We start from the raw sequence: 57671 nt of genomic DNA, 5'->3' as shown, positions 1-57671 counted from the left end.
TTTAAAGTCAATCTCATAGACCTTTTCGCCGTCTACCCCCGTGGTTTTGACCAGCAACGCCTGGTTTTTTTCTGCGAGGGTTCGATCGGTAAAGCCCAGGCCCAACTGGTAGGTATGATTTTGAAAGAACTCGAGCTTGCCGTATTCGAATTGTTCCCTGTCAGGCAGAGGAAGCTGGGCAATCATTTGTTTGACGGCCGTCTTGAGGCCTTGTTTGCGCTGGTCGATGGCTGTGGTGAATTGAGTGTCGAACTCGGTTTTCACCTCCAGATTGAGGGACTTGCCTCGTGTCGCCTCAACGATCCGATCGTCGGTGGACTCCCATTCATACTGGTGCAGGCCGCTCATGGCGATATCCAGCAGCGAATGCGGGCCGGCGGGCGCGCGATTGGGGTCGTAGAGCGGCTGGGCGTGAGGCTGCACGGTCTGCTTGACCGTCAGGAGTTTCTCTTCAAAAGGTACGTTCTCGCCAAACCGTTCTTTCAGCTTGGCCAGCGCAATTTCCTTGCGGCTGGGAATAGGGGCCTCAATCTGGCTGCTGGCGTCGACGCGCATGCGTGCCTGCTGATTGAAGGCACTCCTGACCTTCTCAACGTCGGTGGTGTTGTAACGGCCAGCCTCTGTTTCAGAAAGCACGCCGTTGACCACCCCCCAGACTCGCAGCGCAGCGGTCTGTGCCTGTTGGGTCATGGCAAGGTTTTGCAGGCCGGCATTTTCGGCCTCCAGCATGACTTGGGCAAAGGTCATATTGGGCACCTTACCAGGTGCCTGGTGTTCTATCGTGGCCGCTGCGATCGATAGGCTGACCCAGGCAGGGCTGCCATAGGTGACATTGGCGGGGATATCTTTGATCAGCAGTTCAGCGGCTGTCCTGGCCAGTAGCAGGTAAGCACCGACCTTGGCCATTCCAGATGTGGTGTAGCGTTTGGTCTCCAAATGCTTGCTGAGGTTGTCCACTATCGTGGAAGCGGGTTTGCCCCAATGACTTTGCTGGACCAGATCGAAGCCAGCAACCTTGGTTTTATTGGGCTCAGCAATCGATGTCGGGTCCAGAAACAAATTCATCGCCGCCAACGTGTAGTCGTTTACGCTGGTATCGGTGGCAATCCCGTTCAATTGAGTCTGCAAGGCTTGGCCCAACCCTTGCGCACGCGCGGTGCCAAGGAGTGCTTCCAGTGCCTTTGCCGGGTCCTTCAGGGCCTCGGCAGACAGTGGCTGGTTGCTGTTCAAATACTCCAGAAGCCCCTGGCTTGTCACCATCGGTGGGGGATTCGGATGCTCTGTCACATAGAACCGCGCGTTTTCCATCAGCGAGCGCTGCGCCTGGCTACTCAACGGCACTGGCCAGGACAGCGCGCCACCAAAGTTGCCCAGTGGGTGTTCCATGGCGCGGTCGAGCACGGCGTCGGCCAGCGCGCTCAGGGCAAAATGGCTGTTGGGCATTTTCAACCCGTAGTCGGTGATGAAGTCTTCAAGCGTCGATGCGGTGTCTACTTGCGAGGCGTAGGTTGAGGCCGGATGAATATCCATGAGAGCGGTCGTCAGCGCGGAGATGATGGCCTGGGGCGTGGTGTTCACCCCCAGGCGGGCGGCTATCTCGTTGAGCTTTTGCCCCAGGGTCCGCAGGTTCTGCTTGTCCGCCAGGGACCGTGCCAGCCCGGTATGGCTGGTGTCGGTGGGTGAGCGCCGCTGGCGCCCTGTAGGTGTCTGGTCGGCGTCCTCTGAGGGCTGAGGTGTCGGCGCAGGGCTGACGAATAATGCGGGTGTCGCAGCGGGAGCGGGAAGCGGGAGAGTTTCAGCGCTGGGCTGGTGGGGAGGCGCATAGGCAGATATTGACATCGGTGGGTACCTTTTTGACTTGCCAAGAAAAGCGCCTGTCATTAGGAGGTTCCCTGTTCCTCAGGCGCCTCTTTGGGTGTGGAAAACACCCGCCGAGGTTCCTCCTGAGGGGACTGCCGTGTGTAAGACCGAGTGTCGGTGAATCAGAGAATTTTCTGATACCGCTCAGGCGTCAGCGGTGGTAGTACCCCGGCCCACCTTCTGAATAGCGATGGTCGTGCCAGCCGCCTCCGTGCGGGAAAAAGAAGCAGCCGCTCATGCTCAACATGACCAGCAAGGGGATCAGCAGTGCGATACGACGAAGCATGTCCAAGTCCTCCGGGGGCTTACAGGATCAATCAGGCGTCAGACAAGCCAAAGCTTTTCATCGCCTGTAACATAGGACCCTGCCGACCCGCGTCCATCCCCGTTGCCGGGTATGTACTTGGCATGTTCGGCGATACAAAGTGGATACATTTTTCAGGTTCAGGAACCCGTCATGACCCAAAAGCAACGTTTGAAATACTCGATTCTGATCGCCCTGGCGGTACTGGCGACGATGTTTGGCCTGTCCTATCTGCAGAACATCGGGGCGATCAGTGAGAAGACGTTCCAGACCATCGCCATTGCCGTTGCAGTGGTCGTGGTGGTGATCAACGGCATCATGCGCCGCAAGGTCAAGCTCTAAGCCTGCGACGCAACGTCAGGCGCGACCTTCGAGTACCTTCGCAGCCTCTTCATGGAGGCTGTAGCTTTTATCTGCATTGAGGGTAATCACGCCCTCGCTGCACAGGCGCTTGAGCACCTCGCGCACACTCAGAAACGACAGCGGGATGCCCAGTTCGAGCAAATGGCTGTGCACGCCGCGCACGCCCAGCGTGCGCTGGTTGTCGGCGGCGGTGAGCAGGGCGTCGATGACCTTCAGCCGAATCAGGCTGGTGCGCAAACCGAAACACTTGAGCAAATGGCGAATACGCTGGTTGCCTTGCTGTTCGGGCGCTTTGCCGAACGTCTGTGCGCCGCTGCCGTAATGGGCGTCGGCTGCCGGTGAATGTCCGTCCGTGGGCACTTGCGGGTTGTACATGCAAAACTCCTTATCAGAGCCTGATCAGGAAAATGATGGCGCTCTTAGTTAATAAGACGTACGAGCGAGCAAAATCATGAAGTCTCGGATGTAGAAATTTTGTCGGTATCGGTTTTGTCACAGTCGCGCCGCCTTAAATAAACCTCGGCGCGCGCTAAATTGTCCGCGGCTTTTTGCGTCCTTACGGTGGGGTAGCTACCCCTGGTGAGGGTGTTCAATTTGACTGTGGAGTCTGCGTGATTATTTCCAACGGGTTGTCCAGGGTGTGCGTGGCGGGGCTGTTGCTGGGGTTGAGCCTGGCCGCATCGGCGCGGGAACAGTCGACACAAGCGTCGGCGGATATTCGGCGGACCAGTTTCGGCGTGCCACATATTCGTGCCAGCGACGAGCGCGGCCTGGGCTTGGGCATTGGTTACGCGTATGCCCAGGACAACCTGTGCCTGCTGGCCAATGAGGTGGTGACGGTGAATGGCCAGCGCGCCAAATTCTTCGGTCCCGAGCAGTCGACCCTGGAGGAACGCAACAACCTGGCCAGTGACGTGTTTTTCACCTGGTTGAACACGCCGCAGGCCGTCGCCGCATTCTGGAACGCGCAAAGCCCGCAGATCCGCCAGCGCATGGAAGGCTACGTCGCCGGCTACAACCGATACCTGAAAGAGCAGGGCGCTCCCGCGCAGTGCCAGGCGGCATGGGTGCGGCCGCTGGAGGTTGGCGACCTGGTGAAGCTGACGCGCAGGTTGTTGGTCGAAGGCGGTGTCGGCCAGTTTGCCGAAGCCCTGGTAGGCGCGGCGCCGCCTCAGGCGACCGCCAGCGTGCGGCCGACCGCCAAGGCCTTTGCACTGGCAGACGCCCAGCAACAGCGCTTTAGCCTGGATCGCGGCAGTAACGCGGTCGCGGTCGGCCGAGAGCGTTCGTTCAATGGCCGTGGCATGTTGCTGGCCAACCCGCATTTCCCGTGGGTGGGTGGCATGCGTTTCTACGAGATGCACCTGACCATCCCCGGCCAGCTCGATGTGATGGGCGCCGCATTGCCCGGCCTGCCGGTGATCAATATCGGTTTCAACCAGCATGTGGCGTGGACCCATACGGTGGATACCTCCAAGCACTTCACGCTGTATCGCCTGACGCTGGATCCCAAGGACGCCACGCGCTACCTGCTCGACGGCAAATCCATCGCCCTGGAAAAAACCACGGTGACCGTGCAGGTCAAACAGCCGGACGGCAGCATTCAACCCGTGGTGCATCCGGTCTACAGCTCGCAGTTCGGCCCGGTGGTGCAATGGCCGGGCAAGCTCGATTGGGACAACCACTACGCCTTCAGCCTGCGCGATGCCAACCTGGGCAACGACCGCGTGCTGCAGCAGTGGTACGCGATGAACCAGGCCAGCGACCTCAAGGCCCTGCAAACCTCGGTGCATACGCTGCAAGGCATTCCATGGGTCAACACCGTGGCCGCCGATGATCAGGGCCAAAGCCTGTACATGAACCTGTCGGTGGTGCCCAACGTCAGTGCGGCGAAATTGGCGCAGTGCAGCGACCCGCGTGCCGGCCTGCAGATGATCATGCTCGACGGCGCCCACAGCGCCTGCGCCTGGGATGTGGACCCGCGCGCGGCCCAGGCCGGCATCTTCGCCGCCGACCAATTGCCGCAACTTGCGCGCACCGACTACGTGCAGCACTCCAACGACTCGGCCTGGATGGCCAATCCCAAGGCGCCGCTGACCGGCTTCTCACCGGTGATCAGCCAGGACCACATCGGCCTTGGCCCGCGTGCGCGTTTTGCCCTGCAGCGGCTGCAGTCGCTGGAGAAGCAACCGATCCGCGTTGTCGACCTGCAGAACATGGTCATGGACAATGAGGTCTACCTCGCCGGCCAGGTCATGCCTGACCTGCTCGAGTTCTGCGCCAAGCAACTCGGCGACGACGCCACCACGTTGCAACCGCTGTGTAGTCGTCTGAACACCTGGGACCGGCACGCCAACCTCGACAGTGGCCTGGGCCTGGTGCACTTCATCGATCTGGTCGAACACCTGCAGCAAATCCCCGACGCCTGGCGCGTGCCCTTCGACCCGACCCAGCCGCTGACCACACCACGCGGCCTGGCCATCGACCGTGCGCCCGTCGCCCAAGCCCTGCGCGAAGCCATGCTGGCTTCCAGCGCTGCGGTCGCCAAACTCGGCCTGGGTGCCGACAGCCGATGGGGCGATATCCAGGTGTCCGGCCAGACCCCGGTGCATGGCGGCCCGCAGGAATTGGGGATCTACAACGCCATGCAAACCGTGCCTCGCGCCGACGGCAAGCGCGAAGTGGTCAGCGGCAGCAGCTACCTGCAAATCGTCACCTTCGACGACCAGGGCCCCCATGCACAAGGCGTGCTGGCATTCTCCCTGTCGAGCAACCCCGCGTCCGCGCATTCCAAGGACCAGACACAGCTGTTCTCACAGAAAAAACTGCGCACGCTGCCCTTCACCGACGCCCAGATCAAGGCCGACCCGGCGTATCAGGAACGGCGCGTGCAGGAGTAGGGCAGGCACGCAACTCCTTGATCCCCATGCGAAATATTTTTGAAATCAAGGGGTTGCAGGCAAAAGCAAATGAGTACATAATGGCGCCCATCGAACGCAACGAAGCATTAAAAACTTCAATGTATTCAATGAGTTAGAGTAGAGGCAGGGTTTTATAGCCCACTCAAGTTTTTATGCGGTGAATGTCAGTGGTAAGGGCATTGATCGTTTGAGGCCGAGTAGCAAAATGGTTATGCAGCGGATTGCAAATCCGCCTACGCCGGTTCGATTCCGACCTCGGCCTCCACTCTTAAAAACCCCGTAGATTAACGTCTACGGGGTTTTTTATTGCCTGGGATTTGGGCAATCACTTCCGCAATTTTTTGGATCGCTTCCACAAGTAGCCTGTTTTTAGCATCGAGCTGACAGAGAACTTTCACCGTTTTTGTTATGAGCTGCCTTCGCTCCCTAGCCATAGCTGCATTCAGATTAGGTTCTTAGGAGCGACAGCTTTCGGCCCAGAGTGTGTAAAAACGCTTCGCCAAAATTGAAGTGTGCGCGTCTACGTTAAATCTGAAATTTATCGGCACGTCAGCAGTAGCCTTGAACTCCCCCTCGCTATCTCCCCCTCAACCCTTTATGATGAGATCTATTCTCATAAACGCCAGTTCTCGGAATGCCCACACATCACCCCCTGATGGCCGCCCTGGCTCTCCATTACGACGACCTAGTTGACTACATCAAGCGTCGCTTCCACGGCCGAGACTTCGCACGCGACTTGATGCATGAAGTGTGCGTGCAGATGCTGGAGAAACCACCCCGCGACCCCATCGCCACGCCTTTGGCGTTCCTGCGTAAAACGGCGTTCAACCGCGCCATCGACCGTATTCGCGCCGAGCGTACGCGGCAGGCTCATTTAAATGGCCATGTGCCCGAGTACCTGAGCGTCGACGATTGGGACGGCGCCCAGGCGCTGGATTTCGAGCAGCAGCTGGCGGCGTTGCTAGACATCATCCAGGCGTTGCCCGTGCGTCAGCGGCAGGTATTCCTGCTGCATCGCATCCATGACATGTCGCAACGGGAGATCGCAGAGGAGCTGGGAATTTCGGTGAACATGGTGACCCAGCATTTCGGGCGGGCCATGAAGACCATCGGTCAGCATTGGGAGCCGGCGCGCCGAGCCCTTCGGAAAAACCCATGAATTCCTCGCCTTCCCGTGACCCCAAAAACGATCTGCTGCAGCCGTTCGCGGACGCTTTGCGTGAGCGCGTGCCGTCCAAGGAAACCTTGCTGGCCGAAGGTAAAGCCTTCACCAAAAGCCGCCGCAGCAAACAGAAATCCCTGGGTGCCGGATTGTTGGTCCTGGCGCTGGCAGGTGGCTTGTGGCAGTTGGATCCGGCCTGGCAGACGGAGGATGTGCAGGTCGCCATCGGCCAACGTCAGGAAGTGCGTTTGCAGGATGGTAGCTTGGCGATGCTCAATTCCGGCGCTCATCTGCGTATCGAAAAACGCCTGCGCAGCCGTCAATTGGAATTGCTGAACGGCGAAGCGATGTTCACCGTGGTACATGGCGATTCGCCGTTTATTGTGCGTAGCCAGGGCGTACGAGTGCGGGACATAGGCACAATATTCAATCTACGCAGCGATGAGCGTGGGGTGGATGTGGGTGTGATCGAGGGCAGTGTCGAGGTCAACAATGACCACACCGCGCCACGCCTGCTGAAGGCGGGCGAGCAGGTGCGTGCCACCGCTGAAGGGATCGGCACGGTGGCACCGGCAAGCCGCGAGGCGCTGACGGCCTGGCAGCAGGGTAAATTGCGCTTCGACGGTACGCCACTGAGTGAGGTCGTGCGCGACCTTCAGCAGTACCGCGAGCAGCGTATTAAAGTGGCCAACACAGCCACCGGTGAACTGCGCCTGTCGGGGGAGTTCGACAGTAAAAGCGTCGAGACACTGATCGAAATGCTGCCGCGGATTCTACCGGTGAGCCTGATACGTACCGCCGATGGCCGCGTGATTCTTAACAAGACTCGCTAACAGACAAGAATTATTTTCAACACGACATCAAGATTCCTACAGCGTCATACGCCATTGCCCATAGAGAGCACTTTCATCACTGGGGATCACAATGGGTAAGAACACGCGAGTGCAACGTCTGGCATTACTGGCTTCCAGCCTGTTACTGGCGGGGGCCGCCAATGCGCAATCCGGCACCTACCGCTTGGATATTCCCGCGCAAGCGCTGGATAAGTCCCTCAATGCGCTGGCGCAACAAACCGGCAGCCATGTGCTGTTCGCCACGGATATCGCCGAGGGCCGGCAAGCCCCGGCGCTGCACAGCCAGATGACCGTGGAGCAGGCCCTGCAAAGCCTGATCGGCCAAAGCGGCCTGCAGGTGCAGAAGGTCGAAGACGGCAGTTATTTGATCGCCCCATCCGCCAGCGATGACGCGCTCAACTTAGGCGCAACCACGATTCAGGGGCACGCGCTGGGTGTGACGACGGAGAACTCCGGGTCCTACACTACGGGCGCGACGAGTACGGCAACCAAGTTGCCGCTTACCCTGCGCCAAACACCACAATCAGTGACGGTGATCACCCGCCAACAAATGACTGATCAGGGCTTGGGCACAATCTCTGAAGTATTGGGGCAAACCCCCGGTGTGTCGGTGATGCATGACGACAGCGAGCGCTTCAACTTCTATTCCCGTGGTTTCGCGCTGAATAGCTTCCAGTACGACGGCGTGCCTACTTCAGATTTCACCACTAACACCAACGGCCTGGGTGTGCGGGACATGGCCATCTATGACCGGGTGGAGGTCGTACGCGGCGCCACTGGATTGATGAGCGGCGTCGGCAGCCCGGCGGGCGTGGTCAACTTAGTGCGCAAGCGTCCTACCACGGAATTCCAGGGGTACGTGTCGGGCAGTGGCGGTAGCTGGGATCGCTATCGCACTGAGATGGACCTGTCCGGGCCCCTCACGCAAAACGGCGCAGTGCGGGGTCGGGTCGTCGCGGCGTACGACGACTCCAACTCCTTCATCGATTACTACTCGTCGAAGAAAAACGTGTTCTACGCCATCGGTGAAGCCGACATCAGCGACAACACCATGGTGTATGGCGGTATCGACTATCAAAAGATCAACTCCGACGGTTCCAGCTTTGGCCAGTTGCCGTTGTTTTACGCCGATGGCACGCGTACCGATTTTTCCCGCTCGAAAAACCCGGCGGCCAGATGGGCCTATGCCGACAGTGAAAGCACCAAGTACTTTGGCGGTGTCGAGCATCATTTCGACAATGACTGGATGCTGCGTGTCGAAGCCAGCCACTGGAAAGGCGACACCGAGCAACTGCAAGGCAACCTGATCGGTTGGGGCCCTTACCCAGACCAAACGACCCGTCAAGCCCAGTTGTTCCGTAGCCACAAGACCTATGTCATCAACACCGATTCGGTGGATGCTTATTCCACCGGGCCGTTCTCCTTGCTCGGTCGCACCCACGACTTGATCCTGGGGCTTAATGTCAGCGACCGCCGCTCGGATTACTTCTCGCAAAATGCCGATGCAACCTCTGCGCGCCCGAGCGTGGACTTTGACAACTGGGGCAATAATGCGCCTCGCCCTACGTCCTACGTAACCTGGAGCTCCCAGGATTATCACATCAAGGAAGTCGGCGCTTTTGGCGCGGTGCGCCTCAAACCTACGGACGATCTGTCCGTTATCCTAGGTAGCCGCGTCGTCAACTACAAGCGCGAAGGCGAGCTGGGTTATAACTCTGACCCGGCCAACCCTGACCATGATGATGCCAAGAAAACCGGCAAGGTCATCCCCTACGCTGGCGTGGTCTATGACCTGACTGAGCAGCATTCGGTCTATGTCAGCTATACCGACATTTTTGAACCGCAAAGCAACATCGATATAAGCGGCAAAGTCTTGGAACCCATGGCCGGCAAGAACTACGAGGCTGGCCTCAAGTCCGAGTTCTACGGCGGTGCATTGAACACCAGCATCGCGGTGTTCAAGACCAAGCAGGACAACTTTGCGCAGTACGTAGGCAGCACCGACGACGGTCGTGATGCTTACGAGGGTGTGACCAATACCACCAAGGGCTTTGAGTTGCAGGCCTCCGGCGAAGTATTGCCGGGCTGGCAGGTACTGACCGGGTTCACCTATTCCCAGCCGCGTGATGAGCAGCACAACCGTATCGACTCCCAGCGCCCTGAGCGCCAGTTCAAGCTGGCAAGCACCTACAAGCTCAACGGTGCGCTCAAGGACCTGACCGTTGGCGGCAACGTTATCTGGCAGGGCAAGACATACTTCGTCAACGAGTCACTGGAATCGGAGGCCAAGGAGGGTAGTTTTGCCGTGGTCGGTTTGTTGGCACGTTATGACATCGATAAGCACCTGAGTGCCTCGCTTAATTTCAATAACATCTTTGATCGCGAGTACTACACAGGCTACGGCCTCTACAACAGCTACTACAGCGGTGATCCGCGCAACGTGATGGTGGGGCTCAAGTACCAGTTCTGAAGACGCCTGCGCCATTCAACTGCCAGAACACCCGTCGATGGTGGCCAGGGAGAGTAGACGACTACGCTCCACTGGCCTATGGCACGATCAGTAAGCTGACTTTCCAACACGCATTATCGAACAACCAACATTTCAGGATCTTGTCCGCTTTGACGCGATATTCGCCTTGAATGAAGAGTGGATGCTCAGGCTGCTTGGCATCAAGCACACTCCCAGGTTCAATCTAGGAAAGGCGTACCAATAACCGCGTCTTAAATTTTTCCGCGGCTTTGGCAGTAATGCTTCATAGCAGCGATGGGTTCCCACCAAGCGGGACATACAGGACATGATCAGAATCTGTCCGCTATTGCTGCTCACAAACTTGTCCGTTTGATCGACACTCTTGCCAATTGCCCGCTTGCGAATCCCGTCTATAGTCAATGCTGCACTTCGCAAAGGCAGAAAGGTCAAGTCGATGTCAGCAGTCTTCTATGCTCGGAATGTTCCAGCGCCACCCTACACATTTCACGTCATGGCCAAGCCCAGCGGGGCTGATTGCAATCTGGATTGCGATTATTGCTTCTATCTCGAAAAGGCCGCGCTGTATCGTGACGAGCGTCGTCATCGAATGAGTCTGGATGTGCTGGAAAGTTACATCGCAAACTACATCGCTTCGCATACCGATCAAGCCGAAGTAGCGTTCACCTGGCAGGGTGGCGAGCCGACACTGATGGGGTTGGAGTTCTACCAGCATGCGATAAGGATGCAGGCGGTTCATGGCGCTGGCCGCAAGATCACCAACAGCTTCCAGACCAATGGATTACTGATCGACGACAAGTGGAGTCAATTTTTCGCCGAGCATGATTTTTTGGTGGGCTTGTCACTAGATGGCCCGGCCGATATTCACGATGAGTACCGTGTCACCTCCGGCGGTAATGCAAGCCATGCCTTGGTTCTGCGTGCGCTTGAGTCGCTGAAAAAAAATAAGGTTCGCTTCAACGTCCTCGCATGCGTCAACCGACGCAGCTCCCAGGATCCACTCAGGGTGTACGAGTTCTTCCGCAAGCTCGGCGTCGAGTACATCCAATTCATCCCCATTGTCGAAAGGCTTCCCGACGTGGCGGATGCTGCCATGGGTTTCACCTTGCACGGCCCGGACAGTGACCTGGTGCTGAGTGCTTCGCACAAGGCCGAACCGAATCTGACCTCCTGGTCTGTTGGCTCAGAAGACTACGGCACATTTCTCAACGCGATCTTCGATGTCTGGATCAAGCGTGACGTGGGCCGGATTTACGTTATGAACTTCGAGTGGGCGCTTGCGAACTACATGGGCGAGCCCGGCGCGGCTTGTCATCACCAGCCCACCTGTGGCCGGGCGGTGGTCGTCGAGCATAACGGCGATGTTTTTTCCTGTGATCACTACGTCTATCCGAAATTCCGCCTGGGCAATCTCACCCAGCAGTCCCTGTCCACTTTGCTGCAATCCCCGGAGCAACAGAAGTTCGGCCAGGACAAACTGACCTCACTCCCCAAGCAGTGCCAGCAGTGCAACATGTTGAAAGGGTGCTGGGGGGGATGCCCAAAACATCGTTTCATCGAAACAGATGAAGGCGAACCAGGGCTCAACTATTTGTGTAAGGGCTACTACCAGTTCTTTGCGCATACAGCGCCTTATCTGCGAGCCATGTCCGGATTGATTGCTCAAGGCCGTTCACCCAGCGAGATAGTGGGTGCCACGTTGATGATTACCAGGCTTGGATGAGTGTTATCAGATGATTGCCTGAGACTTTTGAATGCAAAGGGAGTTGATGCATGTCTAAACCGAGTAAACCGTCATTCATGCTGGCCACCGCGTTCCTTGGCAGTGTCGGCTCGCTGACCACCCAAGCCGCCGCCCCCGCAACGGCGGGCGCCAGCCTGCCGCTTCCGACGCCACCATTCGGAGGCACCGTCGGTGAAACCTACAAAACGTCCAAGTCCGACTTTCCGCAACCTGTGACCCCGCCCAAAGATGCACCGAACGTCTTGGTCATCCTGATCGACGATCTCGGGTTCGCCGGTACTTCGGCTTACGGCGGCCTGACGCCTACCCCCAACTTTGATCGATTAGCCGAGCAAGGCTTGCGTTACAACGAGATGCACAACACCGCTTTGTGCTCACCGACTCGCGCAGCGTTATTGTCTGGGCGCAATCATCATCAGGTCGGCATGGGCGGCATCACTGAAGGCGCAACGGGGTTCCCTGGCTACAACAGCGTCTGGGAGGACAACAACGCCGCCATCGGACAGGTGCTCAAGGATCACGGCTATACCACCGCCGCGTTCGGCAAGTGGCATGACACGCCGGACTGGGAGACCAGCTCGGCAGGGCCTTTTGATCGCTGGCCAACCGGCAAGGGATTTGGCTATTTCTATGGTTTTCAGGGGGGTGAAACCAGTCAGTTCTACCCTCAGCTCTTTGAAAATACTGTGCCGGTAGAGCCGTCAAAAACTCCGGAACAGGGCTACAGCTTCAACGAAGATCTTGCCGATCACGCGATCAACTGGCTGCGCGAGCAACAATCGGTGGCGCCCAAAAAGCCTTGGTTCGTCTACTACGCTCCTGGTGCCATGCATGCGCCGCATCAAGTTCCAGCGTCCTATATAGAACCGTTCAAAGGCAAGTTCGATATGGGCTGGGACAGCTATCGTGAGATGGTTTTTGCTCAGCAGAAAAAACTGGGCATTGTCCCCGCTTCAGCCAAACTCACTCCCCGCCCCGCAGAACTGCCGGCCTGGGACACGTTATCCGACGATCAAAAGCGTTTGTACAGTCGGCAGATGGAAGTCTTCGCCGGTTTCTTGACCCAGACTGATGAGCAAGTGGGGCGCGTACTGGATGCCGTGGCTAAAAGTCCGAACGCCGATAACACCCTGGTCATGCTAGCACTGGGTGACAACGGTGCTTCTGCCGAAGGCGGGTTGGATGGCACGGTCAACAACATGGCCACGCAAAACGGTATTCCGGACAACGTGCCGAACATGCTGAAAGTCATTGACGAAATCGGCAGCCCTAAACATGAGAACCATTTCTCAGTGGGCTGGGCATGGGCTGTGGATACGCCGTTTCAGTGGACTAAGCAGGTGGCAAGTCATTTCGGCGGTACACGCAGTGGCTTCACCGTCAGTTGGCCTGCCCGTATCACGGCGCATGGCGAGGTGCGTAATCAGTGGCATCACATGATTGACGTGGCCCCGACCATTTACGAGGCGGCCGGCATCAAAATGCCGGAGACCTTCAACGGGCAGAAACAGGTTCCGCTGGCGGGTGTCAGCATGCTCTATAGCTTTAACGATGCTAAAGCGTCGACCCGGCACACCACCCAATATTTCGAAGTCATGGGCAATCGCGCGATCTACCATGACGGCTGGGTAGCAGCCGCTCGCCACGGTTTGCCGTGGGAATTGCTGGGGCGCAAGGGGGATTTCGAGAATGACAAGTGGGAGCTTTACGATTTGAGCAAGGACTTCAGCCAGGCAGATGACCTGGCGGCGAAGAATCCGGCCAAACTCAAACAGCTTCAGGCGTTGTTCGAATCCGAGGCCAGGAAGTACAACGTACTGCCGCTGGACGACCGTTTTGTAGAGCGTGGAAATGTTCCGGACCGCCCGAGCCTGTCTCGCGGTCGTGATCAGTTCACGTTCTATCCTGGGACTGTGCGAGTGCCGGAAGGTACAGCGCCGAACGTCAAGGCTCGCTCTCACACGGTGACCGCCGTGTTTGAAGCCGACGCGAAAACCGAGGGAGTCATTGTCGCCCAGGGTGGCAGCGCGGGATACACGCTGTTCGTCAAGGACGGTTACCTGGTGTACGAGAACAACTTCTTTGGCAAGGAACGCGACCAGATCAAATCACCGGAAAAGCTGCCTGCCGGTAAGGTGGTCGCCGAATTCCAGTACACGCATGAAGACAAAACCTTTGGCGGTGGCGGTACGGGTGTATTGCTGATCAATGGCAAGGAAGTCGGGCGAGCCCGTTTTGCTCACGTGCCGCCGATCCGCTACAGCGCAACCGAGTCCTTCGACATTGGTCGCGATACTGGCGAAGCGGTTTCCAACGACTACGAGGGGCCGTTCCCATTTACCGGCACTCTCGAAAAAGTGGACATCAACATCCAGCCTCAGCAGTTGAGTGCAGAGGCTCAAGAAAAAACCAAAAAGCTGGAGCGTGACGCAGCCATCGCGACGCAATAAAGAGGCGTTAAACCGAAGCCTGAGTCAGGCTTCGGTTTGATCAGTTATTTCGAATTGCAGCCCCTCGCGGTAGCTGCCGACGAAAAGCACATGTGTACTAGACTGCTTCTTTGTGTGGTTTATCGACGATCGTCACGCTTACCAAAAAATAAGTTTATTCACACTTTACGTCGGATTGAGAGCCCAACCGCCCACCGCCATAGTAATTTAAGAAATCCCGCATAACCGGCATCAGCGCCTCCTGCGAAGCAATCTCCCAGAACTTTCTCTCCCCCAAAACCGGCTCTAACCGCTTTATAAGTTCCTGCGCCGTATTGTGCTGGCCCGTACGCAGCCAGTGCCTGAACATATTCTCGTTTTCCTGCCTCGGTAGCTGTGCAGCCTGGAGCAGTTTGAGTGTGTATCGGTAGTTCAGTGGCCACAGTTGCTTTAAAAAATCGAGTCTCTCAGCGATGGGAAGCCTCACTAGCCAGTGCCTCACATCCTTATCCACCTGAGCAATGCCAGATCGCGAGGCCACCTGTTCCGGTGTGAAATGAATGTCGTCCATGGTGTGCGAGGCCGAGTGTCTAAGGGAGATCTCATTCTGTCCCAAGCACAGGAATAACGGGCAGTTTTATTTTGTCGCGCGCACGGCTCTCAAATGGCAGCCCATCCAAAAAAATAGGGTCAGACCACCGTTAAAGAATTGTGGTTTGACCCCGTTTTCAATGCCCGCTTTTGGCCGACAGCTGTCGGCCGTTCCGTAGTCTGCCCGCCATCTGTTTAGCTTGCAGCAACGGCCCGAGGAGGGGAGATCAAGGTTGATTCAGGCACAGCCATTTGGATGTCAAAAAGCAGGATCAGTCACGTGATGGCCCTTGTCTGCTCGTACTGTCCGCCTCCAATCGTCAATTGTCCTGGCTCTAACCGGAACGTGCTTAACCACCATTAGCCCGGTTGGACTGCCAACGCGTGGAACGACCCGCTATGCCTGTAAGTCTACCTGTATCTACTCATGGGTAAGGTACAGCGCAATGGATAAGACAATCACCGTTGATCAACTAGCTACCATCGACCTTAGATCAATCAACGAAATATGGCTCGGCGAAACGCATACCCAGTTATGCCTATGGCGTGGCGAACAGGTCTTCACTCACGAGATGATGAGCGAGGGCACCCACGATCAGAATGTCCGGCGCCTGTGCGTGCAGTTGGTCAACTCTGACGACCAAGCCGCCGTGGCCAGCGTTGAGGTAATTGTGCGCGAACGGCTGGAAAAAATCGGGAAGGAGGGCGAGTTTTATCCCGCAGAGGAAGCTGATACTCATCAATAAGAAAAGGAGTATCGGCCATTCATGGGGAGGTAACCCAAGGCCTGTTGTCGCTTGCAAGCGTATCTTCCGCTGATGAGCCTGGAACGCTTAGGATTACTCACTCAATTCAGTAACACCATGGAGCAGTCAACAGGTTATGGAGATTGAATTTCGCGGTAATGGCATGCGTGACAACCCGTCTGTAGGTACATGCGATGAGTACGCTGTGAGCGGGATTACCAGCTTTGACGATCTCGCCGATGCTCGTCGTAAGATTGCTGGGTCGCACCCTGGATTTACACCTCTGTTCTCGCTCGATGATCTGCACCAGGCCCGCTACACCTCGGGACATGCGCGCAACAATTCAGGGATGGACGATGCATCGGAGCAGGACATCGCGGGTTTACCGCCAGAGTGCTTCGAGAATGGTGAATACATAGGCTATCCGACTACGAAAGCCGAGTTCGCAATCTGTCTTCGCAATTTCATGAACCTGGTTGTAGCCACGTCTTTCGAAGACGCTTGCGCTCATGGTTTGACGCTGGATGAGCAGGCCCTGCAGGAGTGGATCGGTTATCAGAACAACCCTGTCTCTCTTCTGGAACAGCCCCTTTCAGCTGTCGTGGTGCCCGTTCAGCAGTCTTGCCAGGCACTCGCGGCTTTTCCGAATGGCTATTTCACTTCCGACCTGGATCCAGCGAAGAACTTTGCGGTTGCGCGCCATTTTTCGGAAGCGCATGGCTTTGAGTTGATGGGCGTAGGTGCTTCTTACATCGGCTTCATTCGTGCTGAGCCACTTGATACATCCTTGGCTAACGTCGTAGCCAGAGACTTCTGTGCGCTCTACAACACTAGCGAGGAAGACCTGCAATCACGCGTTTGCGCAGTTGCACAGGCGATCTCCGGTCTGACGCATTTGTGGCTGCGTTACGTGGAATGAACTCCGTGCGCAGTAAAAGTGCATCGCCCCTGAATTCATAGAGGCGTTCAATTGTCGGACTTTGGCCAATTAGCCAGTTTTGAATGACGCAAGCGGGTCGGAAGCTGGCTGACCCGACCGGCGGCCTCTGCCGATTGCTGCCGATCGCGAAAGTAGTCCCTTGCAAAGGGCTTCTGTCATCCAATGGCTCGCGTTCAGGTGCGTCTTGAAACTCGAAGTTATCTTATAGTTTCAGAAAAACGCCAAGGTGATATTTACGCTAAAGCCATTTCCTTCTGGTCGGTTTTTAGTATCAAACTCGGGGACCCAGCGGACATTGATATTGGCTTGAGCGTCCGCAAACTTTCCAGTCCAGCCAATGGCGGGTCCCATGCCTACAGAACGTCCACGATACCCGTGCAGGAAATCTGCGGTTTCGCCTTTATCATCACTGATCTGCTGGATGTAGCCCGCCGCTAATCCGGCGTTCCAACCACCCCCGAATCCGTGAGTCCAGAGCGCATCAAGCCGAAAGATATTACCGTTGCGATAACGTGTGGCGTCGTTTTGGGTGTAGAACTCAATAGCACTTAACAGGCAGAACTCACCGCCAGTTCCATCCAGATGGGTGAACGCGACGGTGGGCATGAAGGTGTAGTTGTTCTGACCCGGATTGGCCAGGCGATTGTCATTGTAGGCGCCGGTCGGCAGATAAATCGGCAAGGAGAAGGAGATATGATTGCGCTCATCGAAGTGGTAACCAGCAGCGAACGGCGTAACCAGCATATCGGCAAACTGAGTGCCCGAATCATCGGTGCCCAATGTTCGGCCACGGGGGCCACTGAGATTTGCGGTGATATCAGTATATTGCACAGGCACGCCGATGGCCGACGCGTAGTTCCAACGTCCCTTGCCGGTGTCCCACACGTGGGTGAAGTTGGCCATGGTGTAAGACACTTTCATGTCCAGGCCGGAACTCAACTCGCCCACGACAGGCACCGAGCGGCCGCCCTTGAGACTGCCGTCATACCAGATGCTGGTCAGGGACATCACCCAGCCAGGCTCTGGTGGCACTATCCCAGCATTGGAAAAAACTTGTTGCCCGGTGATAGGCCGGCCGACGCCACCCTCAGCTGCAAGTAACTGTTGGTTGCCGACCATCACCACCGCAACCAAAAGCCCCCATCGTTTACAGTGCTTGCCCATCAAATCGCTCCGTGCGGGAATGTCTAAAAACGTCTGTCGGGTCGTTATAAAACCGATGACTAGCGTCGGCGTGGGAGCATCACCACGTGGCGATGAACACAACATGGTGTTCCCTCAGCAAATAACGGGGGGTGTTTTGCACCGCCCCTGTGCCAGTCGCTGGTTACTCTGTGTGTCGCTTGGAGCAACCATCGATAGCACCTTACGAATTGGTTTCTGCCCTGGGGCAAATGAAAATATTTGAAAGCGCTACGTGGCGCCCGGTCAGGCGCCGCGTAATCTCACTTTCTCTCTTCAGCCAACTGCGCTGCTTTTTGGTCGATCAATTGCTGAGCCTTGGCAATTTCCGGTGGCTGCGGCTTGAGGTCGATGGTCACGTCCTTGATCTCCCCGGTGAAGGCAAATGGCACGTCATAGCTGAGGTTCACGGGAGTACCGGTGTCCTCACCGATATCGAATGTTTCTACGCTCATGGTGAATCGCACGGCCACGGTGTGCTCAATGCGTCCTTGGGCGACTTGCTGGTCATCAACAAACAATGTGGCTACGCCACCTTTGCCCATTCCGCCGCCGTCATATTTGAAGTCCATCACCAACTTGTGTTTGCCGGGTGTAAGTGCGTCAGGCGCGATGATGCTGGTGTGTCCGATATTGCCGAAGTTGTAATGGAACACAGGCTTGCCCTTGTCGAGATAGAACGCCCAGCCGTCAAACAGGCCTCCAAGCGTTGCGATCATGCCTTGTGCTCCGCTCACGGGGATCTCAACGTTGGCGGTCAGACTCCAGGATTTATTTTTGATGTCCGGCGCTACCCCCTCTGGGATGCGCTTGCTTCCTGCGTAATAAGTAAACGAGGTACGCCCTGGTGAAAGACTTGGTCGATTGATCGGATTGAGGCGCATAACACGATCGTTATTGAGCGGTAATACACTGTAGTTGGCAGCTTCAGCATAGAACAGCTTCTGCATTTCCTTGAGCTTGTCTGGCATGTCTTTGGCTACGTCCTTGGACTGACTAAAGTCCTTCTCGACGTGATAAAGCTCCCAGTTATAACCGGTGATGACGTCAACATCTGGCACGCTGGTAGACCAGGGGGCCGCCACTGGTGTGGTGGCTGCTACCCAGCCGTCATGGTAGATCGCCCTGTTTCCGAACAGCTCGAAGTATTGCGTCGTACGCGTGGATGCAGCCTGGGGTTGATCGAAGGTATAGGCCATGCTCACACCTTCAATTGGCCGTTGTTTGATGCCTTCGACAGAGGTGGGGGCCGGTACATGAACAACGTCAAGTATGGTGGGCAGAATGTCGATCACGTGGTGCCACTGCGTGCGGATACCACCTTCGTCCTTGATGTGCCCGGGCCAGGAGATGACCATGCCATTTCTCGTACCGCCGTAATGTGAGGCAATCTGCTTTGTCCACTGGAACGGCGTGTCCATAGCATGTGCCCATCCCACCGGGTAATGGTTATAGGTTTTCCAGGTACCCAGGTCGTCGATTTGCGACAGCATTTGTTCAGTCGTTGGCACAACACCATTCATGGCCGCTTCTAGATTGGTGGCGCCATTGAGACCCGCCTCTGCACTGGCCCCGTTGTCACCGACGATGTAAATGACCAACGTGTTGTCGCGCAGCCCCATGTCATCAATGGCCTTTTCAACACGGCCGACGTTGTAGTCAGTCTGTTCAAGGTAGCCTGCGTAAATCTCCATCATGCGTGAATAAAGTTTCTTCTGATCGGCATTCAACGAGTCCCACGCTGGAATACTCTCGGGCCGAGCAGTGAGTTGTGTCTCTGGTGGGATAATTCCGAGTTGCTTCTGGCGGGCGAAAGTCTGCTCACGCAGCTTGTCCCAACCCATATCGAATTGACCTTTGTACTTCTCCACCCACTGTTTGCGCGGATGATGCGGCGCATGGGTCGCGCCCGGCGCGTAATACAGCAAGAACGGTTTATCCGGTGCTACCGAGTGCTGCATATGAAGGTAATTGATTGCCTGATCGGCGAGATCGTAGTCGAGGTTGTAATCCGGTTTGCCGACATAAGGTTCGATGGGTTGAGTGCCATCAAATACCAGAGCTCGCCATTGATTCATGTCTCCGCCGATGAAGCCATAGAACTTCTCAAATCCCAAACCGGTTGGCCAGCGGTCGAAGGGGCCAGCCTGACTGGTTTCCCAATCAGGCACATTGTGATCCTTGCCGATCCAGGCGGTGTTCCAGCCATTGTCACGCAGGATAGTGCCGATGCCGGTTGTGTCCTTGCCGACCATGGAGTCGTAGCCCGGATAGCCGGTGGCCATTTCCATGATTTGACCGGTATGAACCGAGTGGTGGTTGCGCCCTGACAGCAGCGCTGCTCGGGTTGGAGAGCACATGGCAGTGGTGTGGAATTGGGTGTAGCGAAGCCCCTTGTCCGCGAGCGCCTCAAGGGTGGGTGTGTTGACGGGGCCGCCAAAGGTGCTGGATGCCGAAAACCCGACATCGTCCAGTAACACTATCAGGACGTTTGGTGCGCCTTTCGGCGCAGTGGGTGAAGCAGAAAATTGAGGCTTCGACGAGTCCTTGATTGTTAGCCCAAGCTTGCCATCATAAGGGGGCGGATTTAGAGGGAGAGCCTGCTCAGCGTGCGCAACGCCAGCCAGCATGAGTATTGCTGGAGCTGTAATCCGATAATAGTGAGGCGTAAAAGATGCACCCGAGCGATGCTTTACGGTCTTCATCCGTGACTTCTCCATCAGCATTCGACAGCAAATTTGAAGAAGTATAGGTCGCTATTTTTGACCTGGAATTATTTTGTATTTGAGTGTCGGAGGTCGCCTGTTGTGTCAACGTGCTTACTGCAATGCCAAAGTTGATGGCCAAAGCTGCGGGAACATCCAAGACAACAGTTTGCGTAACAAGTGTGAAGCCATGAAACGTTGATCTACGATTCACGCGGGCCCCGCTGTTGTTGATCGACACTGGCCCCGCGAACTTTGGCTCCGCAGGTGTTTTAGCGCCTGCCGATCCCTTGCCCACTTGGCCATCTCTGCGAGAGTCGATATCGAAGTTTACGTCACCCTAGGGCGCCAGGTCCGCTTCACTTATTGGCCGATAGCTGCTTTTTTGTGACCGTCGTATGGAGAGCCAGCACACACCACAACAAACCCCAGCACCGATACCCAATCCATCAAGCCGGCCCCTCACTCCTGAGAATACGCTGCTCCTTCACCTCCCCGGCGTACCCGCCAATTTTCGCTTGCTGGGCCGTCAGTAATGCGCTGATCTTCATCAGTGCCACGGCTTCGTCTGGGGTTTTCGCGTTGGCCGCCATGGCCGTCAATTCGACCACGGACCAGCCTATGACCGCTGCCGCATCTTCCAGGTCGTAGAACAGTTCCTGCTGTGCCGTCCTGGGGCCATCGAGGCCTTGTATCAAGTCTTTCATCTATGACTCCGATGGCGTGAGTTCAAGCGCCATGACCACCATGCCGATTTCTGCCAGGTCGGTGCTGAAGGGGATTTCTGCAACCTGCTGGAAACCCGACGCGGCGTAAAAGCGACGGGCATTGGCATTGCTCTTGAGGACATCCAGCCAGAGCAAGCGTTCTCCACGTTGCAATGCCCATTGGCGAATGAACTGCAGGAGTTGCTTGCCATACCCGCGCCCTGCGGCACTGGTGAGGAAGTAGATCTTTTGCAGTTCGGCGCCGGGTTCACCGGTCACGGGGGCTGGGGTGGACCGGTTGACCTTGGCAAAGCCTACGAGGTGGCCGCTGTCATCGGCGGCGATAAACCAGGCGTGCTGGTCGGGCTGGGCGAGTGAGCGGCTGAGGGCGCTGGTTGAGAAGTCCTGGTCGAGAAAAGCCTGCAAGCCGGCGGGCGACCAGATGGCCGAGAAGTGTTGCCGGTAGGTTTCACAGCCGACTTCGCGCAAGGCGTCGAGGTCGGCCTGGGTCGCTTGCCGAATGGAGAGCATGTTCTTCCCTGAGTGGCGCGTCGGCGCGCTTTATTGCGCTGCCGAGTCGCCAGTGTGTCTCAGGCAGCAAGGGCGTGTAAACGCCGTCGTCACAAGCTCCAACCCAGCCCCAGGGCCTTGTGCAGCGAGGCAAAGTCCTTGAGTAATTCGGCATCGCCGGAAATCCGGCTCTCCTGCGCCTGGTAGCGCGTGCGCTCCGCATCCAGCCAATCCAGGGTGCTCGCGGTGCCCGCACGATAACGTTGGCGCGTCAGGTCCGCCGCGCGTACCGCTGAAGATTCGACGTTGCGCAACAGCACCACGTTCTGGCGTTGATGCCCGTAGCGCGCCAGGGCGACGTCGGCATCGCGCAGTGCACTCAAGACCACGCTCTTGTACTGCGCGAGCGCTTCATCGCGACCGGCTTCGGCGCCTTTGACGCTGGCGGCGACGCGGCCGAAATCCAGCACGTTCCAGGTCAGGCGCGGCAGGATCAACCAGGTGCCGTTGTCCTTGCGGGCGAGGTGGCCGGGGTCGCCGGCTGAGAAGGACAGGTCGCCCATCAGGCTGAGCTTGGGGAACCAGTCGGCGGTTTTCTCGCCGATCTGCGCGTTGCTGGAGGCCAGTTTGCGTTCGGCGACGCGGATGTCCGGGCGGGCTTTCAAGAGGGCGGCGGGATCGGCCACGGGTACTTGGGCGGGAATGAAAGGCAGTGCCTGCGGTGTGGCGAGGCGCTCATCCAGTTCGCCTGGCTCCAGGCCGCACAGCAGGCTCAGCTGGTCCTGGGATTCGACGATGGCGGCTTGCAAGGGCAAGCGCTGGGCCTGGGTATTTTCGGCCTGGGTGAGCACTTGTTCGAGTTGCAGCTGGGAGGCCACGCCTCGGTTGCGGCGTTGTTGAGTGAGGTCCAGGGCCTGGTTTTCGATGTCGACACTCGCCTCTACCAGCGCCAGGCGCGCCTGTTGGTCGCGCAGGTCGGTGTAGGCCTGCACGATTTCGGCGGCCAATTGCACCTGGGCATCCGCCAGTTGTGCCTGTGCGGCGTCGGCTTCGGCCTGTGCGGCTTCGACGGCGCGGCGCGTGCCACCGAACAGGTCGGCTTCCCAACTGGCATCGAAGCCGGCGAGGTACAGGCTCAGCGGGCCGCGCCCACCGCCACCACCGCCCAGCGCCGAGGTATCAGGCGAGCGCAGTTTGAGCATCGCCGCATCGCCCGTGACCTTGGGCATCGCCTGCGCACGCGCACCGCTGAGGCTGGCGCGCGATTGGCGCAGTCGGGCCCGGGCGGTGGCGATGTCCGGGCTGTTTTGCAGGGCCTGGCTGATCAGCGCGTTGAGCTGCGGATCGCCCAGCCCCTGCCACCACTGCGCGACGGCAGGCGCGTGTGGCACGCCGCTGTCGGCATGTGGCAAGCGTGCGGCGGCGAGGGTTTTCGGCGCAACGTCGGGTGCGCCATGGTAGTCCGGGCCCACGGTGCAGGCGGACAGCAGCCCGACGGTCAGGAGGAGGGGAAACGAGCGAGCAATCATCGTTGTACCGTGCGCTTTTTCAGAATGAAGATCAGGGGCAGGCACGCCAGCATCGCCAGGCCCAGTAGGTAAAACGCGTCGTTGTAGGCCATCACCGAGGCTTGCCGTGCGATGTCGCTGGCCAGTTGGGTCAACGCCTGCAAATGCGCGGTGGACGGGTCGCCGGTTTGCGCCAGGTAGCTGGCGGCGTTGCTCGCCATGTGATCCTGGGTCAATTGGCTGTTGGCGAGAATGCCTTCGCGCAGTCGGTCGTCGTGGAAGTGGCTGCGTCGGTCCATCAGCACGCCCAGCAGCGCCAGGCCGATGGTGCCGCCGAGGTTGCGCGACATGTTGTAGAGCCCGGCCGCGTCGCCGGCATCCTGGGTCTCGACCGAACGCATCGACAGCTGACTGAGCGGCATCATCACCAGGATCTGCCCGAAACCGCGCAGCAGCTGTGACCAGACAAAATCATGCCCGACGCTGTCGGCGGTGAGCTGGGTATCGACAAAACAGCTGGCCCAATACAGCAACAGGCCGATACCGACCATCCAGCGCAGATCATAGCGGCCAAGCATCCTCGGCAGGATCGGCATCAGCAGGAACGCCGGGATACCGGACAGCAGCATGATCGCGCCGGATTGCTGGGCGTTATAGCCGGAGAGAATGCCGAGGAACTGCGGGACCAGATACGCCGTGCCATACAGGCCGGCGCCAACTGCCGTGCCGATCAGCAGCACGCTGCCGAAGCTTTTGTTGAGCACCAGTCGCAGGCGCAGGATCGGCGTGCTCGAACGAAATTGCCCGACGGCGATCAGGAAAAAACCAACCAGCGTGGCGATGCTCAACCAGCTGATCAGCAGCGAGTCGAACCAGTGCTCGCGCTGGCCTTCTTCCAGCACCACCGTGAGCGAACTCAGGCCCATGGCCAGGCCGAGAATGCCCAGCCAGTCGGCGCTGATGAAACGTTGCAGGTTCATGCGCTCAGTGGGCAGGCCGGTGATCAACAAGGTGATCAACGCGATGCTGATGGGCAGGTTGAGAAAGAAGCACCAGCGCCAGTTGATATTTTCGGTCAGCCAGCCGCCAATCACCGGGCCGAGCAGGGGCCCGAGGATCACCGTCATGCCAAACATCGTGGTGCCGATCGCCAATTGATGCGGGGGCAGGCGGGTGCGCACGATGGTCTGGGCGGTGGGGATCATCGCACCACCGGCGAACCCCTGGCCGATGCGCCCGGCGATCATCGCGCCGAGGCTGGAAGACAGGCCGCAGAACATCGAAAACAGCGTGAACATCAGCGCCGTGCCGATCAGGAACCGGCGCAGGCCGAAGACCCGGGTCAGCCAGGCGGCGAGGGGGATCATGACGATTTCCGACATCAGGTAGCCGGTGGCAATCCACGTGCCTTCGGTGCCGGTGGCGCCGATCTGGCCCTGGATCTGCGGCAATGCCGAATTGGTGATCGAGACGTCCAGGGTGGCGAGCAGCGCGCCAAGCGCCCCGGCTGCGACGGCGATCCAGTCGGTCAGCGAGGCGTTGCGCGGTGTCTCGGCGGCCACCCCGGCCATGAGTGCCTCAGCCATGGTTGGCGTCCGCGCCGTGGGTGCGGGTGTCCACGTCCACGGTGGCCGACAGGCCAGGCATCAAGGCGGCGCGAATGTCGTCAGGCACGTCGAGGGAAATCCTCACCGGCACACGCTGGACGATCTTGGTGAAGTTGCCGGTGGCATTCGACGGCGGCAGCAACGCGAACTGCGCGCCAGTGCCAGGGGAGAGGCTGTCGATATGGCCCTGCAGGTCATGGCCGGGCAGGGCGTCCACGTGCACGCTCACGCGCTGGCCGGGGTGCATCGCGCCGATCTGGGTTTCCTTGTAGTTGGCCGTCAGGTAGATCGCGCTGACCGGTACCACCGTCAACAGGCGCGTGCCGGGCTGCACGTATTGGCCGACACGCACGCCGCGATCGGCGATGCGGCCATCCAGCGGGCTGCGAATCACCGCGTCATCCACATCCAGCTTGCTCTGCGCCTCGCTGGCCTTGGCCACGCCGAGTTGCGCCTGGGCCTGCTTGAGCTGGGCCTGCAGCGTGCCATAGCGGGTCTGGCTGGAACGCAAGGCGGCCTGCTTGGCCGCCACCGTGCTGCGCGCCTGCGCCAATTGGTTGTTGAGTTGTGCCAGCCGCTCTTCCGGTTCGGCACCCGAGCGGGCCAGCGGTGCATAGCGGGCGACTTCGGTCTGCGCATGCTGGGCATCGGCCTGCGCGCCCTGCAACTGCGCGCGGGCTTCGGCGATGGTTGAATCCTGCTGCACCAGGTCGGCCTGGGCCTTGGCGAAATCGGCTTCGCGCGCGGCAATCGTTGCCGAGGCCTCGTCGCTGACGGCCTGGTATTTACGTGCATCCAGGCGCACGAGAATGTCGCCGCGCTTGACGTCCTGGTTATCGCTGACCAGCACCTCGGCGACGTAGCCGTTGATTTTCGGCGCCACGCTGATGCTGTCGGCCTGCAGGTAGGCGTCGTCGGTGGTCTCGATGAAGCGCCCGGTGATCCACCACCAGGCGGCCCATGACACACCGACCAGCACGGCCACGGTCGCCAGTGTCAGCAGGATCCGCCGGGCCTTGCCGCGTTGGGTGTTGACGCTGTCTTCAGGCATGACCTGAGGGGAGGGAGGTGCGGCGGACATCGGGTCACTCCAGAATTTATATCAGGTGGAATAAATTCCTTTTTTCGCGAATTTTTGTCAACTGGTATATTTTGCTTCGGGTATTCGAAGGGAGCAGCACATGGCACGACATAAACCGGCCGCCGAGGGTGGCTATCAGCGCGGTGAAGAAACCCGCGCGCGCATCGTCGAGGCGGCGGTCGTGGTCTTTGGCGAGCGTGGCTACGACGGGGCGTCTACCCGCGACATCGCCACCGCGGCCGGCGTCAACGCGCCGGCGATCCAGTACTACTTCGACGGCAAGGAAGGCGTGTACCTGGCGTGCGTCGAGCACTTGATCACGTTGCTCTGGCGCAAGATGAGCGAAACCGTCGAGGCCGCTGAACAGGCGCTTGCGGATGACAATACCGCTGATGCGGCCTTGATCGAGGTGTCACTGGGCATCCTCGGCGCGGTGGTCTCGACCATTCAGGACAGCCCCCAGACCAGCGCATGGCGGGCGTTCCTCGACCGCCACCAGGCCGGGTTATGCCCGGCAAGTGCAACCACGGCGTTCGACGAGCGCTTCAAGGCACGCATCGCCCGGGTGATCCGGCTGCTTATCGCGCGGTTGGCCGGGTTTGCGCTGGAGGATGAACGCACGGTCATTCATTCGATGGCGCTGTTTACCCAGGGCCTGGCGTTCCGGGTGCAGAAGCCCAAGCTGCTTGAGGCATTGAAGTGGACCGAGGTCAGCGTCAAGGAGATGGAACTGGTCAGGGACGTGGTGCTGATGCAGGCACGGTTTACGCTGGAGGGGCTGGTTCGGCACCGGGACCTGCGCGCTGAATGAGTACGCGGTCGACTGGGCAACGCCGCCGTTCTACGTTCACCTGATGACGGCGTTGGGCAAGGCGGATTACGTGCCGCCTATGTTTGCCTTTCTGCGCAAGGGCTAGCCTCGACGGGTGTTTGCTGTCACGGTCACAGAGCCCAAGCTATTGAAAAACAATGGGTTGTATCGCCATGCATACAAACCTTACCCACGTGTTACACGATAGTCATGACGCACTTCATTTTGCACGGTCATAGCCTGCGAGAAGTTAATCTCGTCAAGCAAGAGAGTGCAGAATGAAGTTGAGTTACCTAACCAAGGCGGCAGTGGTCGTCGCGCTGTTGTCGACCCTGTCGGGCTGCTGGATGTTCATGCCACCGGGAGGCGGCGGTGGCGGTCATGGCGGTGGCCATGGTCAAGGCGGCGGCCCGGGTGGGCCAGGTGGCGGTCCGCGCTGACCGATAGGCACTAAGGCAGGCAAGTCATGCACCATGACTTGCCTGTTTTTTTTGCCCGCGATAAATCACAGGCAAAGAAAAGCCCGTGATGGGGGCACGGGCTAAAGGGATGTTCATTAGGAGCTGGATTGACCATAGGCGCTCGTCTGTGAAAGGTTCGTGAAAGACAACAAGTATTTCACTGTGGGCGTTCGTCATCCGTTCAGCGCGGATTCAAGCACGCTGGGCAACTATAGCGTTGAGCCATTTCTGCTGGTGGAGACGCGTAGATGCTAGTGATCGTTGCCTTGCTCGTCCTCGTGGGGCTCGGGGTGTGGTTGACCTACCCACGGGTGGGCAATCTGCTGTTTGTGCTGATTGCACAGGTGCAGGCGCGGCGCGCGCGCTTGAAGGGCGTGGTGGTGCCTATCAAGGGCATGACGCTGGCCACCTGGCAGGGCGGTGAGCCCCAGTCGCCGGCGCTGCTGCTGATCCACGGCTTCAGCGCGGACAAGGGCGTGTGGCTGGATTTCGCGCGGTATTTTACCGATGACTACCGCGTGATCATTCCGGACCTCGCTGGCCACGGCAGCAACGCCTTTGTGCCAGGCGGCGACTACAGCATCGCGGCCCAGGCGCGGCGGATGGTGGCATTGCTCGACGCGTGCCAGGTCGCGCAGGTGCACGTGATCGGGAGTTCGATGGGCGCCTACATCGCCAGTTGGCTGGCTGCGCAGTATCCGGAACGGGTGCTGTCCATGGTGCTGATCGGCGCGGCCGGCGTGCAATTGCCGCAGCCCAATGAAGTGGAAGAGCTGGTCAATGCCGGCGACAACCCTTTCCTGATTCACACGCGGGCGCAGTTTGATCGGTTCTTCGCCATGACCATGGCGTCGCCGCCGTGGATTCCCGAGGTGCTGCTGGCGGCCGAGGCGGCGGTGTATATCAAGCGGCGTGCTGAGCTTGCAGAAATTTTCGCAGACTTCGAAGGCAGCCCGCGCATGGAGCCGTGGCTACCCGAGGTGCGCGTGCCCAGCTTGATTCTGTGGGGCCGCGAAGACCGCATGGTGCCTGTCGCCAGTGCGCAGACCTGGCTCGCCGGCCTTGCGCAGGCGCAACTGCAGATCATCGACGGCGTGGGGCACTTGCCGATGGTCGAATGTCCCGAGCTGACCGCGCAGTATTGCCGGGACTTTCTCGGCGGCGCCAAAGTGTACAGCTCGATCCGCTCCTAGCTGTACGGGGCGGCGGCGCGCGGATGGCTTTACTGTCGCAGGCCTGCCACCCCCGTTTGGATGCCGCGTCATGGTCATGTCTACCAGCCTGCTGTCAGCTTTTGTGTTGTTTGCCTTCGTATCCTCGATCACCCCCGGTCCGAACAACACCATGTTGCTTGCCTCCGGCGTGAACTTCGGGTTTCGCCGCTCGATCCCCCATGCGCTGGGCATCAGCATCGGCTTCATGCTGCTGGTGATTGCGGTGGGCCTGGGCCTGGGTGAGGTGTTCAAGGTCTTTCCGTGGGCCTATACGGTGTTGCGCTACGTGGGCGCGACGTACCTGCTGTACTTGGCGTGGAAAATCGCCACGGCAGGCGGCATGTCCGACAGCAACGATGAACGCGGCAAGCCCATGACCTTCCTCGGCGCGGCGGCGTTCCAGTGGGTCAACCCCAAGGCCTGGATCATGGCGCTCGGCGCCATCACCACCTATACGCCGGCCGAGGGCTATGTCACCAACGTGCTGGTGATTGCCCTGGTGTTCGCCATCGTCAACCTGCCCAGCGTATGCGTGTGGGTCGGGTGTGGCACGGGCTTGCGCAATGTGCTGCGTGAGCCGCGCTGGGTGCGGCTCTTCAACGGCGTGATGGCGGGGCTGTTGGTGCTGTCGTTGTACCCGATGCTGTTTGCCGGTTGAGATAGTCGCTGCCGCGATTGAGGCTGGATCAGACCGGCGAGATGGTTGCCAGCAGGCCGATGCCGATGGTCAATACCAAAAAGCCGAACAGGAAAAGTGCCATCTTGGTCATAAGGCCTCCGAAGGGAAGGGAGTGGGGATGGCGCTATTGTCCGCCCAGGCGGCTTTTCGATACAGATGCAGATAACAAAGAAAAAACCGTATCAGATGCGTGTGCCGCCGTTCTGCCACGGGCTTTGATCGGGGGCGCTTTTCTCAAGATCAGCGTGTGAGACAGGCACCGCATTTGCCCCTAAGATGGCGCCCACTGCATCAACAATAAACGTGGGCCAACCCTCGATGGAAAGACGCCAATTCAGCGGTGGCATGCAAGGCAAGAACCTGCGCTACCTCAACGAAACCTCGCAGCAGCCGGCGCCGCTCACCCGCGTCGGCTTTTTGCTGCTCGAACACTTTTCGCTGCCGGCCTTCACCCAGACCCTCGACACCTTCGTCACCGCCAACCTGCTGCGGCCTGAACTGTTCGCCACGCGCACCTTTGCTTGTGCGGATGACGAAGTGATCAGCGACCTCGGGCTGGTCATTCGTCCTGATGCACGCCTGGGCTCGTCAGTGCTGCAGGATCTGGAGCTGCTGGTGATCTGCGGCGGCTTTCGCACCGAACTCAAGGCCAGCGAAGACTTCATCCACCTGCTGCGCAGCGCTGCCGAGCAGGGCGTGAAACTCGCCGGGCTGTGGAACGGCGCGTGGTTCCTCGGGCGTGCGGGCCTGTTGCAAGGCTATCGCTGCGCCATCCACCCCGAACATCGGCCGGCCCTCGCCGAAGTGTCCAAGGCCACCCACGTCACCAGCGAACCCTACGTGATCGACCGCGACCGCCTGACCGCCTCCAGCCCCTCCGGCGCCTTCCACATGGCCCTGGACTGGATCAAGGCCTTGCACGGCAAGGCCCTGGTCGAAGGCATCGAAGACATCCTGGCCTTCGAAGAGTCGCGCTACCGGCGCATCAAGCCAACCGAAAATGTCAGCGTCAGCGCCCCCCTGCGTGAGGTGGTGAAACTGATGGACGCCAACCTCGAGGAACCGCTGGAACTCGACCAGCTCGCGGTCTACGCCGGGCGCTCGCGACGCCAGCTCGAGCGCCTGTTCAAGGAGCAACTGGGCACCACGCCGCAGCGCTACTACATGGAACTGCGCGTGACCGAAGCGCGGCGCTTGCTGCAGCACACCGAGTTGTCACAGGTGGAAGTGTTGGTGGCCTGCGGCTTTGTCTCGCCGAGCCATTTCAGCAAGTGCTACAGCGCGTATTTCGGATATCGCCCCTCGAAGGAGAAGCGGTTGGTCAAGTAGCATGGGCGCGGCAGACGACAATCCGCACGAATGCTCAGTCAAGGAGAGCTAATGACCATCACGCTTATCGATCGATATCGCGGCAGCTTGCTGGGGCTGGCGTGTGGTGACGCCGTGGGCACGACAGTTGAATTCATGCCGCGCGGTACGTTTGCGCCGGTCACCGATATGGTCGGCGGCGGGCCTTTCCAGCTCAAGCCGGGACAGTGGACCGACGACACCTCCATGGCGCTCTGCCTGGCCGAGAGCCTCCTGCGCAAGAACGGCTTTGACGCGGCAGACCAGATGGCCCGGTACCTGAACTGGTGGACGTGGGGCTACTTGAGTTCGACGGGTGATTGTTTCGACATCGGCATGACCGTGCGTGAGGCGCTGTCGGCGTTCCAACAGCACGGCGACCCGTTTGCCGGTTCGACCGCGCCGTTTTCGGCCGGCAATGGTTCGATGATGCGCCTGGCGCCAGTGGTGCTGTTTTACTTTCCAGACCTTCAGCGTATCGAGGACTTTTCCCGCCAAAGCTCGCGGACCACACACGGCGCCCAGGAAGCGATCGAATGTTGCGTGGTGCTCGCGCGGGCCATCGCCGGGGCGTTAGGCGGCGCCGCCAAAGAGCAATGGCTGACCATCCCAAGTACCGGGCTGCAGGCGCCCAAAGTGCTGGCGATTGCCCAAGGCGGCTACCGCGAAAAGACCCGCGAGCAAATCACCGGCTCCGGCTACGCAGTGGCGTCGCTGGAAGCCGCGCTCTGGTGCGTACTCAACACGGACAGCTTCGCCGAGGCGGTGTTGGCGGCCGCCAACCTGGGGGATGACGCCGACACCACGGCGGCCATCGTCGGCCAACTGGCCGGCGCCCACTATGGCGTGCAAGGAATTCCGGCCGGCTGGCTGGAAAAATTGTGCATGCGTGACGACATCGAGGAAATGGCGGAGGCACTGTTGAAGGCATCCACCGACAACCCGGCGGCTTAAAACCTGTCCAGTCGATAGGGCGCCAAGCCCGACTGCAACTGATCGCCGTTTGCCAACTTGCCAACCATCTCCGCCGTCACCGCCGCCTGCGTCAACCCCAGGTGCTGGTGACCGAACGCCAGCAGCACCTTGCCGTCACACACTCGATCAATCACCGGCAGCGAATCCGGCAGCGACGGTCGAAAACCCATCCAGGGCGTCGCACCTTCCTGGCTCAGGTCCTGACGAAACAGACCTTTGCTCAGTCGATGCAGCTGCCAGGCGCGCTGCATGTTGGCCGGGCGCTCCAGCCCGGCGAATTCCACCGTGCCGGCCAGGCGCAGGCCGCCCGCCATGGGCGTCATGATGAATTTGCGCTCCAGGGAGGTCACCGCGAAGGGCAGGCGCTGATGCTCATGCGGCAGCATCAGGTGATAGCCGCGCTCGGTGTCCAGCGGCACGGTTTTGCCCGTCAGTGCCGCAGTGAGCCTGGCCGAGTGGGCGCCACAGGCGATCAGCACCTGGCGCGCTGCCAATGGCCCTTGATCGGTGCTCAGCGTAACGCCTTGATCATCTGTGCGGCCGTCGAGCACCTGGCGCTGGAGAAACTGCACACCCGCAGCTTTCGCCGCCTCGACCAGCTCGCAGACCACCTGATAGGGATCGAGAAAGTGCCCGGTACTCGGAAAAAACAGCCCGCCCTGAATGGCATCGCTCAATTGCGGCGCCGCCTCGCGGATTGCATCGCCGGTCCAGAAAGTCAATGGCACCTGCTGCTGGCGCATGCGCTCCTGCACTGCCTCCAGTGCCGCGCGCGACTCCGGGCGTTCGAATACCAGCAGCGAGCCGTCTTCGCGCAGCAGTTGCGCGCGGTCGATGCTGTGCAGCAAGCGTTGCCACGCGGCCAGGCTGGCTTCGTTCAACGCGCGGATGCCCGCTACCGTACGCCGGTAGTGGGCCGGGCGCAGGTTCAGCAGCAGGCGGATAAACCAGGGCAGGGCGCGTGGCATGTATTGCCAGTCCAGGCGCAGCGGGCCCATCGGGTCCATCAGCATGCCGGGCAAGCGCTTGAGGATCGACGCGTCTGCAATCGGAAACACCTGCTCGGTGGCCAAGTGGCCGGCGTTGCCATAAGAGGCGCCCATGCCGGGCGCCTGCGAGTCGATCACCACCACTTGGCGCCCTTGGCGCGCCAGCTGCAACGCGCAGGCGACCCCGATAATGCCGGCGCCGACCACGGCGATCTCTGTACGCTCTGGCATTGTTCAGGCCTCCCGTTGGCCATCGAGCAGGCGGCGCAGCAGCAACGGGTTGCCCTGTTGCAGCGCCGTCGGCAGCAAGGCGTCGGGGAAGTCCTGATAGCACACCGGCCGCAGGAAACGCAGGATCGCCGCCGTGCCCACGGACGTGCTGCGGGCATCCGAGGTGGCCGGGAATGGCCCGCCATGCACCATGGCGTCAGACACTTCCACGCCGGTCGGCCAGCCGTTGACCAGCAGGCGCCCGGCCTTGCGCTCCAGCACCGGCAGCAGCGCCTTGGCGTTTGCCAGGTCGGCTTCATCCATCTGAAGCGTGGCGGTGAGCTGGCCTTCGAGCTGTTCAGACACCTGGCGCACTTCTTCATTGTCAGCGCACGCCACGATCAGCGACGCCGCGCCGAACACTTCGGCCTGCAGGTGTTCATTGGCCAGGAAGGCGCTGGCTTCGGTCACTAACAGGTGCGCCTGGCCCTGGTTGGGACCTTGCGCCGGCACGCCGCGGGCCACCACCTTGGCGTGCTGGCTCAAGGCACCGACCCCGGCTTGGAAGGCATTGAAAATACCCGGTGTGAGCATGGTCTGTGCCGCGCTGCGCGACAGCAGGTCTGCCGCCTGTTGGATGAACCGATCCAGGGCCGGGCCCCGAACCGCAATCACCAATCCAGGGTTGGTGCAGAACTGTCCGGCACCCTGGGTCAGCGACGCCACGAACCCCTGGGCCAGGGCGGCGCTGCGTGCTTCGAGCGCCGCTGCAAACAGGTACACCGGGTTGATCGAACTCATTTCCGCATACACCGGGATCGGCTCCGGCCGCGCCTGTGCCGCCTGGGTCAGCGCGATGCCGCCGCTGCGCGAACCGGTAAAGCCGACGGCCTTGATGCGCGGATCGGTCACCAGTGCGATGCCCACTTCGCGGCCCGAACCGTAAAGCAGGGAAAACACGCCCTCGGGCAAGCCACAATCGCTGACCGCCTTGGCCACGGCGCGGCCGACCAGCTCGCTGGTGCCGGGATGCGCCGCGTGGGCCTTGACGATCACCGGGCAACCGGCCGCCAGTGCCGATGCGGTATCACCGCCAGCCACGGAAAAGGCCAGGGGGAAATTGCTCGCGCCAAACACTGCCACCGGGCCCAGCGCCACGTGGCGTTGACGCAAATCCGCACGCGGCAGTGGCTGGCGTTGCGGCTGCGCGGTGTCGACGCGCACGTCCAGCCATTCACCGGCGCGCACGGTCCGTGCAAAGGTGCGCAGCTGTGCGCAGGTGCGGCCGCGCTCACCCTGGATCCGTGGCACCGGCAAACCGGTTTCGGCCGCCGCGCGCTCAATCAACGCATCGCCCAAGGCTTCGATGTTCTCGGCAATGGTTTCGAGAAACTGCGCGCGCTGCGCCAATGAAGTCTCGCGGTAGCGATCAAAGGCGGCCCACGCCAGTGCGCACGCCTGCTCGACATGCTCGCCGCTGCCACCGGCGTAGGCCGGCTCCAAGGGCGCGTCGGTGGCGGGATTGATGGCCCGGATCACATCGCGCGTGCCGCCAAGGAGTTGCTGGCCGATCAGCATTTTGCCCGTCAGAGTCATGGGGTTTTCCTGGAAAAAAGAGAGGATGGCCGCCGTGAGCACCACGGCGGCGCGTCGCGAATCAGTCGCGGTTCTGCTCGGCCGACCAGTCGGCGTACCACTGGCGGAACAGCGCGTACTGGGCCTCGGCATAGCGCCGCTGGGCTTCGCTGAGCACGTCGCTCGGGTTGAAATGCAAGGCGTAGCCCTGGTCACCGTTGAGCACCATCAGGTGCTTGTAATACAGCACCAGGTCGTAGCCTTCGTCGAAGGACGACAGCACCGCCAGCGCAGCTTCCAGCTCGCGCGCCAGGCGGCGGGCCTTGGCATCGCCCTTCGCCGCTTGCTTGCTCAGCGCCACCAGGTGCAGCACTTCACGCGGCAGGGCGTTGCCGATGCCGGTGATCGCGCCAGTGGCGTTGCAGTTGACGAAACCGTGCACCACCTGGGTATCGACGCCGACCATCAGGGTCACGCTGTCGTCCTGGGAGGTGATGTGTTCTGCCGCGTAGCGCAAGTCGGCGCCGCCGCCGAACTCCTTGAAGCCGATCAGGTTCGGGTGTTCGCGGCGCAGTTCGAAGAACAGCTCGGCGCGGGTGGCGAAGCCGTAGTACGGACTGTTGTAGATCACCGCCGGCAGGTTGGGCGCGGCCTTGAGGATCGCCGAGAAGTGCGCCTTTTGCGCGGTGGCGGAGGCACCACGCGAAAGCACGCGCGGGATCACCATCAAGCCATGGGCACCGACCTTCGCCGCATGGGCAGCATGGGCCACCGCCTCACGGCTGTTGACCGCACCGGTGCCGACGATGGTCGGTACCCCGGCGGCGACCAGGCGCGCGACGCCTTCCTGGCGCTCGGCTTCGGTCAGCAGCGGCCAGTCACCCATGGAGCCGCAATAGACCACGGCGCTCATGCCGATATCGATCAACTCGCGGCCCTTGGCAACCAGGGCGTCGAAGTCAGGCGTGCACGCGGCGGTGCACGGGGTCATCAGGGCAGGGATGCAGCCGGTGAAGATGTTGTCGCTCATTGGGTTAACTCCTAACCACGTTCAATCAAAAGGGATGGGCTCAAATGCCCCAGGCAAAAGGGTCTTGCGCGTCGATCAGCAAGGTGCTGTCGGCGGTGATGTAGGCGCGGCCGGTGATGAACGGGCGCACACGCTCGCCGTCCCATTCATAGCGGCCTTCGAATTGGCTGCCGGTGATGCTGGCTTGTACCCAGGTTTCGCCGGGCGCGAGCTTGGCGTCTGCGGCCAGGCACGCCAGCTTGGCGCTGGTGCCGGTGCCGCAAGGGGAGCGGTCGTAGGCTTTGCCGGGGCACATCACGAAATTGCGGCTGTCGGCCTCGGCGTCGTCGGCGAACAGTTCGATATGGTCGATCGGTGCGCCATCCGCACCCTGGATGCCCTGGGTTTCCAGAGCCTTGAGCATCGCCCAGGTGTAATCGGTGAGGGCGTCGACGTTGTCCATCTGCAGGCGTTGGCCATGCTCGGACACCAGGAAAAACCAGTTGCCGCCCCAGGCGATATCGCCCAGCACCACACCATGGCCGGGCACGTCCACGGCGACCTGGCGGCGATGGCGGTAGGCGGGCACATTGCGCAGGGTCACCGCGCCGTCGGCGTGCAGCGTCGCGGCCACCGGGCCGACGGGGGTGTCCACGGTGTGCACGCCCGGCGTGATCCTGCCCAGATGGTGCAGGGACGCGATCAGGCCAATCGTGCCGTGACCGCACATGCCCAGGTAGCCGGCGTTATTGAAGAAGATCACTCCGCAGGTGGCACCCGGTGTGACGGGCGCGCAATACAGCGCACCGACCAGCACGTCGTTGCCACGCGGCTCCAGGATGCAGGCGCGGCGCCATTGGTCATGCTCGCTGCGCAGGTGCTCCAGTTGGTCAGCAATGGTGGCGCCACTCAGGGCGGGGAAACCGCTCATCACCAGGCGCGTTGGTTCGCCGCCGGTGTGGGAGTCGATCACATGCAGTCGCTTCATAAAACGCTCCAATCAGTGGGTAGCCGGGGCCAGCGGTGCGTGGGACGGGGACTCGTCGACGGCTTCACTTTCATCCGCTTCGTGTTCCAGGCGCACCAGGTGGGCCGGCACGCCAGTGGCGGCGCCCCAGTAGTAGATGCCGAGGGCGCAGACCGCGACGACGACGGTGTCGAACGGATGACTGAGCACGCCGATGCCGCCGAAACTGCCGAGCTTGGACAGCAGGATGGTCACTGCGTAGAAACCGATCAGCCACGCCGACGAGCGCACTTGTTGCTTGAGGTTCAGGTGCGCGGTCGGCACCCAGCGGGCGCACAGCAGGTACACCACGAACATCAGGATCTGCAGGCCAAGCAGCCACGACACGGTGCTCCAGCCCGACCAGTACACGATCAGTGCGGCGATGATGAACGACAGCGGGCCGAGCACTGCCATGCCCTTGACCCGGAACGGTCGCGCCATGCCCGGCGCATTGCGACGCAGCGCGGCGACGGTCACCGGGGCCACGGCGTAGCTGAGGATCAGCGCGGCGGACACCACGTTGATCAGCGCTTCCCAGGACGGGAACGGCAGGGTCCAGAACACTGACAGGGCAAAGGTCAGCCACAGCGCCGGGCGCGGGATGCCGGACTTCTCATCGATGCGCGTGAAAATCTTGAAGAACGTGCCGGTCTGCGCCCAGCCGTACACCACGCGCGGCGTGGCGTTCATGTAGATGTTGCCGCAGCCGCTGGGCGAAATCACCGCGTCGGCGACCACCAGGTAGGCCAGCCAACCCACACCCAGCGCGAGGGCGATATCGCGATACGGCAGCGCCAGTTCCTTGCTGATTCCAGCCCAGCCATTGGCGAGCATTTCGGTGGGTACGCCGCCGAGAAACGCGGTCTGCAGCAGCACATAGATGGCGGTCGACAACAGCACCGAGAGGATCAGCGCAATCGGAATCGTGCGTTGCGGGTTCTTCACTTCACTGGCCACCGAAATGATCGGCGTCAGCCCCAGGTAGGCAAAAATCACCCCGCCGGCCGACACCGCCATCTCGATGCCCGAGAGGCCGAACGGTGCAAAGCCGTGCACCTGGAAATTCGCCGGCTTGAAGAAGGTGAACAACACGCCGATCACCAGCAACGGCACGATGAACTTGAACACGCTCACCAGGTTGTTGGCGATGGCGAAGGTCTTCACGCTGCGGTAGTTGAGCACGAAGAACAGGCACAGCAGGGCGAATTGCACCAGCCAGCCGAGGGTGGTCGGGTCACTGGAGCCGGCCTTGGTCAGCTCGGGAAACCACGCGGCGGCGTATTGGCGCGAGGCGACCACTTCAATGGCGACCAGGCTGGAAAACGCGATCAACGTGATAAAGCCCATCAGGTAGCCCAGCAACGGGCCGTGGGAGTACACCGGGTAACGTACCACGCCGCCGGCGCGGGGCAATGCCGCGCCCAGTTCGCAGTAGACGATGCCCAGCAGCAGCACCGCGAAACCACCGATCAACCAGGAGACAATCCCGGCTGGACCGGCGATTGCCGAGACGTGGCTGGCCGCGAACAACCAGCCGGAACCAAAGATGGCACCCAACCCGATAAAGGTGAGGTCCATCAACGAAAGTTGCTTCTTGAACTTGCCTTGACCTGACATAGCGTCGCCTTCTTGTGAGTTATTGGATAGGCATGCAGTGGCGCTATCGTGAACGCATCGGCAGGGCGCCGATTGATGTTTTGCGCAAGCGCGAATGACGAATTCAGCACAGTTTTCCACGCTCGACAGCGCCCCGGGCATGCGGCAATCTGCTCGGCGTCCGCGTCAGAAAGTTGGGGAGAGAGACCATGCTGCACAGCGCATTTGCGACCCTTTGCCAAGGGAGCGAGGCCAGCCGCCCGCACAGCATCGAGCAGCTATTGGCCGGCGTCGCCCAGCTGCTGCCGATGCTGGATGTGATCCCCAACGCCGCGATCTTCATCAAGGACATGGACGCCCGTTACCTCCTCGCCAACCGCACCCTGGTGCAACGCTGCGGCCTCAAGCACCTGCAGCCGCTGCTGGGCAAGACCAGTGCCGAGGTGTTCCCCGCGCAGTTGGGGCCGGGCTACACCGAGCAGGATCGGCGCGTGCTGCAAGAAGGCTTTGTGCTCGAAGACCAACTTGAACTGCACCTCTACGGCACCCGCGAACCGGGCTGGTGCCTGACGCACAAATGGCCGCTGTACAACCACACCGGCCAAATCATCGGCCTGGCTGGCCTCTCGGTCGACCTGCAATCGGCCAGCGAAACCCACCCGGCCTACCAGCGCCTGGCAGCGGTGGACGAGCACATCCGCGCGCACTTCAACCGCCGCGTGACCCTTGGTGAACTGACGCGGATCGCCGGTATTTCCGTGGCCCAGCTGGAGCGTTACTGCAAGCGCGTGTTCCACCTCACCCCCCGGCAGATGATCCAGAAAGTGCGCCTGGAACACGCCCACCGGCTGTTGCACTCGGACATGCCGATTACCGAGGTGGCGCTGCAATGTGGCTACACCGACCACAGCGCGTTTACCCGCCAGTTCAAGGCGTCGACGGGGTTTACGCCGAGGCAGTATCGGCAGGCGACCGGCGGACCGGATTAGCCCCCGAACATCGCAATGCAACGAATGGCCCGCGTACGCCTCATATGTCTACGAGTAATGTTTCACGACGACAGGTACCAAGCTTATGACGGCGGCTGAAAACAACCATGTGAACTGGCTGGTAGAACAATCGATGCTGCATGCGGCTCGCCAGCGCGCCAAGCTCTATTCGGGGCAGGGCCGGTTGTGGCAGCAGCCGTACGCGCAGACCCGGCCGCGCGATGCGTCGGCGTTGTCGTCGGTGTGGTTTACCGCCTACCCGGCGTCGATAGTGACCCGCGAGGGCGGTACGGTGCTGGAGGCGCTGGGGGACGAGAGCCTGTGGCATGCGCTGTCGAAAATCGGCATCCAGGGCATCCATAACGGCCCGCTGAAGAAATCCGGCGGCCTGACCGGCAGCACGCACACGCCGACCATCGACGGCAATTTCGACCGCATCAGCTTCGAGATCGACCCGCAGCTGGGCACCGAGGCGCAGTTGCAGGCGTTGACGCGCATGGCCGCGGCGCACAATGCGGTGATCATCGACGATGTGATTCCGTCCCACACCGGCAAGGGCGCGGACTTTCGCCTGGCCGAGATGGCCTACGAGGATTATCCCGGCCTGTACCACATGGTCGAGATCCGCGAGGAAGACTGGCCGTTGCTGCCCGACGTGGCCGAAGGACGCGATGCGCAGAACCTCAGCCCTGCGCAGGTGGATGCGCTGCGCGACAAGCACTACATCGTCGGCCAGCTGCAGCGGGTGATATTCTTCGAGCCGGGCGTGAAAGAGACCGACTGGAGCGCCACCCAGGTGGTGATCGGCGTGGATGGCAAGCCGCGTCGCTGGGTGTACCTGCATTACTTCAAGGAAGGCCAGCCGTCGCTGAACTGGCTCGACCCGACCTTCGCCGCCCAGCAGATGATCATAGGCGATGCCTTGCACGCCATCGACGTGATGGGCGCGAAAATCCTGCGCCTGGATGCCAACGGCTTCCTCGGGGTGGAGCGCAAGCTTGATGGCACGGCCTGGTCGGAAAGCCATCCGCTGTCGATCACCGGCAACCAGCTGCTTGGCGGCGCGATTCGCAAGGCGGGCGGCTTCAGCTTCCAGGAGCTGAACCTCACCGTGGATGACATCGCATCGATGTCCCATGGCGGCGCCGACCTGTCCTATGACTTCATCACCCGTCCCGCGTACCAGCATGCGCTGCTGATGGGCGATGCCGAATTCCTGCGCCTGATGCTGCGCGAAATGCATCGCCAGGGCATCGACCCAGGCTCGCTGATCCACGCGCTGCAGAACCACGATGAACTGACTCTCGAGCTGGTGCACTTCTGGACCCTGCACGCCCACGACACCTTTCTCTACCAGGGCCAGACCTTCCCCGGCAACATCCTGCGCGAGCACATCCGCGAGCAGATGTACGAGCGCCTGGCCGGCGAGCATGCGCCCTACAACCTCAAGTTCGTCACCAATGGGGTGTCCTGTACCACCGCCAGCATCATCACGGCGGCGTTGGGCATTCGTGACCTGGAGGCGATTACCCCGGCGGATATCCAGCAGATTCGCCAGATCCATTTGCTGTTGGTGATGTACAACGCCATGCAGCCGGGGGTGTTTGCCTTGTCGGGCTGGGACCTGGTGGGTGCGCTGCCCTTGGCTGCCGATGAGGTGGCACACCTGATGCAGGACGGCGACACGCGCTGGATTCATCGCGGCGCCTATGACCTGGTAGACCTGAACCCTGAGGCCGAACTGTCCGCCGGGCAGATGCCGCGCGCGAAAAGCCTCTACGGTAGCCTGAACAGCCAATTGCAAGACCCTGAGTCATTCGCTTCGCAACTGCAGAAAATCCTCGCCGTACGCCGTGCCTACGACATCGCGGCGAGCCGCCAGATCCTGGTGCCGGACGTGCAGCATCCCGGCCTGCTGGTGATGGTCCACGACTTGCCGGCGGGTAAAGGCACGCAGATTACCGCGCTGAACTTCGGCGCCACGCCGATCACCGAAACCCTGCACCTGCCCGACATCGCGGCCGGGATGGTGGTAGACATCATCAACGAGCGGGTGGAGGGCGATCTCACTGCCGAAGGCGAGTTCACCATCACCCTGGATGCGTATGAGGGGCTGGCGTTACGGGTTGTCAGCAGTTCGCCGATGCTCTAGGGCCCGAATGCCGCCATCGCTTCATCAATGAAATGCCGCAGCTTGGCGGTGCGCTGGCGGTCGGCGGGGTAAATCAGGCTCATGGGCTTGGAGGGCCCTTCAAAGGTGGGCAGCACCCGCACCAGTTGGCCGCCTTGAGCTGCGCGTCGGCACTGTTGACCCGCATTCTGCCTCCAATTTTGTCGAGGTGGGCCGCGCCGCGTTGGAGGACAGCGTGGTGAGGCATTACTGAGCCCCGCCCGTGAACGGCTGGAGCGCGCCCGCCAGCGCTCCAGTACGTCGCGCCTTCAGGGTTGCGCGCGCGCCTGCGCCTCCTGCAACACCCGCAGCAGATTCCCGCTCCAGATATTCGCCACCTGCTGCTCGTTGTAACCGGCATCCAGCAAGCGCTGGGTTACCACCGGCAATTGGCTGACGTCTTCCAATCCGCTCACGCCACCGCCGCCATCCCAGTCCGCACCGATACCGACATGATCCGGGCCGGCCACTTCCAGCAGGTGCAGCAGGTGCTGCATGAAGACATCGAGGTCGGCCTTGGGCTGGGCAAAGCGCTGGTTGATCGTGTCGCGTTCCTGGTAAAGGTCCTTGATTTGCTCCGGGCTAAGGGCGGCGAGGTTGTGAAAGCGTGCGCCGAGCGCGGCCATGGCTTTGTTGCGCTCCGGGTTGGGTGTCAGCGGGATCAGGTAGTCGCTGTAGGCGTTGACCTGAATCACGCCGCCTTTTGCCGCCAGTTGGCGCACGCGGGCGTCGTCGAGGTTACGCGGGTGCGGGTTGACCGCGCGGCTGCTGGAGTGCGAGGCGATGATCGGCGCGCTGGACAACGCGAGCATCTGGTCGAACACCGCATCACTGGCATGCGACACATCCAGCAGGATGCCCAGGCGGTTGGCCCTTTGCACCAAATCACGGCCCTTGGGGCTCAGGCCTTTCCATTCGGGCAGTGCGGTGGCGGAATCGGCCAGGTCGTTGTTCATGAAATGCACCAGGCCGAGCATGCGCAAACCCTGGCGATAGTAGGTGTTGAGCAACGCGGGATCGGAGCTGAGCGGGTCGGCGTTTTCCATACTGATGAAGACCACGCGCTTGCCCTCGGCGGCGATGCGGCGGGCGTCGTCGGCGGTGAGGGCCAGGGCGAAGCTGTCGGGATTGCGGTCGATCACATCGCGAATGCGGGTCAGGGTCGCCAGCCCATAGGCGCTGGCATACGCACGGCCTTCCTCGGTGCGCGGGCCCTGGGGCGTGTACACCGCGAAGAAACCACCGTCCAGGCCACCTTCGCGCATGCGCGGCAAGTCGACCTGGCTGCCATCCTGGCGGTAGTCATGGCGTTCGAGAATGTTCCAGCCGGGGCGGGTCAGGGTCAGGGGGGTATCCAGGTGGCTGTCGAGTACCAGCAGGCGTTGGTGCAGGGCCAGGGTCGCGGGGCTGACCACGGTGTCGGCGTTGGCCAACAACGGCAGCAAGGCGAGCAGCAGCAGGCGCTTGTTCATGTTCAGAACTCCATGCTCAGGGTGCTTTGGAAGGTGCGCGGCGAGCCCGGGCGGAAGACCGCGGGGCCGCTGGTGCTGGTGAGGATGTAGCCCAGGTAGTCCTTGTCGAACAGGTTGTCGACGTTGAAGCGCACCTTCACATTTTTCAGCGGCCCGTAATGCAGGCGCTCGCCACCCAGGTCCAGGTAGGCGTTGTAGAGGGTGTAGCCGGGTACCGATTCGCTGTTGGTGAAGTTGCTGTAGCGCTCGCCGATATAGCGCGCCGAGAAATTCAGCACTGCCCACGGCGCCAACTCATAGGTGACGCCGGCCTGGGCCAGCCAACGCGGGCTGTCGGGTACCTCGTTGTGCTTGATCGAAAGGCCGCCGGCGTCGTTCTGGAACGTCGAGGTGTTGTAGGTCAGGTTGCCGTTGAGCACGACTTTGTCAGCCAGGTACGGCAGCTTCCATTGCCCGCTCAGTTCACTGCCGTAGGCCTGCACCTTGCCGACGTTCTGGTAGTAGGTTTCGACCTGGCTGCTGCCGGGGACCGGCGAGGCGAAGGCTTGCAGGCGGTTGTCGAAGTCGGTGCGGTACAGCGCCCACGCAGCGTTGAAGCTCGGGCGATTGATGCGGTAGCCGACTTCATAGTTCTTCGCGCGTTCGGCTTCCGGCGGTGGTGCGCTGGGGCTGGCGGCGCGGAAGATATCGTCGGCACCGCGCGGCAGCGCCATGTTTTCCGAGTAGGAGGCGAACACCTGGGTGTCGTCGGTCAGGTTGTAGACCAACCCGGCCTGGGGCAGGAACGCGTCGTTCCACTGGGTCGCGATACGCGGCTGGCGGTTGTTGATGTAGTCGCCGGCATTGCGGTAGCCCTCGATGCGGTATTTCAGGTGCAGGCTCTTGAACCCGTACTGCAGGCGCAGGCGATCATCGAGCAGTGTCCAGGTGTCCTTGAGGTGGTACTGCAGTGAGTCGCGAGTGGAACTGAAATCGCCTTGCAGGTGCACCGGCTCATTGAACAACGGTTCGCCGGCCGGGCTGCCGTCGGTGAGGTTGTAGCGTGCCTGCTGACGGTTGAACACATCGGTCTCGGCCCACAGGCCGGTGTCGATCTGGTGCTGGCCGACCTCCCATTGCAGGCCGGTGCGGCCGCCAAATCGATGGCCGCTGAGGGACGACAACCCATATTGCACGCCGCGAGGTGCGAACAGGCCATCGACGTTGCCTTCGGCGTTGTGCAGCGCCAGGGAAGTGGCGTAGGCCTCGGGGGATACGCCAAAGCCTTTCTTGGCCTCGTAGTACAGCGTGGTGTAGTTGAGCAGGTCGGGGCGAATCTCGAACTGGCCGCCGAGGCTGTACAAGGTGTCGCGCCGCTGGTTGACCGCCTGCTTGTAGAACTGGTTGTAGTTGGTGTTGCTGTAGCGCACGCCGGGCACGGTCTCGGGCAAGTCGGGCAGGCTGCCGAGGTAGGCGAAGTAACGGCCCGAGCGGCCGAACGGGTCGTTGGCGCTGCCGTCGTACTGGGCGATGCTCACGTACGGCGAGTCATAGTCGTAGAACGCGTTGTGCACCGCGCGCAGCCATACCTCATCACGATCACCGAAGCGGTAGCGCACCTTGGCTTCCAGGTGCTCGCGGTCAATGGTGCCGGGACCGCGCCACAGGTCACCGTCGATTTTCGAACGGCTGAAATACGCCGAAAGGCCCTGGTACTCACCGCTTTGCAGCTTGACGAAACTGCGCCGCAGGCTGTCGCTGCCCAGGGTGTAGGAGAGGCTCGCGCCGGGCTCGACCGTGGGGTTGCTGGTCTGGTAATCCACATACGGGCCCAGGGACGCGTAGCCCGATTGCGAGACATCGCCGGCGCCGGTGGAGGCGGTGACCCGCTCGGTGTTTTCGTTGTCGACGTAGCGATAGATCGGACTGCCGCCAAACTGGTCGGTGCGCCCCAACGGCACACCGTCGATGGAAAAACCGATCTGCTGCAGGTTGAACGCGCGCACGAACACCGAGTTGCCGAACTCATACAAGCCCAGCGCATCGTTGACCTGCACATTGAAACCGGGCAGCGCCTCGAGCATTTTCAGGCCCGAGGTACCGGCCGGTGCCGACAGCAACGCCTGGTGTGAAATGGTCAGGGTATTGCTGATCTTGTCTTCGCCGATGGCGGCGCTGGCCTCGGTTACGCGCGCGCCGACCACCTCGACTTTGCTCAGTTGCGGTTCGGTGGAACTGGCGGCCTGCGCCGCCCAACTGGAATCGGCCACCAACAGGCTGGCGAGCAGGGTTTTACGGTACTGAGCAATCATTGTCTGTCCTTGGCAAAGAGGTGGCGTCAAAAACCGGCGTGGGCCTTGGCGAGAAACTCGGGCTGGGCCCACTCGTGCACGCTGAAGTCGTTCTGCAGGAAGCCGCGTTGCACCAGGAAGTCCTTTTTCAACTCCAGGGCGGCGAGGTTCTGCGCGGCCAGTTGCGGCACGAAATCCAGCTCGGCGATGGCGCGGCGGATAAACCCGGCATCCGGCAGGAAGGTCACCCGCGTGAACAGCTCGGCGGCGGCATCGCGGTGCTGGTTGATCCAGTGGCCGGCGCGGATTGCAGCGCGCAGGAATGCCACGACCACCTCGGGGTGTTCTTCGGCAAACGCGCGGTTGACGGTGGTGGCGTAGGGGCCGTTGTGGTTTTTCAAGGTCCAGTCCGGGTAGCGCTCCAGGTCCTCGATCACGGTGAATTCGCCGCTGGCCAACAGCGCCGGCACGTGCCCGGCGGCCACATGCACCGCATCCACACGCCCTTCGGCCAGCGCCTGGACTTCATGCCCAGGCTTGCCATGCAACCCATGCAGTTGCGACCAGAACGCCGAAGGCCGGATCGCCGGCTGCAACGTCTGCGGATCACCTTCGTCCTCAAGCTCGATCAGCCGCACCTGCGACGGTTCCAGCCCCGCCAGTTGCAGGGCATTGAACAAGCCGTGTTCGGCCAGGGCCTTGAGCACATCGACCCGCGCCTTATTGCGGCTGACCGGCACCCCGATGCGCTTGCCGAACAGGTCGGCGACCTGGCGGATGCGGCCCTCGGCGCGCACCAGAATCTGCCCGGCGCGCTGCGTGGCGGTGGTGGCGACCAGGAGCGTGTCGGCCTGGTCGGCGCGCGCCCACAAGGCCGGCACGGCACCGCCGTCGCGAATCAGCCGCTGTTCGCCATGGGTGAAGTGCGGCAACCAGCCAAGGTTTTCCGGCAGTGAACGCAGATAGATGGCTTCGGCGCCGACGCGTTGGTATTCCTCATCCAGCCAGCCGAATTCCACGGCGATGTTCGACGCGACCAACAACGGGCAAATGCTGTAGTGGGTAGGCAATGTTTGGCTCATGACAGATTCCTCAAGGCAAGTGGGGTGACACTCAGGCGTTCCAGGCCTTGTTGCAGGTCGGCGATCAAGTCCTCGACCGCTTCAAGGCCCACATGCAGGCGCAGCAACACGCCGGGTTCGATGTGCGCGGAAGGGTGGCGTTGTTGCGGGCGGATCAGGCTTTCGAAACCGCCCCAGCTGGCGCCCATGGCGAACAGTTGCAGGCTTTCCAGAAAGGCCTTGGCCTGGGGCGCGTAGACGGGCTTGAGCACCACGCCGAAGAGCCCGGTGGAGCCGAGAAAGTCGCGCTTGAATAACGCGTGCCCGGTGGCCTCGGGCAAGGCCGGGTGCAGCACCTGGGCGACTTCGGGGCGCTGCTGCAACCACTGCGCGACCGCCAGTGCCGAACGCTGGTGCTGACGCAGGCGTACACCCAGGGTGCGCAGGCCGCGCAGGCCGAGGTAGGCATCGTCGGCGCTGGCGATATAGCCGAGCTGGCGCACGGTTTCGCGCACTGACGCGTACAGCGTTTCGGTGGTGACGATCACGCCGAGCATGGCGTCGCTGTGGCCTACCAGGTACTTGGTGGCGGCATGGATCGAGATGTCCACGCCGTGCTCGAACGCCTTGAAGAACAGCGGCGTGGCCCAGGTATTGTCGAGCATCAGCAGCGCGCCGTGGGCATGCGCGGCTTCTGCGAGGGCGGGAATGTCCTGCACTTCGAAAGTGCTGGAACCGGGTGCTTCGGCGTAGACCAGGCGGGTGTTGGGGCGCAGCAAACCGGCGATGTCGGCACCGAGCATCGGCGCGAAATAGGTGGCCTGGATGCCGTAGCGCGGCAGTACCTGGTCAAACACCTGGCGGGCATGCCAGTAGCAGTTGTCGGTCACCAGGATATGGTCGCCAGCCCGCGCCACTGCCAGCACCGCGCCGACAATCGCCGCCAGCCCACTGGGCATGATCAGCCCGCGAAAGCCGCCTTCCAGCTGTGCCACGGCGTCTTCGAAGGCGGCGGTGGTGGGGTTGCCGTTACGGCCGTAGATGTGCCCGCGATAGTGCGGGTCGTCGGCCTGTTGCAGGTGGTTTTCGAGGGTGCCGGTGTCGGGCCAGATAAAAGTCGAGCTGCGGTACACCGGGGTGTTGACGGTGCCGGCGTGGCTGGCCGGATCGCGGCCCAGGTGAGTCAGGCGGGTATCGTCGCGCAAGGGGGGCGTACTCCAGGAGGGGCTCATGCGCGTTCCAGCCGCTTGGCCCAGCGTGAAAGGGGGTAGATGTAGATAAAGAACGCGATGAACACCAAGCCGTAGGCGGGCAGCAGCAGGTCGTTGCGCAGCTGGGTCGAGAGGTGCGACTGCACGGTGGTCATCAACTCTTCCACCCCCAGCAGGTTGGCGAGGGAGGTGGACATGGTCACCGCGCAATACAGGTTCATCCACGGCGCCACCAGGCTCGGCAGTGTCTGCGGGATGATCACGTGACGCAGCGCCTGGCCGTGGCGCATGCCCAGGGCCTGGGCGGCTTCCCATTGGCCGGTCGGCACTGCACGCACGGCGCCGCGCACGATCTCCGAGACGTAGCCGATGGCAGGCATGGCCAGGCCCAACGCGACCTTGAGCCAGTCCGGCAGTTGCCACCAACGCCCGGCCCACTGCACTTCATAGGGCAGCAGGTAGGCCACGTAGAACATCACCACCAGCCACGGCAGGTTGCGCAGCAAGCGGCTCAGATGCCCGGCGCCACGCCGCAGGCCGGGGTGGGCGCTGACCTGCAGGCTGCCGAGCGCCACACCGCCGAGCGTCGCCACCAGCATCGCGGTGATGCCCATCAGGATATTCAGGCCAAAGCCTTGCAGCAGGGCCGGCGCCCACTGCCACAGCAGTTGGAAAAGGCTCGATTCAGGCGGCATCGGGCAGCTCCTGGCCAGGCAGGCGCAGATAGTCTTCGAGGCGACGCAGCAGCCAACTGCTGAGGCCGATCAACAGCAGCCAGACCAGCAGCAATACCTGCATCATTTCCGCGACGTTGAAGTTGTCCGACCAGATCCGGTTGCTCGCATAGAGCAGTTCCGGCACCGCAATCGCGTAGGCGATCGAGGTCGACTTGATGGTTTGCACCACCGTATTACCCATCGCCGGCAGGCTGTTGCGCAGGGCCAGCGGCAGCACGATATGGCGCAACACCGTGCGCCCGTGCAGGCCCAGGGCGGCGGCCGCGTCAAGGGTGGCGCGCGGCACCGTGTCGATGCCGGCGCGCAGGTTTTCGGCCTGGAATGCGCCGCTGTGCAGGGCAATCACGATGATTGCCCACTGCGTGCCATTGAGCAGGCGCACACTGGCGCCGTCCACCAGCGGCAACAATGCGCCGACGCCAAAGTAGAAAAAGAACAGCTGCACCAACAGCGGCGTATTGCGAAACAACGCGATGTACGCCGCACTCAGGTGACGCCACAGCGGGCGGCGCGAACCCAGTCCGGCTGCGCCGAGGATTCCCATGACCAGCGACAGCGCGATACTTGCCACCGACAACAACAGGGTCAGCCCCAGGCCGAGCAGGAAGCGCTGGCGGTCCATCGGGTCCCACAGGATGCTCAGCGACAGCCCATGCTGTTCCAGCCACAGGCGCAGATTGATTTCACTCATGGCTGGCCCGTGCATGCTGCTGCGCGACCCAGGCATTGGGGGCCAGGCCGTAACGCTGTTCCAGGTCGATGATCACGCCGTGGGCATGCCAGCCTTCGACGATGCCTGACACGGCCGCCAGCAGCGCCGGCTGGCCCTTGCGCAGGGCGATGCCCCAGGGCGCCGGGTCCTGGCCTGGCAACTTGACTTCGTAATCGGCCCATTCCGGCTGGCGCGCCAGGGCGCTGTACAACGCATCGTCACCCATCGCCCCGAGGCAACGGCTGTCGGCAACGGCCTTGCGCACTTCGGCGGTGCCGTTGAACGAGGCGAATTGCACGCCATAGCGGCTTTCAAAGGGGCGTACCCACACACTGGTGGCGGGTGCGCACAGGGTTTTGCCGCGCAGGCTTTGCCAGTCCGGCACGGCGGTGCTTTTCGGCGCGAATACCGTGGCGGCCGAGCTGTAGAAACCCGGGCTGGCAAAGTCCACTTCACGCCGCCGCGCCGGGGTGTCGAGCAACGAAGTGACCAGCACTTCGCAACGCCCCTGGTCGAGGAACAGCAAACGGTTCAACGGGTTGACCTGCACCAGTTGCAGCTTCAGCGGCTGGCCGACCTCGGCGGACAGCTGCTGTTGCAGGTCGACGATCAGGTCCATGATCAAGCCGGCGGGTTTGCCTTGGGCGTCCAGGGTCTTGAACGGCGGGAATTCGTCACTGGTGCAGACGTTCAGCGTGCCGCGCGATTGCGCACGTTCCAGCAGGGGCTCGGCATGGGCGGGCACGGCGAACACTGCCAGGAGCGCGAGGGCGGCGACCGTCCGGCTCATGTCGCACTCCAGCCCAGCCGCGAACGCTGCGCCGCGCCGCTGGGGAAGGGCTGCGGCGTGCCGAGTTGCTGGGCCAGGAAGGTCAGGTAGGCGGCTTCTTCAAGGTTCACCAGCAAGCGCGTCGCCGCGAGCACATCACGCTCCGACCAGGCAAACGGCCCATGATTGGCCAGCAACGCCGCCGGCGCGTGGAGATGCTCACGCAGCGCCGCGACTACCGGCTCCGGCGCATAACGCGGGCCCCAGGCGGTCAGCGGGATTTCCTCGTCTTCCGCCAGGATCCCCAGCAGCTGTGCGGCGTGGGCACGCAGCGGGCGCCCGGCGATAGCGAAGGCGGTGAGGTACGGCGAGTGGGTGTGGATCACCGCATTGACTTGCGGGCGCTCGCGGTAGATCGCCACATGCAGCGCGGCAACTTCCTGGAGGTTGTCGGTGAGGCTGCCCTGGCTGTGGCGCAGGTCGAAATCGACGATGGCCGCCACGCCACTGTCGGCGCCGCTGAGCGAGGCGATCACCAGCCGCTCCTCGCCAGGAATGCGCAGGCTGATGTTGCCCGCTTCGTTGCTCGACAGCGCCTGGTGCTTGATCAGCAACTGCTTGGCCAGGGCAAATTCGTGTTCGAATACTTGGGTAAAACGCACAGGGTCAAAGCTCATCGGGAACTCCTTGTGAGGGTCAGAAGCGGTAGTCGGCTTTCACGTAGTAGAAGGCGCCTTCGGCACCGGCCGGCGAGATGCTCTGGTAGGCCACGCGCCCGCCGACAAAGCGGTTGGCGACGTCGATCTTGTCCGGGTAGCTGTCGAAAATATTGTTGCCGCCCAGGGTCAGGGTGAGTGCCTGGCTGATGTCGTAGGACACGCTGGCGTTGCTCACCCATTGCGCCGAAAAGGTCTGGTCGCGGGCTTCGCCGAGGTTGGAGTCGAGGGTGTAGGTGCCGTAGCGAATGGTGTTCCAGCTTGCCTGCCACCCCCCCTTGCGCCAGTCGGCACCGAGGATCAGCTTGCTGTTGGGCGAGGCGCTTTCCACGTAGCTCAAGGCTTCACGATTGATCAGGGTGATGCCGGTGCCGGCCAGGGGGCCGGGGTTGTCCTTGATGTCGGTGACCTGGGTCTTGCTGTAGTTGAAGGCGCCGTTGAGGGTCAACTGGCTGGCATCGGCCAGGTCCAGGCGATAGTGGGCAGCGACGTCGACGCCGCTGGTCTTGGTGTCCAGCGCATTGGTGAAAAAGCTCACCCCGGAGTAATTGCCGTAGCCTTGGTTGGCGAGAATCTGGCTGACCTGGGTGCCGCTGAGGGTTTCCGACAGGGCGATGCGGTCCTTGATGCGGATGTGGTACGCATCGACGCTGACGCTGGCGCGCTCAATCGGTTGCCAGACCACGCCGAGGGACAGGCTGGTGGATTTTTCCGGCTTCAGGTCAGTTGCGCCCAAGGCCCGCGCCACGGGCGTGTTCACGCTGACGGTGCCGACCTGGTAGGCGGTCGGGTCGCCGGCCTTGAATTCGGTCTGGGTCGCCGAGGTGCCGATCTGCCCGAGGGTCGGCGCACGGTAGCCGCTGCTCAGGGTCGAGCGCAGGCCCCACTGCGGGGTGAAGTCATAACGCGCGGAAAACTTGCCGGTCGTGGTGGTGCCGAAATCGTCGTAGTGCTCGCTGCGTCCGGCCAGGCCCAGTTGCAGCTTTTCGGTGACCTGCTGCTCCAGGCCCAGGTAGCCGCCGAACACGTGGCGGGCATAGCTGCCTTCGTCGCTGTCCTGGGTGCCAGGGAAACCCTGGGCGCCACCCGCGCGGGCGGGCAGGGCCGTGCCGTGGGTCCAGGAGGCGAGGTCGCCGGCGATCACTTCATAGGACTCGTTGCGCCAGGCCAGGCCACTGGAAAACACCAGGGGGCCGGCGCCCCAGCCGACCTTGAATTCCTTGACGTGATCAAGGCCGACGTTGGTCTGCTCATTCACCAGCGCCCCGGCGTTGAAGCTCGTCGGGCTGGCGGGGCCAAGGCTGGCATTCAGCGAATCGCTGAGGTGATAGTCGATGCGGTTGCGCCCGTAGTTGGCGCTGAGGTCGAAGCTGCCGAGCTGTTCATCGCGGATCTTCACGCCGCCGGTGACCGAGGCATCCCGCGAGCGCACATCCAGCAGTGGCAGGAAACCGTTGGGGTACACGGCCACCAGGTTGTTGGGGTCAATCGGGCGGCGAAAAGTCGCCTGGGATTCACCGGTGCGGTCCTGGTAGGTGGCAAAGCCGTACAGGTCGACTGCGTCGTTGAGTGACAGGCCGCTGTTCAGCGCCAGGTTCCAGTCCTCAAGGCCCGGGGAACCGTAGCGCCAGTGACGGTCGGCATCCGCTTCGCGGGCATCGCCGGAGGGGTAGAACTGCCGACCATCGGTGCCGCCGGTGGAGGTGCGCTCGCTGCGCAGGCCTTCGCCGCTGAGGGTCAGGAAACCGTCGCCAGGCAAGGTGAAGCCGGTCCAGCCGCCTACCGAGCGACGAAAGCCATCGCCCTTGGTGTACTGGCCAAAAGTGCTCTGCACCGCGCCGCCGTGGTCCTGCTCCTTGAGCACGATGTTGATCACCCCGGCAATCGCGTCCGAGCCGTACTGCGCCGAGGCGCCGTCGCGCAGCACTTCGATATGGTCGACCGCGCTGACCGGAATCGTCGACAGGTCAACCGCCTGGGAGCCACGGCCCAGGGTAGCCTTGGTGTTGACGAAGGCCGAGGCATGCCGACGCTTGCCATTGACCAGCACCAGCACCTGGTCGGCCGCCAGCCCGCGCAACGACACCGGCCGCTGTGACGACACGCCGTCGGTGCCGTTGACTTGCGGGTAGTTCACCGACGGCACCAGGGTTTCCAGGGCCTTGGCGAGGTTATCGGTGCCGGCGCGTTCCAGCTGTTCGCTGCTGATCACATCCACCGGCGCCGCGCTTTGCAGGGCAGTGACGTCGCTGCGGCGGGTGCCGATCACTTCGACCGATTTCAATCGCGGTGCCTGCGGCTCGCTGTTGATGGCGGCAGCGGGGGCGGCGGTGCTGGCCAGTCGGTGGATCAACACCGCACCGCTGGCGGTCTGGCTGAAGCCCAACTGGGAGCCGCTCAAGGCAATGCCCAGCGCCTGTTCCTGGCTCAAGCGGCCCTGGATCGAGCGGCTGGCGCGGCCTTCTACCAGCGGCGGGTCAAACGCAATCGGATGGCCGCTTTGCTGGGAGATGCTCAGCAGCACCTCATCCAGCGGCCCTGCGGGGATATTGAAATCAATCACCGTCTGTACCGACGTCGCCTCGTTTTGAGCCAACGCCAGGGTCGGCAGCGTCAGCCCGCCGAGGGCCAATGCGCAGGCCAGCGGCGCCAGGGTGAATCCTGTTTTCAACATGCAAATCTGCTCCGGGTCGTGATGTTCTTTACGACCTTGAGCAACTTCGCGGGCGGATTTTCACCACTAAGTTAGAACGATTAGTTGGGTGTCTAGATGATTTTGTTGTGCGTATAAGCTTCGATCAAACTGATCTAAGTGCGCACTGAAAATATAAGGGAGTATTCGCACAAGGGTACTGACAGCCAGATCGGGTTGTCCGCGCACAGCATACAAAGTTCACCGATGTGAACATGTACGGCGGTCTGCACGCTTACGGAAAAGCTCATCAGGAGACAGATGCCCATGTCTGACGTATCAGTTTTGAACCCGCTTGGCTCGGTGCCGAGCCTGCATTGCGAAAACACCGTTCCGCGCAGCATGGTGCACCGTGCCGCCGTCAGCGAAGTATTCCTGACCGGCGCCGAACGCATCAAGGACGGACACTTTCGCTGCAGTGCGCAATTACCGCGCACCCACAGTTACTTCAGTGAACATACGCACCGTGCCGCGCACTACGACATGTTGTTATTGCTTGAAGTGTTCCGGCAGGCGTCGATTTATATCTCTCACGCGTTTCTGCAAGTGAATGCCCAGGACAAGTTTATTTACCTGGACAGTGTCACTCGCGTGACCGAACGGCATTTGCTGGTGGTCGGCGATCGCCCGGCGTCAGCCTCGATCGACGTGTATGTCGTGGATGAATACCTGCGCCATGGCGAGCGCAGCGGCGTCACCCTCAACATGTCGCTGAGCATCAATGGCGAAGTCGCCGCGCGCCACGAACGCATGAGCATTCGCTGGATGAGCGGCGCGGCCTGGAACAAGATGCGTGCTCGTGGACTGGCGGCCATTCCGTTGGACGCCGACCCATTGGCACAACTGCCGCCGCCCTTGAGCCCCTCGGCAGTGGGGCGCCACTGGTTGAATAACGTGGTGCTCGGCCGGGACCTGGAGCAGGGCGCCGAGAGCCTGGTCGCGCCGCTGATCGTCGACCTCAACAACCCGGCGATCTTCGACCATCCGCTGGACCATATCCCCGGCATGCTGTTGCTCGAAGGCTTTCGCCAGGTCGCGCTGGTGGCGGCTGACCGGCAACTGCAGGTCGCCCCCGAGCAACTGTTGCTGTCGCGCTGCCATGTGGTGTTCACGCGGTTCGGCGAGTTCGGTCTGCCGACGCGAGTGCGTGCAGATCTCGCCTCCTTGTCCCGTGATGAACACGGCCAGATCACCCTCGCGCTGGATGTCGAGCAGGACGGCGTGGTGATTGCCACCGCCGAGCTGGAGTTGCTGCCGGTGGCGGCCAGCCAGCCCTTGGCCCTGGTGGCAGGGGGTGTGCGATGAGCGCGCCGGAGTTTATCTGGTTCGATTTCGGCGGCGTGCTGTCGCCGCCGATCCCTGCATTGTTCGAGCAGTACCAGCTCAAGACCGGCCTGGCCCCGCGCGTGTTGCAGCAGGCCATGAGCGACGTGGCGGACGAGTTGGGCGTGCCGATGCTCGCACCGGTGGAGAACGCCTTGCTGACCGAGCGCGAGTGGGGCGCACGGCTGGAGCAGGCGCTGCGTCGCCGCGATCCGCAGATCGACCTGTCGCGTGCGCGCCTGCAAGGCTTCGGCGAGCAATGGTTCGCCGGGGTGCCCGCGAATGCGCCACTGGTGGCCGCCGTGCGCGCGTTGAAACGTAGCGGTTTTCGCGTCGGTATTCTCACCAACAACGTGGTCGAGTGGTCGCTGCATTGGCGCGCGATGGTCGGCCTGGATGAGGTCGTGGACCTGATCGTCGACTCCAGCCAGGAGCGCACCCGCAAGCCGGACACGGCGTTTTTTGAGGTGGCCACCGCACGTTCGGGCGTGGCGCCGCAGCACAGCCTGTTGATCGATGACGTGGCGGAAAATATTCACGCCGCTGCAGCGTTGGGCTGGCAAGTGCTGCACTTCACCGACAACCACCAGGCCCTCGCGCAACTGCAGCGCGTCACCGGTGTGAGCCTGTTGCAACCTGCCGTGGAGCCTGCCTGATGAATATCGCCGTGACCGCCACACCTGAAGTGACCGTGGCGCGCATCCCGCACCTGGATGCGCCGCCGGCTTATCAACCTGCCAGCCCCGCCAATGGTCTGCCGAGGATCCTGCTGCCCAGCGGCCACCTGGCCTTTCACCTGACCCGTTATGAACACGTGCAGGCGCTGTTGCTGGATAACCGCGCGATTCGTGCCCCGTGCAACGAAGAAGACGGCGCGAGCTTTTTGCCGACTATTACGCCGCCAGAACTGCTGCTCAACAATGACATTCCCGACCACGGCCGCCTGCGCAAAGTGGTCGCCCGCGACTTCAGCCCGAGCGGCGTGGCGGTGCTGCGTGAGAAGGTCGAGCAAACCACCCACGAACGCCTGGATGTGCTGCAACGCCAGGCGCCCGGTGCCGACCTGTTTGCCCAGGTGCTCGACTACATTCCCGCGACGGTGGATTGCCAGTTGCTCGGCATTCCCTTGAGCGATCGCGAGTACTACCGGCCCCTCAGCCATACCGTGCAGGTGGCGTCGGACGCGGATGTGCCGGAGCTGCTGAACCAGTTCTGGGGCGTCTACAACTACCTGACCGACCTGGTCACCGGCGCGCGGCCAACCTATCCCGATGGGTTGATCCAGCGTTTCGTCGCCAGCCGTGCCGACAGCGAACCGCCGCTCAACGACAAGGAACTGGTGGGCATCCTGCTCGGTGTGTTGATCGGCGGCGACCAGAACATCCTCACCGTGCTGACCAAGTCGGTGTACACCTTGCTGGCTGCTCCCCAGCTGTGGCAGCAATTGGTGGAGGACCCGAGGCTGATTCCGGAGGCCGTCGAAGAACTGCTGCGGCTGATTCCGCTGGGCACTATCTCGACCTTTCCGCGCCTGGCCAGTGTCGACCTGGAAGGGCCGTGGGGGCTGATCCCCGAGGGCAGCATCATTTACGCCGATGCGTTTGCTGCCAACCGCGATCCGGCGGCATTCCCCGAGCCGCTGGCGATTCGCCTGGACCGCAAGGGCGCGCGGCATTTGCAGTTCGGCTATGGCATGCACAACTGCATGGGCGCGGCACTCGCCCGGCTGGAAATCACCACGGTATTGCAGATCCTCGTGCAACGCTTTCCCAACCTGCGCCTGGCGGTGCCGGCGGACCAGGTGCCCTGGATCGACGGCATCATCCTGCGCCGTCCGGCCCGTTTACCGGTGCTCGGCTTTACTTCAACCTGACCTGGAAGGACCCATGAAAACGACCTTTGCCGATACGGCGCTACTGAGCATCATCCTGCTGGCGATATTTGTCGTGCCCAGTTCCATTTCCGGCACGGCCCTCGCGCTGCCGGCCATCGGCGCGGATATCCAGGCGCCGCTGACCAGCCTGCAATGGGTGGTCAACGCCTTCAACCTGGCGTTTGCCTGCTTCACCCTGGCCTGGGGCGCGCTGGCGGATCGGCTCGGACGCAAGCGCTGCTTCGTCGCCGGTGCGTCGCTGTACGTGGTCGCTTCGGTGCTGTCTGCGGTGGCCGAGAGTGCCTGGCTGCTGGACGCGGCACGGGGGCTGGCGGGCATCGGCGCGGCGGCGATTTTCTCCTGCGGCATCGCTATTTTGTCCACCCACTTCAGCGGCCCGGCGCGGCTGCGCGCATTTGCCTTGTTCGGCACGGTGGCGGGGCTGGGCGTCAGCCTGGGGCCGACCTTGTCCGGCCTGTTGCTGGACAGTGTCGGCTGGCGCGCGATTTTCTGGGCGCATGCGGTGACCCTGGTGATTGTCCTGTTGGGGAGCCCGCTGATTACCCGCGACGGGGCATTGGCTGAGCGCACCGCGCGCTTCGATGTGCCGGGGGCGACGCTGTTCGTGCTGGCGCTGCTGGCGCTGATGGTTGCCATCGTGCAGGGCTCGCAATGGGGCTGGAGCAGCCAGGGCGTACTCGGCCTGGTGGCCGTGGCGGCGGTGTTGCTGGCGGTATTCACCTGGCAGGAGCGGCGTCATCGCCAGCCGATGCTCGACCTGTCGCTGCTGGCGCGCGGGCCCTTTGTCGGCCTGGCGCTGGTGACGGTCGCCGCGTCATTCGGCTTCGTGACGTTGCTGACCTACCTGCCGAGCTACCTGTTCGGCGTGCTGCAACTGAGCGCGACCCACGCCGGCCTGGCGATGTTGCTGCTCACGGTACCGATGCTGTTTTGCCCGATCCTGGCCGGCAAGTGGGCGGCGCGCGGGGTGTCGGCGATTGGCATCCTCAAGGCCAGCCTGATTGCCTTGCTGGTCGGCGTGGTCGTGCTGGCGCTGGTCAGCCAGGTGGGGGTGGCGCTGTGGCAATTGGCGCTGCCCTTGCTGCTGGTGGGTATCGGCATGGGCCTGTCGGCGGGGCTGGTGGATGGGCTGGCGCTGAAGACCGTCCCGGAGCAAAAGGCCGGGATGGCCGCCGGGTTGCTCAACACGTTCCGCCTGGGCAGTGAGGCGATTGCCGTGGCCCTGTACGGCTCGCTCCTGGCGACCTTGCTCGACAGCCAATTGCGCGCCACCTTGAGCCGCCTGGCACCGGACCCCGGCACCCTGCAACGCTGGATCGACGAGGTTGCCGCCGGCAACCTGACCGGTTCGCTGCAGGCGCTGGGCACAGAGCAGGCTAGCACCGTGCACAGCCTGTTTATCGGCGGCTATGACAGTGCCTTCCACGGCGTGCTGTGGGTGTCGGCGCTGATCCTGCTGGTGTTGACGGTGGTGGTGACCTGGCTGGTACGGCCACTGCGTGAACAGGAGCGTAGCGAGGCGCAACTGGCCGCCCAGTAAGCGCAGTTTCACACTGCCCGCGATGGTTGCGGGCGGTGATTTTGCGTGCCTGGAAGGTTCTCCAGGGTTATGCAAAAAATGCAGTTTGATGGCTTTTTTTATTCTTTTATCTGGTGATGCCCACTGGGGCAAACTGGATTCACCTGCCCGGATGCAGGTCTACCTCAAACCGACAGGCCCACCACCACTTGTCCGCTGGCGTGTGCAGTCCATGAAGATTATGGACCTATGGACCCGAATGCTTTGCTCAAGACCCGTCTCATCGGCCAGATTTTCCAGCAGCACTACAGCTGGTTGTGCGCGCGGTTGTCCTACCGCACCGGCTGCAGCCACAGCGCCGAGGATATCGCCGCCGAGACGTTCCTCAAGGTGTGGATGCTGCCCGATCCCACTGCGATCCGCGAACCGCGCGCGCTGCTGACCACCATCGCCCAGCGCCTGATGTACGAGAGCTGGCGCCGTCGTGACCTGGAGAGGGCGTACCTGCAGATCCTCGCCGAGGTGCCCGAACACGTGCATCCGTCGCCGCAGGAACAGT

The 57671-nt window shown here is 61.7% G+C and carries 47 protein-coding genes and 1 tRNA gene (2 of these 48 only partly in view); 23 read left to right on the top strand and 25 right to left on the bottom strand.

Translation table 11 applies throughout. The features are described 5' to 3' along the window. Together AC07OJ_RS04810 and AC07OJ_RS04805 are read right to left on the bottom strand one after the other, a co-directional pair. On the bottom strand, positions 1 to 1839 hold the 5' portion of the coding sequence (locus tag AC07OJ_RS04810; RefSeq protein WP_495094091.1) for a membrane-targeted effector domain-containing toxin. It extends 1746 nt beyond the left edge of the window; the window shows 1839 of its 3585 coding nt (coding positions 1-1839); it begins with the start codon at positions 1837 to 1839; the stop codon falls past the left edge of the window. Between the two features lie 172 nt (positions 1840 to 2011). Beyond that, positions 2012 to 2146 carry a hypothetical protein gene (locus AC07OJ_RS04805; RefSeq protein WP_256595088.1) on the bottom strand — a complete coding sequence of 45 codons (135 nt, stop codon included), beginning with the start codon at positions 2144 to 2146 and terminating at the stop codon, positions 2012 to 2014. 171 nt (positions 2147 to 2317) lie between these two features. Here AC07OJ_RS04805 and AC07OJ_RS04800 point away from each other — a divergent pair, with 171 nt between their 5' ends. Next, positions 2318 to 2506: a hypothetical protein gene (locus AC07OJ_RS04800; RefSeq protein WP_016978057.1), complete on the top strand. Its 189-nt coding sequence runs from the start codon at positions 2318 to 2320 to the stop codon at positions 2504 to 2506. Between the two features lie 15 nt (positions 2507 to 2521). On the opposite strand, the gene AC07OJ_RS04795 is transcribed toward AC07OJ_RS04800, so the two are convergent. Beyond that, positions 2522 to 2902, bottom strand: coding sequence for a fe2+ zn2+ uptake regulation protein (locus AC07OJ_RS04795; protein ID WP_065908163.1), 381 nt, complete (start codon positions 2900 to 2902; stop codon positions 2522 to 2524). Between the two features lie 236 nt (positions 2903 to 3138). On the opposite strand from AC07OJ_RS04795, the gene pvdQ reads away from it, so the two are divergent. The 7 genes from pvdQ (at position 3139) to AC07OJ_RS04760 (ending at position 14146) form a co-directional block, all read left to right on the top strand. Beyond that, on the top strand, positions 3139 to 5427 hold the full coding sequence (gene pvdQ, locus AC07OJ_RS04790) for a bifunctional acylase PvdQ (protein ID WP_495094090.1): 2289 nt from the start codon (positions 3139 to 3141) through the stop codon (positions 5425 to 5427). 212 nt (positions 5428 to 5639) lie between these two features. Beyond that, a tRNA-Cys gene (locus AC07OJ_RS04785) sits at positions 5640 to 5713 on the top strand. 390 nt (positions 5714 to 6103) lie between these two features. After that, entirely contained in the window at positions 6104 to 6607 is a 504-nt protein-coding gene (locus AC07OJ_RS04780; protein ID WP_003210521.1) for an RNA polymerase sigma factor, read from the top strand. Then, positions 6604 to 7443: a FecR family protein gene (locus AC07OJ_RS04775; RefSeq protein ID WP_495094089.1), complete on the top strand. Its 840-nt coding sequence runs from the start codon at positions 6604 to 6606 to the stop codon at positions 7441 to 7443. The genes AC07OJ_RS04780 and AC07OJ_RS04775 overlap by 4 nt, the downstream gene beginning before the upstream one ends. 91 nt (positions 7444 to 7534) lie before the next feature. Then, entirely contained in the window at positions 7535 to 9934 is a 2400-nt protein-coding gene (locus AC07OJ_RS04770) for a TonB-dependent siderophore receptor (protein WP_495094088.1), read from the top strand. Between the two features lie 454 nt (positions 9935 to 10388). Then, positions 10389 to 11675, top strand: coding sequence for an anaerobic sulfatase maturase (locus tag AC07OJ_RS04765; RefSeq protein ID WP_495094087.1), 1287 nt, complete (start codon positions 10389 to 10391; stop codon positions 11673 to 11675). Between the two features lie 50 nt (positions 11676 to 11725). Then, positions 11726 to 14146, top strand: coding sequence for an arylsulfatase (locus tag AC07OJ_RS04760; protein WP_495094086.1), 2421 nt, complete (start codon positions 11726 to 11728; stop codon positions 14144 to 14146). A 154-nt stretch (positions 14147 to 14300) separates the two neighbouring features. On the opposite strand, the gene AC07OJ_RS04755 is transcribed toward AC07OJ_RS04760, so the two are convergent. Next, positions 14301 to 14696, bottom strand: coding sequence for a hypothetical protein (locus tag AC07OJ_RS04755; protein WP_495094085.1), 396 nt, complete (start codon positions 14694 to 14696; stop codon positions 14301 to 14303). Between the two features lie 466 nt (positions 14697 to 15162). Here AC07OJ_RS04755 and AC07OJ_RS04750 point away from each other — a divergent pair, with 466 nt between their 5' ends. Then, positions 15163 to 15462 (top strand): hypothetical protein, encoded by a 300-nt coding sequence (locus AC07OJ_RS04750; protein ID WP_106803730.1) that lies wholly within the window; start codon positions 15163 to 15165, stop codon positions 15460 to 15462. 136 nt (positions 15463 to 15598) lie between these two features. Beyond that, positions 15599 to 16381, top strand: coding sequence for a DUF4253 domain-containing protein (locus AC07OJ_RS04745; RefSeq protein WP_495094084.1), 783 nt, complete (start codon positions 15599 to 15601; stop codon positions 16379 to 16381). A 231-nt stretch (positions 16382 to 16612) separates the two neighbouring features. Here the strand turns inward: AC07OJ_RS04745 and AC07OJ_RS04740 are convergent, their stop codons facing one another. The 7 genes from AC07OJ_RS04740 to AC07OJ_RS04710 form a co-directional block, all read right to left on the bottom strand. Continuing rightward, the gene (locus tag AC07OJ_RS04740) at positions 16613 to 17521 is read right to left on the bottom strand and encodes a SphA family protein (RefSeq protein WP_495094270.1); all 909 of its coding nucleotides are present in this window, start codon (positions 17519 to 17521) and stop codon (positions 16613 to 16615) included. A gap of 326 nt (positions 17522 to 17847) precedes the next feature. Next, positions 17848 to 20289 carry an arylsulfatase gene (locus AC07OJ_RS04735; RefSeq protein WP_495094083.1) on the bottom strand — a complete coding sequence of 814 codons (2442 nt, stop codon included), beginning with the start codon at positions 20287 to 20289 and terminating at the stop codon, positions 17848 to 17850. A gap of 449 nt (positions 20290 to 20738) precedes the next feature. Next, positions 20739 to 20996, bottom strand: coding sequence for a hypothetical protein (locus tag AC07OJ_RS04730; protein ID WP_495094082.1), 258 nt, complete (start codon positions 20994 to 20996; stop codon positions 20739 to 20741). Beyond that, positions 20997 to 21527, bottom strand: coding sequence for a GNAT family N-acetyltransferase (locus AC07OJ_RS04725; RefSeq protein WP_495094081.1), 531 nt, complete (start codon positions 21525 to 21527; stop codon positions 20997 to 20999). A gap of 89 nt (positions 21528 to 21616) precedes the next feature. Next, positions 21617 to 23035 carry an efflux transporter outer membrane subunit gene (locus AC07OJ_RS04720; RefSeq protein WP_495094080.1) on the bottom strand — a complete coding sequence of 473 codons (1419 nt, stop codon included), beginning with the start codon at positions 23033 to 23035 and terminating at the stop codon, positions 21617 to 21619. Continuing rightward, the gene (locus AC07OJ_RS04715; RefSeq protein ID WP_106803734.1) at positions 23032 to 24600 is read right to left on the bottom strand and encodes a DHA2 family efflux MFS transporter permease subunit; all 1569 of its coding nucleotides are present in this window, start codon (positions 24598 to 24600) and stop codon (positions 23032 to 23034) included. Before AC07OJ_RS04715 ends, AC07OJ_RS04720 begins: the two co-directional genes overlap by 4 nt. Beyond that, the gene (locus AC07OJ_RS04710; protein WP_495094079.1) at positions 24593 to 25702 is read right to left on the bottom strand and encodes an HlyD family secretion protein; all 1110 of its coding nucleotides are present in this window, start codon (positions 25700 to 25702) and stop codon (positions 24593 to 24595) included. The genes AC07OJ_RS04715 and AC07OJ_RS04710 overlap by 8 nt, the downstream gene beginning before the upstream one ends. A gap of 100 nt (positions 25703 to 25802) precedes the next feature. Between AC07OJ_RS04710 and AC07OJ_RS04705 the strand changes: the two genes are divergently transcribed. The 6 genes from AC07OJ_RS04705 to AC07OJ_RS04680 all read left to right on the top strand — a co-directional run bounded on the left by AC07OJ_RS04705 (position 25803) and on the right by AC07OJ_RS04680 (position 31168). Next, positions 25803 to 26513 carry a CerR family C-terminal domain-containing protein gene (locus AC07OJ_RS04705; RefSeq protein ID WP_495094078.1) on the top strand — a complete coding sequence of 237 codons (711 nt, stop codon included), beginning with the start codon at positions 25803 to 25805 and terminating at the stop codon, positions 26511 to 26513. A gap of 278 nt (positions 26514 to 26791) precedes the next feature. Beyond that, complete coding sequence (locus AC07OJ_RS04700) at positions 26792 to 26953, top strand: hypothetical protein (protein WP_495094077.1); 162 nt, start codon at positions 26792 to 26794, stop codon at positions 26951 to 26953. Positions 26954 to 27222: 269 nt separating this feature from the next. Beyond that, entirely contained in the window at positions 27223 to 28167 is a 945-nt protein-coding gene (locus AC07OJ_RS04695; protein ID WP_495094076.1) for an alpha/beta fold hydrolase, read from the top strand. 70 nt (positions 28168 to 28237) lie between these two features. Next, a complete protein-coding gene (locus tag AC07OJ_RS04690; protein WP_065908275.1) occupies positions 28238 to 28846 on the top strand; it encodes a LysE family translocator in 609 nt (202 codons plus the stop codon). Between the two features lie 366 nt (positions 28847 to 29212). Next, a complete protein-coding gene (locus AC07OJ_RS04685) occupies positions 29213 to 30196 on the top strand; it encodes a GlxA family transcriptional regulator (RefSeq protein WP_495094269.1) in 984 nt (327 codons plus the stop codon). Positions 30197 to 30247: 51 nt separating this feature from the next. Further along, entirely contained in the window at positions 30248 to 31168 is a 921-nt protein-coding gene (locus tag AC07OJ_RS04680; RefSeq protein ID WP_282396080.1) for an ADP-ribosylglycohydrolase family protein, read from the top strand. Here the strand turns inward: AC07OJ_RS04680 and AC07OJ_RS04675 are convergent. The 5 genes from AC07OJ_RS04675 to AC07OJ_RS04655 all read right to left on the bottom strand — a co-directional run bounded on the left by AC07OJ_RS04675 (position 31165) and on the right by AC07OJ_RS04655 (position 37598). Beyond that, on the bottom strand, positions 31165 to 32409 hold the full coding sequence (locus tag AC07OJ_RS04675) for an NAD(P)/FAD-dependent oxidoreductase (RefSeq protein WP_495094075.1): 1245 nt from the start codon (positions 32407 to 32409) through the stop codon (positions 31165 to 31167). The two genes, AC07OJ_RS04680 and AC07OJ_RS04675, sit on opposite strands and share 4 nt — an antisense overlap. 3 nt (positions 32410 to 32412) lie before the next feature. Continuing rightward, positions 32413 to 33984: an aldehyde dehydrogenase (NADP(+)) gene (locus AC07OJ_RS04670; RefSeq protein WP_495094074.1), complete on the bottom strand. Its 1572-nt coding sequence runs from the start codon at positions 33982 to 33984 to the stop codon at positions 32413 to 32415. A 61-nt stretch (positions 33985 to 34045) separates the two neighbouring features. Next, positions 34046 to 34993 carry a dihydrodipicolinate synthase family protein gene (locus AC07OJ_RS04665; protein WP_495094073.1) on the bottom strand — a complete coding sequence of 316 codons (948 nt, stop codon included), beginning with the start codon at positions 34991 to 34993 and terminating at the stop codon, positions 34046 to 34048. 40 nt (positions 34994 to 35033) lie between these two features. Beyond that, positions 35034 to 35960, bottom strand: a complete 927-nt coding sequence (locus tag AC07OJ_RS04660) for a 4-hydroxyproline epimerase (protein ID WP_262133509.1) — start codon at positions 35958 to 35960, stop codon at positions 35034 to 35036. 12 nt (positions 35961 to 35972) lie between these two features. Continuing rightward, on the bottom strand, positions 35973 to 37598 hold the full coding sequence (locus AC07OJ_RS04655) for an APC family permease (protein ID WP_495094072.1): 1626 nt from the start codon (positions 37596 to 37598) through the stop codon (positions 35973 to 35975). A 188-nt stretch (positions 37599 to 37786) separates the two neighbouring features. On the opposite strand from AC07OJ_RS04655, the gene AC07OJ_RS04650 reads away from it, so the two are divergent. Beyond that, on the top strand, positions 37787 to 38566 hold the full coding sequence (locus AC07OJ_RS04650; RefSeq protein ID WP_120448709.1) for an AraC family transcriptional regulator: 780 nt from the start codon (positions 37787 to 37789) through the stop codon (positions 38564 to 38566). Between the two features lie 85 nt (positions 38567 to 38651). Continuing rightward, a complete protein-coding gene (gene treS / locus AC07OJ_RS04645; RefSeq protein WP_213553721.1) occupies positions 38652 to 40718 on the top strand; it encodes a maltose alpha-D-glucosyltransferase in 2067 nt (688 codons plus the stop codon). A gap of 287 nt (positions 40719 to 41005) precedes the next feature. Here the strand turns inward: treS and AC07OJ_RS04640 are convergent, their stop codons facing one another. The 9 genes from AC07OJ_RS04640 to AC07OJ_RS04600 are packed head-to-tail and all read right to left on the bottom strand — an operon-like array spanning position 41006 to position 52358. Continuing rightward, on the bottom strand, positions 41006 to 42208 hold the full coding sequence (locus AC07OJ_RS04640; protein ID WP_201144637.1) for a dipeptidase: 1203 nt from the start codon (positions 42206 to 42208) through the stop codon (positions 41006 to 41008). Positions 42209 to 42210: 2 nt separating this feature from the next. Next, positions 42211 to 44499, bottom strand: coding sequence for a TonB-dependent receptor (locus tag AC07OJ_RS04635; protein WP_106803743.1), 2289 nt, complete (start codon positions 44497 to 44499; stop codon positions 42211 to 42213). A 26-nt stretch (positions 44500 to 44525) separates the two neighbouring features. Beyond that, on the bottom strand, positions 44526 to 45560 hold the full coding sequence (locus AC07OJ_RS04630) for an ABC transporter substrate-binding protein (RefSeq protein ID WP_495094071.1): 1035 nt from the start codon (positions 45558 to 45560) through the stop codon (positions 44526 to 44528). Beyond that, positions 45557 to 46771 carry a cystathionine beta-lyase gene (metC, locus tag AC07OJ_RS04625; RefSeq protein WP_495094070.1) on the bottom strand — a complete coding sequence of 405 codons (1215 nt, stop codon included), beginning with the start codon at positions 46769 to 46771 and terminating at the stop codon, positions 45557 to 45559. The genes AC07OJ_RS04630 and metC overlap by 4 nt, the downstream gene beginning before the upstream one ends. After that, positions 46768 to 47445 carry an amino acid ABC transporter permease gene (locus AC07OJ_RS04620; RefSeq protein WP_065908310.1) on the bottom strand — a complete coding sequence of 226 codons (678 nt, stop codon included), beginning with the start codon at positions 47443 to 47445 and terminating at the stop codon, positions 46768 to 46770. The genes metC and AC07OJ_RS04620 overlap by 4 nt, the downstream gene beginning before the upstream one ends. Further along, positions 47435 to 48178 (bottom strand): amino acid ABC transporter permease, encoded by a 744-nt coding sequence (locus AC07OJ_RS04615; protein ID WP_495094069.1) that lies wholly within the window; start codon positions 48176 to 48178, stop codon positions 47435 to 47437. Before AC07OJ_RS04615 ends, AC07OJ_RS04620 begins: the two co-directional genes overlap by 11 nt. Then, positions 48171 to 48989 carry a transporter substrate-binding domain-containing protein gene (locus tag AC07OJ_RS04610; protein ID WP_201144628.1) on the bottom strand — a complete coding sequence of 273 codons (819 nt, stop codon included), beginning with the start codon at positions 48987 to 48989 and terminating at the stop codon, positions 48171 to 48173. The genes AC07OJ_RS04615 and AC07OJ_RS04610 overlap by 8 nt, the downstream gene beginning before the upstream one ends. Further along, positions 48986 to 49645 carry a class II aldolase/adducin family protein gene (locus AC07OJ_RS04605; protein WP_495094068.1) on the bottom strand — a complete coding sequence of 220 codons (660 nt, stop codon included), beginning with the start codon at positions 49643 to 49645 and terminating at the stop codon, positions 48986 to 48988. The genes AC07OJ_RS04610 and AC07OJ_RS04605 overlap by 4 nt, the downstream gene beginning before the upstream one ends. Positions 49646 to 49664: 19 nt before the next feature. Continuing rightward, positions 49665 to 52358 (bottom strand): TonB-dependent receptor domain-containing protein, encoded by a 2694-nt coding sequence (locus AC07OJ_RS04600; protein ID WP_495094067.1) that lies wholly within the window; start codon positions 52356 to 52358, stop codon positions 49665 to 49667. A 285-nt stretch (positions 52359 to 52643) separates the two neighbouring features. On the opposite strand from AC07OJ_RS04600, the gene AC07OJ_RS04595 reads away from it, so the two are divergent. The 5 genes from AC07OJ_RS04595 to AC07OJ_RS04575 all read left to right on the top strand — a co-directional run. Further along, on the top strand, positions 52644 to 53681 hold the full coding sequence (locus AC07OJ_RS04595) for a ScbA/BarX family gamma-butyrolactone biosynthesis protein (protein ID WP_177410334.1): 1038 nt from the start codon (positions 52644 to 52646) through the stop codon (positions 53679 to 53681). Then, positions 53678 to 54355, top strand: a complete 678-nt coding sequence (locus tag AC07OJ_RS04590) for an HAD family hydrolase (protein ID WP_262133495.1) — start codon at positions 53678 to 53680, stop codon at positions 54353 to 54355. The genes AC07OJ_RS04595 and AC07OJ_RS04590 overlap by 4 nt, the downstream gene beginning before the upstream one ends. Further along, positions 54355 to 55572 (top strand): cytochrome P450, encoded by a 1218-nt coding sequence (locus AC07OJ_RS04585; RefSeq protein ID WP_495094066.1) that lies wholly within the window; start codon positions 54355 to 54357, stop codon positions 55570 to 55572. The genes AC07OJ_RS04590 and AC07OJ_RS04585 overlap by 1 nt, the downstream gene beginning before the upstream one ends. 13 nt (positions 55573 to 55585) lie before the next feature. Further along, entirely contained in the window at positions 55586 to 57133 is a 1548-nt protein-coding gene (locus AC07OJ_RS04580) for an MFS transporter (RefSeq protein WP_495094065.1), read from the top strand. Between the two features lie 228 nt (positions 57134 to 57361). Then, on the top strand, positions 57362 to 57671 hold the 5' portion of the coding sequence (locus AC07OJ_RS04575; protein ID WP_495094064.1) for a sigma-70 family RNA polymerase sigma factor. 200 nt of this gene lie beyond the right edge of the window; only the first 310 of its 510 coding nucleotides appear in the window; its start codon is at positions 57362 to 57364; its stop codon lies off the right edge, out of view.

The organism is Pseudomonas sp. GW821-FHT09C08, assembly GCF_059418125.1.
This window is presented reverse-complemented; position numbering and strand designations above follow the sequence as displayed.

Excerpts from the sequence above, each read along its gene's own strand:
- AC07OJ_RS04805 (WP_256595088.1), bottom strand. The coding sequence starts at position 2,146 with ATGCTTCGTCGTATCGCACTGCTGATCCCCTTGCTGGTCATGTTGAGC.
- AC07OJ_RS04800 (WP_016978057.1), top strand. The coding sequence starts at position 2,318 with ATGACCCAAAAGCAACGTTTGAAATACTCGATTCTGATCGCCCTGGCG.
- AC07OJ_RS04795 (WP_065908163.1), bottom strand. The coding sequence starts at position 2,902 with ATGTACAACCCGCAAGTGCCCACGGACGGACATTCACCGGCAGCCGAC.
- AC07OJ_RS04780 (WP_003210521.1), top strand. The coding sequence starts at position 6,104 with ATGGCCGCCCTGGCTCTCCATTACGACGACCTAGTTGACTACATCAAG.
- AC07OJ_RS04775 (WP_495094089.1), top strand. The coding sequence starts at position 6,604 with ATGAATTCCTCGCCTTCCCGTGACCCCAAAAACGATCTGCTGCAGCCG.
- AC07OJ_RS04770 (WP_495094088.1), top strand. The coding sequence starts at position 7,535 with ATGGGTAAGAACACGCGAGTGCAACGTCTGGCATTACTGGCTTCCAGC.
- AC07OJ_RS04765 (WP_495094087.1), top strand. The coding sequence starts at position 10,389 with ATGTCAGCAGTCTTCTATGCTCGGAATGTTCCAGCGCCACCCTACACA.
- AC07OJ_RS04760 (WP_495094086.1), top strand. The coding sequence starts at position 11,726 with ATGTCTAAACCGAGTAAACCGTCATTCATGCTGGCCACCGCGTTCCTT.
- AC07OJ_RS04755 (WP_495094085.1), bottom strand. The coding sequence starts at position 14,696 with ATGGACGACATTCATTTCACACCGGAACAGGTGGCCTCGCGATCTGGC.
- AC07OJ_RS04750 (WP_106803730.1), top strand. The coding sequence starts at position 15,163 with ATGGATAAGACAATCACCGTTGATCAACTAGCTACCATCGACCTTAGA.
- AC07OJ_RS04745 (WP_495094084.1), top strand. The coding sequence starts at position 15,599 with ATGGAGATTGAATTTCGCGGTAATGGCATGCGTGACAACCCGTCTGTA.
- AC07OJ_RS04740 (WP_495094270.1), bottom strand. The coding sequence starts at position 17,521 with ATGGTCGGCAACCAACAGTTACTTGCAGCTGAGGGTGGCGTCGGCCGG.
- AC07OJ_RS04735 (WP_495094083.1), bottom strand. The coding sequence starts at position 20,289 with ATGAAGACCGTAAAGCATCGCTCGGGTGCATCTTTTACGCCTCACTAT.
- AC07OJ_RS04730 (WP_495094082.1), bottom strand. The coding sequence starts at position 20,996 with ATGAAAGACTTGATACAAGGCCTCGATGGCCCCAGGACGGCACAGCAG.
- AC07OJ_RS04725 (WP_495094081.1), bottom strand. The coding sequence starts at position 21,527 with ATGCTCTCCATTCGGCAAGCGACCCAGGCCGACCTCGACGCCTTGCGC.
- AC07OJ_RS04720 (WP_495094080.1), bottom strand. The coding sequence starts at position 23,035 with ATGATTGCTCGCTCGTTTCCCCTCCTCCTGACCGTCGGGCTGCTGTCC.
- AC07OJ_RS04715 (WP_106803734.1), bottom strand. The coding sequence starts at position 24,600 with ATGGCTGAGGCACTCATGGCCGGGGTGGCCGCCGAGACACCGCGCAAC.
- AC07OJ_RS04710 (WP_495094079.1), bottom strand. The coding sequence starts at position 25,702 with ATGTCCGCCGCACCTCCCTCCCCTCAGGTCATGCCTGAAGACAGCGTC.
- AC07OJ_RS04705 (WP_495094078.1), top strand. The coding sequence starts at position 25,803 with ATGGCACGACATAAACCGGCCGCCGAGGGTGGCTATCAGCGCGGTGAA.
- AC07OJ_RS04700 (WP_495094077.1), top strand. The coding sequence starts at position 26,792 with ATGAAGTTGAGTTACCTAACCAAGGCGGCAGTGGTCGTCGCGCTGTTG.
- AC07OJ_RS04695 (WP_495094076.1), top strand. The coding sequence starts at position 27,223 with ATGCTAGTGATCGTTGCCTTGCTCGTCCTCGTGGGGCTCGGGGTGTGG.
- AC07OJ_RS04690 (WP_065908275.1), top strand. The coding sequence starts at position 28,238 with ATGGTCATGTCTACCAGCCTGCTGTCAGCTTTTGTGTTGTTTGCCTTC.
- AC07OJ_RS04685 (WP_495094269.1), top strand. The coding sequence starts at position 29,213 with ATGCAAGGCAAGAACCTGCGCTACCTCAACGAAACCTCGCAGCAGCCG.
- AC07OJ_RS04680 (WP_282396080.1), top strand. The coding sequence starts at position 30,248 with ATGACCATCACGCTTATCGATCGATATCGCGGCAGCTTGCTGGGGCTG.
- AC07OJ_RS04675 (WP_495094075.1), bottom strand. The coding sequence starts at position 32,409 with ATGCCAGAGCGTACAGAGATCGCCGTGGTCGGCGCCGGCATTATCGGG.
- AC07OJ_RS04670 (WP_495094074.1), bottom strand. The coding sequence starts at position 33,984 with ATGACTCTGACGGGCAAAATGCTGATCGGCCAGCAACTCCTTGGCGGC.
- AC07OJ_RS04665 (WP_495094073.1), bottom strand. The coding sequence starts at position 34,993 with ATGAGCGACAACATCTTCACCGGCTGCATCCCTGCCCTGATGACCCCG.
- AC07OJ_RS04660 (WP_262133509.1), bottom strand. The coding sequence starts at position 35,960 with ATGAAGCGACTGCATGTGATCGACTCCCACACCGGCGGCGAACCAACG.
- AC07OJ_RS04655 (WP_495094072.1), bottom strand. The coding sequence starts at position 37,598 with ATGTCAGGTCAAGGCAAGTTCAAGAAGCAACTTTCGTTGATGGACCTC.
- AC07OJ_RS04650 (WP_120448709.1), top strand. The coding sequence starts at position 37,787 with ATGCTGCACAGCGCATTTGCGACCCTTTGCCAAGGGAGCGAGGCCAGC.
- treS (WP_213553721.1), top strand. The coding sequence starts at position 38,652 with ATGACGGCGGCTGAAAACAACCATGTGAACTGGCTGGTAGAACAATCG.
- AC07OJ_RS04640 (WP_201144637.1), bottom strand. The coding sequence starts at position 42,208 with ATGAACAAGCGCCTGCTGCTGCTCGCCTTGCTGCCGTTGTTGGCCAAC.
- AC07OJ_RS04635 (WP_106803743.1), bottom strand. The coding sequence starts at position 44,499 with ATGATTGCTCAGTACCGTAAAACCCTGCTCGCCAGCCTGTTGGTGGCC.
- AC07OJ_RS04630 (WP_495094071.1), bottom strand. The coding sequence starts at position 45,560 with ATGAGCCAAACATTGCCTACCCACTACAGCATTTGCCCGTTGTTGGTC.
- metC (WP_495094070.1), bottom strand. The coding sequence starts at position 46,771 with ATGAGCCCCTCCTGGAGTACGCCCCCCTTGCGCGACGATACCCGCCTG.
- AC07OJ_RS04620 (WP_065908310.1), bottom strand. The coding sequence starts at position 47,445 with ATGCCGCCTGAATCGAGCCTTTTCCAACTGCTGTGGCAGTGGGCGCCG.
- AC07OJ_RS04615 (WP_495094069.1), bottom strand. The coding sequence starts at position 48,178 with ATGAGTGAAATCAATCTGCGCCTGTGGCTGGAACAGCATGGGCTGTCG.
- AC07OJ_RS04610 (WP_201144628.1), bottom strand. The coding sequence starts at position 48,989 with ATGAGCCGGACGGTCGCCGCCCTCGCGCTCCTGGCAGTGTTCGCCGTG.
- AC07OJ_RS04605 (WP_495094068.1), bottom strand. The coding sequence starts at position 49,645 with ATGAGCTTTGACCCTGTGCGTTTTACCCAAGTATTCGAACACGAATTT.
- AC07OJ_RS04600 (WP_495094067.1), bottom strand. The coding sequence starts at position 52,358 with ATGTTGAAAACAGGATTCACCCTGGCGCCGCTGGCCTGCGCATTGGCC.
- AC07OJ_RS04595 (WP_177410334.1), top strand. The coding sequence starts at position 52,644 with ATGTCTGACGTATCAGTTTTGAACCCGCTTGGCTCGGTGCCGAGCCTG.
- AC07OJ_RS04590 (WP_262133495.1), top strand. The coding sequence starts at position 53,678 with ATGAGCGCGCCGGAGTTTATCTGGTTCGATTTCGGCGGCGTGCTGTCG.
- AC07OJ_RS04585 (WP_495094066.1), top strand. The coding sequence starts at position 54,355 with ATGAATATCGCCGTGACCGCCACACCTGAAGTGACCGTGGCGCGCATC.
- AC07OJ_RS04580 (WP_495094065.1), top strand. The coding sequence starts at position 55,586 with ATGAAAACGACCTTTGCCGATACGGCGCTACTGAGCATCATCCTGCTG.